We start from the raw sequence: 40,920 nt of genomic DNA, 5'->3' as shown, positions 1-40,920 counted from the left end.
GAGTTAAAGAAACTAAAAAAATGTTACAACCTGATGAAGAATAAATATCTTTAGCCAATCTCATCCGAGACACTTAGTGGTATACTTTTCAATTACTAAGTGGACTACTTTTCAATTATATTATACAATTTAAACTCCAATATCCACCTCATGCAAAATGATAAAAGAAAATTCCGCATAAAGTATCTTTTTTTAGGAGCTTTCCTTATCACCCTATTAGTTGCAGGCCTGCAGGTCTATTTTTTGATACAGCAATTCGATAAAACCAACAAATTGGTACATTCTATATTGGACGAATCGTTGTATCTCTCCATAAATAAGTATCAAATGAATGAATTATCTGAAGGTTCTGACATAAGTGAAAACTTTAAATTCTCGTTTACTTTTGGAAAAACAGGTAGTACACAAACTGTGTTGAAAGATACTTTAGAACAGAAAAGCAAAAAACAATTTGATTTCACATGGTCGGCAAATCAACATAATAATGTAACAGCTTTGCTTCAATCGTTTATGCTTTTAGTGACCAGAAACAATCGATTATCCACTGTCGATCTGATAAAACTGGACAGTATATATAAGCATAGCCTCTACGAAAAGGGGTTGACTATAAATCACACCATGCAATTGACAGATGTGGAAACAAAGCAGGTTATTACACAAACTGATTCGTCTTTGGTGCGAAATCATAAGTCATTAGAGGTTAGTTCGTCTTACCCTCTTACAGTAAACGAGAATATACGTATCTTATTCTTGAATACCGATTCACTGGTGTTGAAACAAATGGCAGGTACAATTCTGATTACCGCATTAATGCTTATTCTTACAGTTTGTTGTTTGCTTTATTATCTGCGTATTATTTCTAAACAAAAACGAATTGAATCGGTCAGGGAAGATTTTGTGCATAGCATGACACACGAATTGCGTAATCCGCTGCAAGGAGCTATGTCTTTGTTCGAAATGCTGAACGATAAATCAGTTCAAAGCAATGAAACAATGTATAACAATATAAGTGGACGTATACGTAAAAACCTAATCGATCTGAACACTCAGATAGATACACTTCTGATACTATCACTGAGTGAAAAGAAGCAGGAAAAGATGAACTTACAGGAAGGGAATCTGACCGAAATGCTACAAGACATCGCAAGCACTTACACGATAGCAGCAAATAAACCTGTACATTTTTCGTTAATAACAGAACCCGACCCTTGTATTTTTGATTATGATACTATTCACTTCTCCAATGCCATAAAGAACTTAATCGATAATGCTCTTAAATATTCGGGTAGTGAAGTAAATATAAACATAACTGTTTTAAAAACTAAAGACCAATTGCGGATAAGTATAAAAGACAATGGAATAGGAATTCTTGAAGAATACCTGCCATATATCTTTGATCAATATTACCGTGTATCTCCATTAAAACAAACAAATGGATTTGGTTTAGGATTAAGTTATGTAAAATGGGTCATAGAGGCTCATGGTGGTAGTATCCGTGTCGAAAGCAAAGAAGGTATAGGTTCTGACTTTATTATCGTAATTACTCTAAAATAATATACTATGAATACGATTCTTATAGCTGAAAACAATAAAGACTTTGTATATGTGATTCATTGGTTTTTCAAAAACAAAGGGTACACTGTTTTCTCGTCGGGCGACGGAGAAGAAATACTTAAGCTGTATAATGAAAATACACCTGATATTATTTTATTGGATATCGGTTTGGATGGAAATATCGATGGTAAAGAAGTTGCCCGCAGAATTCGTTTTAAAGACCGTAAAACTCCTATAATCTTTATGAGTGGCGAAAATAATTCTCCTCCTGATGTTGTTGAAACCTTTGGTATCGGTGGGAATTTCTTTCTTAAAAAGCCTGTTACACTGGAAGAGATAGAGGCTCATATTGATTCCGCTTTAAAGCAAAAACAAGTAAATAATCACTACAATCTGGGGAAAATAGTTTTTAATGTTAAAGAACGGCTTTTATCAGGAAATGGGATTAATGAAACGTTAACGGAAAAAGAAACACAGGTACTTCAATCACTGGCGGAAAATCTCAACATGATTATAGAAACCATAGATATATTACTTTCGGTATGGGGTACAGACGACAAAGAAGAATCGCTTCGTAACACTATCAGCTCGTTACGTAAAAAACTTGAGAGAACAGAAATTACTATCGAAACCATTAAAGGTAGGGGATACCGACTTGGTATTCAAACAGAAGGAAGCCCCTTCGCTAAATGACATATTTCCATAGCCCTAAAAGGAAAAAACATACCAATCTCAACATTATTAGGTTGGTGTAATTAAATTTCTATATATTACATAACTTTAATTTTATCAACAATACTCAATGAACAAGCTAGCTTATATAACCTACTCCCAAAAAGAAGCCAATCGTAAGATATGGAATTCTTTGATGAGTAAATATGAGCTATTGAAAAAGAAAAACTCTGCAATAGCATATGTATGGTTTCCTCTAACCTGTGTTCTCTTTGGCTTTATCGCTGTATTCAGTTGGCTTTCGTCTTTATCTCTTTTCTTTAAAGATATTCGATTCACTCCGCACTATATGCAGACCGTAATTGATTACAACAAAATGACAGATCAAGAAGCGAACGCATATCTTGATTCCCACCTCTTTGAATACAAAAAGCGATTATCCTATGGCAATATATCGGTAAAAGAAAAGAATAGTGTTGACGCAACATTTGAAACCCTATATAATAAATATAAATTGACGGAATCTAATATCCAAGATGTTATTTCAGGGATATCAAACATACAGGAATCTGTAGATAAAACCAATACACATATTAAAACCGTTTCTCTGAATATAGAGCCTATTTCCACTTATGCCGATAAGAAGCTGAAGGAAGAAGAGCAGAAGAAAATTATATTAGAGAATAAGCGACAGGAACAACAAAACAAAATAGTAGCAGACTATGATCGGGCAAGAGGACGTAATTTAGGGTCTTTTGTAAGTAAGTTGTCAGATAAGCAAATCGATACATTGATTGAATATTGCAATCAGATACCGATATTCGATATCGATGTTACCAAAGAAGATATAAAGAATCTATTGTCTTGCACGAATGAAAAACCTATACAAGTAAGGGTTAACAAGCATATTGCCCTTTTATTTTCCAAACTCGCAGGGAAAAAATTGATTTGCTCCACATGGATGGGTGTTGCCGAAAGATACGAATGCTTTGCTTCAAGAAATGGCAAACCTCTAAATTATAAAGATCTTTCAACTGCAAATGCTACATCATCTACTATTGAGCCTAAAGTTGAAGATTTAATAGAAGAATGTATTGAAGAGATTCTAAAAATAAAAGTTTAAAATTCTATATTCATACTATCCCAAAAAGCCTGAGATATCTCATCTTGGGCTTTTTTGCATCTATCAATATCCCACCATTGGTAGTTAATGCCAATACATTGATTGATAAGGTTGCCAATGTTTAGATGATATTATTTCGTGATCGAAAAGGTAGTCGCGACACCTGATGTATCACTATTTAAATATCGTTTATATGAGTAATGAAATTATTGAAAAACGTCTGGATAAGATAGAAAGTCTTCTTATCGGACAAAAAGATGTATTTACGTTTGACGAATGTTGTCAGTATACAGGTATCTCAAAGACTTATATGTATAAACTGACATGCTCAAACAGAGTTCCCCACTTTAAGCCTCATGGCAAGACCATTTATTTCAGTAAATCGGAAATAGACAATTGGTTATTGAAAAATCCAATTAAAACGACCGAACAACTGGAACAGGAGGCAGCAACCTATGTGACTTCTCCGAATAAAAAACGGAAGAAGTAATGTTTTTCCACTCGTCGGGAGGAGTGGTCTCCCCCCTAGCCGTTGGGCGCTCCCCGACCGATGAATTATTGTGGTGTCCCTTGAAAGGAAATACTCATTGCACCGACCTCAGTTAAAACATCCTGTTCAGTGTACCGGGTTTCCTGAATCCTGATCCTTTGCCTCTGTCCGAACAGCAGCTATAAGGCTGTATATTTATCCCCATCTGCTGATTCGGGCAGCAGCTATCCCCCTTAAAGACCACTCATGGCAAGGTTATGGAAATGTATACATTTCCCACCTTGCTTTGGCTATCGCCAAAGAGGAAAATTGCTCCCGCTGGTCGGCAATTTTATTCGGAGGGTCTATCTGGTAAGTATATTTTTTAATTTATTATTGAATCATTTATGAGTAAAAATATTATTGAATCTAATAAATCTCTGGTCGGAAAGAAGACCAAAAAGAAAGTGCTGAGTGCCCGCTTTCTTGAAATAGAATATCAGGCATTAAAGAAAAGAGCCAAAGACGCAGGAGTGACTTTAAGCAAGTTTACACGAGCCGTCTTGCTCTCGGGGAAGATTGTTCAGCGGATCAGTAAAAGCGATGCGGAAACCCTCCGCAAGCTCTCGGGAGAAGCCAATAACCTGAACCAGCTGGCACGTGCTGCCAACAAGGAGGGCTTTACCCATGTCGCTAAAGATCTGGTAAATCTTAAAGCAGTAATTGTAAATATCATTAACCAACTGTCACATGATTGGAAAAGTTATGAAAAGAGCAGCTTTTAACGGATGCGTCCGCTATGTAATGAATAAAGAAGAAGCCAAGCTTCTTTCTTTTGACGGTGTATTGCTCGGCAGTGTTGAAAGCATTGTACAAAGTTTCCATACCCAACGGTTAATGAAACCCAAGATAAAGCATCCTGTAGGACATATTTCTTTAAGCTATTCCATAGAGGATAAAGACCGCTTAAGTGATGGAGCTATGATAAAACTCGTTAAAGAGTATATGGAAGGTATGAATATAAAAGATACGCAGTATATACTAGTCCGTCATTTCGACAATGGGATTCCCCATGTTCATTTAGTCTATAACCGTATTGACAATAACGGTAAAGTGATAAGCGATAAGAATGACCGTTACCGAAATGAAGCCGTATGTAAAAAATTAAAGGATAAATACGGCTTAACCTACGGCAAAGGCAAAGAGAAAGTCAAACAGCATAAATTACGAGGGAAGGATAAAACCAAGTATCAGCTATATCATGCCGTTAAAGGAGCTTTGGACAAGTCAGCCAACTGGAATGACTTTAACAGGCTGTTGAAAGAAAAAGGAATCGAGATTGTCTTTAAATACAAGGGGCAGACGAGTGAGGTGCAGGGTATATCTTTTACGGCAGGCACTGTCAGTTTTAAAGGTTCTGATCTGGATCGTAGTTTCAGCTATTCCAAGATAGATAAACTCTTGCAGGAAAGACAACTGAAGCAGAAAGAACAGCAAAGACCAACAAACCAACCAAGTAGCAGACCGAGTAACCAGTCAGGTGATAAACCGAGTAACGAGCGATCCAATCAGATAAGTAACCAGTCCTCACAAGAAGCAGATAAAAACAACGCTGCTTTATTGTCTGAGTCTGATTCATGGGGAACCGGCTTTATAACACACAACTACGATCCTGAGGAAGATGAGTTCGCCAGACGGATGAGGTATGAGCAGGAGAAAATTAATAATAAGAATAAACGTAAAAGAGGAAGGAGCAGATAAGTATGAAAACAGAAAATCAGGATTTGGAAATTATGCTAGATAGCTTTTCTCAGACGCTATCCGAAATAAAAGAAGAGTGTGTAAAGTTCAACAAGAAAAATGAACAGGGTAATCAGAGTAATATCGAATCTGCTCTGAACATCGATCTGCTGAACAGGATATCCGATACGATTGGGCAGGCTAAGAAAGCAATAGATGAAGAAGACTTAAAAAAGTTTATTAATGTTGTAATTAGCGTTACAACCCAATTGCAGGAAGAAGCCAATAAAGCATCTGCCGAGTTTCTGAATCAGAAAATAGCGGAACTCAAAGAGCTTGCAAAACAACCGACTATCATTGAAAGAAGATATTCGATTGATTTTAAATCAAGCAGGACGTTTACTGCTATTGTTCTTATTTCACTCGGTTTATTGTGTTCTCTATTGGGTAATTATAATCAGTATAAAAGTAATAATGAGCTGACGGATGCCGACTGGAAATACCGTTTTGTTAGGATGAACGGTGGTATTTACAGGGATGATGTGTTTCTGCTGGAGCGTATGTTTGGTTCTCCCGACAGTGTAAAGAAGGTAAAGGGTTTGAAGGGTCAGATACTTGACCATGAAATGAAGCTGAGGGAGCGGATGGAGAAGCAGGTGCAGATGGAGAGGAATATGAAGGAGAATGAGAAACTGGATAGTGAGATTAAAATGCTTAAAGGGCAATGAGTAGGTAAGTAAGCCAAAGGCAGAAAACACTGCCTTTGGTTTAAGATTCTGTTCCAATTTTTATGGAGTCGGCATTTTATAAAAATAGAAGTGCGTGCCTTCATTCTCTTCTATTTTACAGTAAACAGCGTCTTTTAATATCCAGCACTTTTTTCTGTAACTGTAATATTTTGAGAACTGACGCAGAAAGATGATAAACAAGGTCTCATCTTTCGGGTCGTAAAAATGGATCGATGCTGAATAGCACTTATCTTCTTTGTCCATAATAAAGGTCAGGGAGGCGTTCTCTTTGTCAAAACTGACTTCCACATAATCCAATAGATTGCCTTTTTCCGTATATCTTATCAGACATACAGGGTAGTTGTTGTACTTCTCTTTTACTGCCAGGTGAGACAGGGGAAGGGCTGAACATGCGTGTCCGACCAGGTGCGTGAAATCGTTATTTTTCTGATTCATAAACATCCAATTTTAAGCCTGATTAGGTAATCAAGCCGATATAAATACTAAAATGAATAGTTTATATCACTGCGGTCTTTATTTGTCAGTTCGTATGGAGTGATAAACCAACAATGGCAGGATGTTATTACAAAGATATGATTTTACTTGAAAAGTTAATTTCTATTTCTCTTTTTTACATACCTTTATACTCCTAACTTTATAGTTAAGGTCTCAGACCTTTTTATTACTTTGGCAAGTAAAACAAGTATAGCTAGTTATAACTTTAAAGTATTGCATTAAATATTTTGTATTACTTATTAATAGGATTCCGATGAAAAAGTCTATATCACATTTACCGTCAACCAACCAAAGGGATTTACATTATCTTGTAGAATCTATTTTAAGTCGTGTTAAGCAAACCGAAATGATAATTCTATTTGGTAGCTATGCCCGTAACGATTTTGTAGTATATGATGAAAAATATGAATTCGGCAAGATTCAGTTTTATGTAAGTGATTACGATATATTGGTTGTTACAAGTGGTATATCAGATGGTATTGCAGGTAAAGCACTGGATAATATAGAAGTTCAGTACTACAATCGGGCAAAAGATCCTGACAGGCAGCCTCCTGTTCAATTTATCACTATCGATATGAAGAAATTGAACAAGGAACTGAAAGAGGGCAGGTATTTCTATACGCAGATAAAACAGGAAGGTGTAATTCTATATGATAGTGGAAACCATAAGTTAGCTCGCAGACGTAAGCTAAATTTTGAAGAAATAAAACTACAGGCACAGGAATACTATAAGGAGAAATTTCATAGAGCAAATGTATTTTTGAAAGATGCAAAAAACAATTTAACAGATGGTGAATATGCTCAATCTTCTTTTTATCTTCATCAAGCCTGTGAAAACTATTTTTATGCGATACGTTTGGTTTATACTCAGCAGAATAGTAAACAGCATAACTTAACAAAGTTACTAAACTCGGTAAAGAAATATTCTACTGATTTCGTAAAAGTCTTTCCACAGGATACCCCAGAGGAAAAACGTTTATTTGAACTTATCAAAGCTGCTTATGTAAATGGTCGCTACGATCCTGATTTTGTAGTTACTAAAGAGGATATTGATGCGCTTGTTCCAAAAGTGGAGCTATTGCGAGATATTACTAAACGGATTTGTGAGGAGAGGATTGGGGTGTATGGGGAGATAATATAAATTAAAGTCTAAAATTAAAATAAATATGATTAGAAAATACTATTTAACTCTATTCTGTGTTATATATGTTGTTCAATTACAAGGTCAAAATGACAATGAATATTTTAAGTTTATAACAGAGCAAAAGACGTCAGCCAAGGATTATATCATAGAACTTTTCAAAGAAAAAGATATTGTAGTATTCAGTGAAAGGAATCATGCGGAAGTTGAACAATACAACCTATTGTTAGATGTTATTAAAGATCCTTACTTTATCAAAAATGTAGGAGCAATTTACTTGGAAGTCTGCTGTGTGAATAATTCTTCCAAAATAAACGACTTCCTTGTCCACGAAGGATATGACACTATTCAAGCATATAAAGAAACCACTAAACTATATCAATTAGGAAATACCATGCACCTATGGAATTGCTACAGCTATCCTTGGCTGATATATAACCTGTATAATTTAAATCAAAATTTATCAAACGAAAATAAGATACACTTATATGGCTGTGAAATAGAATTTGATTGGGCTAATTATAAGACTCCGGAAGAATATGCCACTATCGATCCGATTTTAGCAGTAAGAGACTCGTTAATGGCACAAAACTTTATAGAACAATATACAAATATTCAGAAATACAGAAATGGAAAAAAGAAAGCACTTGTAATAATGAATTCCAGACATGGATATTTAAAAGACACACATCGTTCAGAAACAGAAATACGTAAAAATACTGGGCGCTACCTTTATGATAAATATAAAAACAGGATTGCATCTGTTTTCATAATGAGTCCGGGGCATCCAAACGGATGGGATAAATATGAGCTAATTAAAACCGGGAAGTGGGATGCTATTTTTGAGTTAACAGGCAAAACAGGCAAAACAAGTATGGGCTTTAATTTTAAAAATACACCTTTTGGGAAAGAGACATTCGACTGGACTCCCGAAGGATGGACACTAGATAAATATCGTTACGAAGATGTTTTTACCGGAATCGTCTATTATAAACCTATAGAAGAGCATATATTAAAAAGAGGTTGGGAAAATTCAATCACAGACGACTTTAAACCTGAATTCATAAGGCGTATGAAAATAATGGATTTTGATGATGAAGAGATTGAAAGTGAAGTAAAGATTGAAAAAACGGTAAGATCTCAACAATACTATAATATAGTAGAATTCAGAAATGAAATCGACTCATGGAAAGAAAAACTGAAATATATTTATTGAGTTTATTGAATTAAGTAAGTTTTTGAACCGATCAATACTTTTTACCCTTTTTTAAAGGGATCATTTTCTTTTGGAACTTTAGGCGAGAGTTTTAAATGGATTTTCCAATTCTACATAGTTATCTTTATTTAAACAAAATTGCAGGGAATAATTGGGGAACAAAAAAATTACTTGGGTGGAAATGTAGGAAAAGAATTACTCAGTCAGTTTTTACACCTTTTTTACACCCTATGAAAACATAAAAGCCTGATTTTCAATCGAAAATCAGGCTTTCTGAGTACCCAGAGCCGGGATCGAACCGGCATGGAAGTGAATCCACTGGTGTTTGAGACCAGCGCGTCTACCAATTCCGCCATCTGGGCGTAAGCAGATGCAAAAGTACATATATTTTTGACATATCAAGCATCTTGCCCAACTTTTTTTGAAAAAGAGTTATAGATTTTTTGCTATATATCACATGCTTTTACTTTGTTTGTAACCTTGTATAATTTACCTTTGTATAAACTCGGAAAACAATATGAATAAAAATAATTATTGCGTAATTATGAGCGGCGGAATCGGTAGCCGTTTTTGGCCATTCAGCCGCGAAGCTCGTCCTAAACAGTTTCTTGACTTTTTCGGAACAGGTCGCTCACTCTTACAAATGACTTTCGATAGATTTAAAAAAATTGTACCTATCGAAAATATATTCATTGTCACCAATGAAGGGTATCAACAAATGACGGCCGACGAATTGCCCGAATTGAATCCCGATCAGATACTACTAGAACCTATGCGCAGAAATACAGCTCCCTGTATCGCATTTGCCAGCTATCGTATCAATGCCATCAATCCGAATGCAAATATTGTAGTTGCACCTTCAGATCACCTGATCATGAAAGAAGACGAATTTCTTACTGTAGTAAATAAAGCGTACGAGTTCGTTGAAAAGAATGATACACTCCTTACCTTAGGGATTCGCCCTAGCCGTCCCGAGACAGGATATGGCTATATCCAGATGAGTGACGAACATGTAGATGGAGTGACTAAAGTAAAAGTATTTACTGAAAAACCGAATATTGACCTGGCTAAAGTATTTTACGAAAGTGGTGAGTTCCTTTGGAACTCGGGAATCTTTATTTGGAATTCGAGAACTATAACAGAATCTTTTCGCCAACATCTTCCGGAGATCAGCAACCGCTTCGATCAAGGTAAAGATCTCTTTGGAACCGATAAAGAAAAAGCTTTCATTGACGAAAATTTCCCTTTCTGTCCCAATATATCGATCGATTACGGTATAATGGAGAAGGCATCGAACGTATGCGTACAAGCTGCCGATTTCGGATGGTCTGACCTTGGTACATGGGGATCGCTTTATGACATTACTGAGAAGGACGAAAATGCTAATGCAGCGCTAGTTTCCGAAACACTATTTTACGATAGTGCGGAAAATATCGTTACACTTCCTGACGGGAAATTAGCTGTAATACAAGGACTCGAAGGTTACATAGTAGCAGAAGCGAATAATGTACTACTTATCTGCAAGAAAGATGACGAACAACGAATCAAACAGTTTGTAACTGATGTTAAGTTGAAATACGGAGAAGAATATATATAGAATTAATAAAACATAATATGTCAAAAGAACTTTTACCAAATTTGCCATACTTAGTCGCTGATATCAGCCTGGCTGACTTTGGTAGAAAAGAAATAGAGATTGCAGAGCATGAAATGCCCGGATTAATGGCACTTCGTAAAAAATACGGAGCCTCCAAACCACTAAAAGGAGCCCGCATAATGGGGTCGTTACATATGACTATCCAAACTGCAGTTTTAATAGAGACACTCAAAGAGCTGGGTGCTGATTTACGTTGGTGCAGTTGCAACATATTCTCTACGCAAGATCATGCAGCAGCAGCCATTGCCGAATCGGGAATTCCTGTATTCGCATGGAAAGGCGAAACCCTTGAAGAATATTGGTGGTGTACCGAACAGGCACTTCTCTTCCCCGGAGGAAAAGGACCTAACCTCATCGTCGATGACGGAGGAGATGCAACGCTTCTCATCCATTGGGGATACAAAGCCGAAAAAGATGCTAGCTTCATAGATAGAAAAGGAGCAAATCACGAAGAACAAGTAATACTCGATACACTTAATCGTATTCTAAAAGAAGACAATCAACGTTGGAATCGTGCAGTCGCCGACTGGAAAGGTGTATCGGAAGAAACTACAACAGGAGTTCATCGCTTATATCAAATGATGGAACGTGGTGAATTACTTATTCCGGCTATCAATGTAAATGATTCGGTTACTAAATCTAAATTTGACAACCTGTACGGATGCCGTGAATCCCTAGCCGATGGAATCAAACGTGCAACAGATGTTATGATTGCCGGCAAAGTTGCAGTTATAGCAGGTTATGGCGATGTAGGTAAAGGCTGTGCACACTCTATGCGTTCGTATGGAGCTCGTGTTATAGTTACCGAGATAGATCCTATCTGTGCATTACAAGCAGCGATGGAAGGCTTTGAAGTAACAACTATGGAAGAAGCCGTAAAAGAAGGAAATATCTATGTTACCACTACCGGAAACAAAGACATCATCACTATCGAGCATATGGCAGCGATGAAAGATCAGGCAATTGTTTGTAATATCGGTCACTTCGACAATGAGATACAAGTGGAAAAACTGGTAAGCTATTCAGGGATCAAACATACGAATATCAAACCGCAAGTAGATAAATATACCTTTGCAACAGGAAACTCTATATTCTTATTAGCGGAAGGACGTTTGGTTAATCTTGGCTGTGCCACAGGTCACCCATCATTTGTAATGAGTAATTCATTTACTAATCAAACACTGGCTCAGATAGAATTGTGGCAGAAAGATTACAAAGTGAATGTATATCGTTTGCCTAAAGAATTGGATGAAGAAGTTGCTCGTTTGCATCTCGAACAAATAGGTGTCAAACTAACGAAACTATCCAAGGAACAGGCCGATTATTTAGGTGTTCCGGTTGACGGACCATTTAAAGCCGATCATTATAGATACTAAAATATAATCCTCAAAAAATAGACGAATAAATATTCGTCTATTTTTTATAATACCAACAGAATGGAAGATAGAAAGTGGAAAGTATTGCATAGCGAATATTTAAGTCGCGAGCCATGGTTCACAGTAAGGAAAGAACGCGTAGAGTTACCTAACGGAAACGAGATACCCAATTATTATGTATTAGAATATCCGGATTGGGTAAATGTTATTGCAATAACAAAGGAAAAGAAATTCATTTTTGTACGTCAGTATCGCCATGGATTAGGAAAGACCTGCTTCGAATTATGCGCTGGAGTCTCAGAAAAAGAAGATCCATCTTATATGGTTTCTGCTCAACGCGAACTATTGGAAGAGACAGGCTACGGCAATGGCAATTGGGAAGAATATGCTGTAATATCGGCTAACCCGAGTACCCATACAAATTTAACACACTGCTTTCTTGCCACTGATGTTGAACCGGTCGCTAAACAAAATTTAGAATCGACCGAAGATCTGACTGTTCACCTACTATCTATAGATGAAGTAAAAGCATTACTACAAAACGACGAGATTAAACAAGCATTACATGCCGCCCCACTTTGGAAGTATGTGGCAGAAAATCATTTAATGTAAATACTTGCTGTGGATATCGTTACTTTCCAAAATTTAAAAGAAGTACAAGATACTATTAACAATTATAATCACTAAATTTGTGCGATACATTTTCAACTCATAACAATTTTAAACGTATGAAAAGAGATACTGCTATTTTTGACATTATTGAAAGAGAGCATCAACGCCAACTCAAAGGAATCGAACTTATTGCTTCCGAGAACTTTGTGAGCGGGCAAGTAATGGAAGCAATGGGCTCATGCCTTACTAACAAGTACGCTGAAGGTTATCCCGGTAAAAGATATTATGGCGGCTGCGAAATAGTAGATCTAAGCGAACAATTGGCAATAGACCGTTTGAAAGAAATCTTCGGTGCTGAATGGGCTAATGTACAACCGCATTCGGGAGCACAGGCTAATGCTGCTGTATTCCTTGCATGTATGCAAGCCGGAGATAAGTTTTTAGGACTGAATCTTTCGCATGGTGGTCACCTTTCACATGGTTCACCCGTTAATTTTTCGGGATTAATGTTCCACGCATTAGAATACAACGTAAAACAAGATACTGAGCAAGTAGATTACGAGCAAATGGAACAAGTTGCCCGTCAGGAAAAACCCAAAGTAATAATTGCCGGAGCATCGGCCTATTCTCGCGAATGGGATTATGCACGTATCCGTAAAATTGCGGATGAAGTAGGAGCAATCTTTATGGTAGATATGGCACATCCGGCAGGACTTATTGCAGCAGGATTGTTGGAAAACCCGCTTCCTCACGCACATATTGTTACTACAACAACTCACAAGACATTACGTGGTCCTCGTGGAGGAGCTATTTTGCTAGGCAAAGACTTCGAAAACCCTTGGAGTAAAAAAACACCTAAAGGTGAAACACGCATGATGTCTGCATTGCTCGACTCTGCTGTATTTCCGGGAATTCAAGGTGGTCCGCTAGAACATGTAATCGCAGCTAAAGCGGTTTCTTTCGCAGAGGTGCTCGATCCATCATATAAAGTATATCAAACTCAGGTGAAAGATAATGCACAAGCTATGGCTAAAGCATTTATGGACAAAGGTTATAAAGTTGTATCAGGCGGAACAGATAATCACTGTATTCTGGTTGATCTTCGCACCAAATTCCCTGAACTTACAGGTAAAGTGGCAGAAAAGATACTGGTAGAAGCCGATATTACAACAAATAAAAATATGGTTCCATTCGATAGCCGTAGTCCGTTCCAGACATCAGGGCTTCGTTTCGGAACACCTGCTATTACGACCCGCGGTGCTAAAGAACCACTTATGGGAGAGATTGTAGAGCTGATAGATACAGTACTTTCTAATCCTGAGAGTGAACAAATTATTAAAGCCGTTCGCGAAAAAGTAAATAGCACAATGAAAGATTATCCACTTTTTGCATGGTGAAAATAAGATAGTAAGATTAATAAAAAGGGTTGGTAATACAACCCTTTTTTATTTGTCCTCAATACTTTAGAAGCAAAAAAATCGTATCTTTGCAGCTTCGCAAATGAATGAAAATGAAGAAACCCTTACTGACACTACAATACCTACTATCTGTACATATTTCAGCCCTTATCATTTTAACGGTTTTCCGCTGTATTTTATATATAGCAAATATGCATTATGTAAATGATGTAGATGATAAATTATCACTCTTTGGGGGAGCTATACTAAAAGGAGTACAGTTCGACAATGTTATGGCATGCTATATAGTTGCGCTACCTCTGGCTGTGCTAACAATAATGTCCCTCTTTAATAAAGTACCCGCTACTGCTGTTAAAGGTTTCAATATTTATTTTATTATCCTCTATACTATTGTGTTTGCGTTCTCGGCTGCAGATATTCCCTACTTTAAATATTACTTCATGCACATGGGTGCATCCATCTTCAATTGGATAGGATTTGAAGGAACAGCAGGAATGATATTTCAGGAGTCATCTTACTATATTTATTTTGCAGTTTTTATTATTCTAACCTTTTTGTTCTCTGCTATGGTAATGTCCATAGGGAAAAGACTACTAAAAAAACAGGCAGCCAATCTGACTAAAAAAGACTACAAGTTTTATATTCCCGTAGTGATATTAGTCTGGGGACTCTGCTTTCTTGGTATACGAGGGACTTTCGAACGATACCCCCTCAGAGTAGGTGATGCATATTTTTGCAACAATTCATTTTTCAATCAACTGGGAGTAAATCCTGCATTTTATTTTGTGAAAAGCAGCAGTGCCTTTTTCAAAAAAAATAATAAATTGGCAGGAACAATAGACCAGAAAGATGCTATACTATTTGTACAAAAAGAGTTTAATATAGATACTAAAATAGATTCTAACCCCATTAGCCGATTAGTGAAGACTGAAGGGGCACCAAAAGATGCTAATATCATAATTATTTTAATGGAATCTATGTCTAGTGAAAATTTAGACACCGAATACCAAGGGAATAAACTCATGCCTTACCTCAACGACTTGATAGACAAATCATATTATTTCGAGAATTTCTATTCTTCGGGCATACATACAAACAATGGGATCGCATCCACCCTATACGGTTTTCCACCTATATTTGATCAAACAATGATGAGTGCCGATGTCGACTTTTATACAGGTTTGCCTATCAATCTCAAGGAGCAAGGCTATCAAACACTTTTCTTTCTGACAAGTAATCCTCAATACGATAATATGAATTCTTTTTTATTGGAAAATGGATTTGACCGGATTTTTTCTCAGTATGACTATCCTAAAGAAAAAGTAGTTAATAATTTTGGAGTGCAGGATGATTATTTGTTCGAATATGGATTGAATAAATTAAGCAATATAGCTGAACAGAAAAAACCTTTTTTGGCTACATTTATGACCGTAAGTAACCATCCTCCATACGTAATCCCCAAGCAGTTTGTGGATGCAGGAAAAAACGATGCTGAAAGTATTCTTAGATTTGCAGACCATAGTTTGCAGGATTTCATGAAAAATGCAGCAAAACAAGAGTGGTACGATAATACAATATTTGTAATATTAGGCGATCATGGTAAACCATCAGATAAGCAACCTTACGAAATGTGTATGGGATATAATCATGTGCCATTGATTATATATTCTCCTCTATTCGATGATATGCCGAAGCGATTCCAACAATTGGGAGGTCAGATAGATATTTTCCCAACAGTTATGGGCCTACTAAATCGCTCTTACATAAACAATTCCTTAGGGGTCGACTTATTTAAAACAGAACGCCCATATATGTATTTTGTATCTGACAGTCATCTAGGTTGCGTTGATAATAATTTTTTCTATATTTATAATCCTGCAAATAAAACAGATGCATTGCATAAATATAGAAATATAGAAGAAGAAAATCTCATTCAACAATATCCGAATGTGGCAAATAGCATGAAAAATTATTCTATATCGATGATACTAACCGCCGACTATCTGGTTAAAAACAAACTAACAGGTCCAAATTCCAAGCAATAAAATATCAGGATGAAAAAAATAAAAACTGCCTTATACTACATACTTTCTGTACATATTTTGGCTCTCAGCGTAATGACCCTGCAACGTATTGCCCTTCTACTTACCAATCTGCAAAATATAAGTGAAGTAGAAACGAAGCTAAGCTGGGTATCTTCAGCATTACTGCGTGGTATTTGGTTCGATAATGTTATCGCCTCTTACATCACCATCCTACCACTGGTTATTATATCGATTTTAGGATTATGTAATAAGATAAATAAAACGATTCTCAAAACGTTCAATATATTCTATATTGCTATCTACTCTATCGTTTTTGCCATTGGAATGGCAGACATACCGTACTTCAACTATTTTTTCAAACACCTCAATGCTTCTATTTTCAATTGGAATGAAGAAGGAGCAACCACAGCAGGAATGATATTACAAGAAACATCATATTATATTTATTTCCTGTTTTTTATAATTGTAATTATTCTATTCTCTTTCTCATTATCAAGATTAGTAAAGAAACTTTTATCCAAATACCAAGAAAATCTAGTTTCCAAAGAATACCTCATCTATATTCCCATCTGTATTTTATTAATAGGCCTTAGTTTACTGGGTATAAGAGGGCGATTAGGATATAATCCGATTAAAACTAGTCAAGCCTATTTCTGTGATAATTCGTTTTTAAATCAATTAGGAATAAACCCTTCGTTCTATTTCATGCGTGATGTCATTGAATCTTCTAAATCACATCACAATGTGGATAATATCATCTCAGAAGAAGAGGCTATTGTAGTTGTCCAAAAAGCATTGGGAATAGATAAAGATTCTATGGAACTCTCCTTATCCCCTATTGCACGTGAAGTTATAGCTGAAGGGGAAGCAAAAAATATGAATGTAATATTCATTCTCATGGAATCAATGTCAGCTGACTTACTGACAGTTAAAGAAAATGGAAAAGAGATTACTCCTTTCTTAAATGAGTTAATTAACAAGTCATATTATTTCGAGAATTTCTATTCGGCAGGTACACATACAAATCATGGCATACTTGCTAGTCTATATGGATTACCAGCCTTGTTCGATCGCAATATGATGAAAAACGTCGATATTCCTCTTTGTCAGGGAATTCCGTATATATTACATCAACAGGGATATAGAACAATGTTCTTTATGACCCACGAAGCGCAATATGATAATATGAATGCTTTCCTCTTAGAAAATGGCATTGAAGAAGTTTATTCAGAAGAAAATTATCCCAAAGCAAAGCGTGTAAATAGTTTTGGTGTGCAAGATGACTTTCTATTGGAATATGCTCTTGATAAATTCAATGAGGAGTCAAAGGATAACAGGCCATTCTTTGCAACTTTGCTTACTGTTAGTAATCATCCACCCTATGTTGTGCCCGATAGATTTAAATCGGTAAGCAATGACCCACAATATCAGATTGTAGCCTTTGCTGACGATGCTATACGCCAGTTTATGACAGAAGCCGAAAAGCAAGACTGGTACAAAAATACAATCTTTGTACTTTTAGGCGATCACGGTAAAATTGTAGGGTCTCCGACTTATGAGATGCCATTATCATACAATCATGTACCCTTTATAATGTATTCTCCGGCATTTAAAGACGCACCTCAGCGTTTTATGCAGCTGGGTGGACAAGTAGATGCTTTCCCTACCATAATGGGTCTCTTAAACCATTCTTACGAGAATAATACGTTCGGTGTAGACTTGTTTAAAACTACACGACCATATATGTTTTTCTCGTCCGATGATGCATTGGGATGTGTGAGTGATGAAAAGTTTTATACTTACAACTTCAAAGCCAAAATAGAAGGATTATATGACTATCGAACCAACAGCCCCGAAAATCTCATAGAACAGCATCGGGTAGAGGCTGATAATATGAAGATATACTCTGCCGCAATGTTCCAAACAGCCAGTTACATGTTTAAAAATAAACTGACAAGAACACATTCTGCATCTTCAAGCAGTATACATTTCTAATGTATAATTTATATATTAGGAACACACTTGGCTAAAACAATTATTTGATGGACTGCATATCTATCACGTACCTAAACTGTACCTTGCCGCCAAGTACGTTTTCGTATGCTTCATTTACCTGCTGCATAGGGATTATTTCTATTTGAGGATAAATATTATTTTTGATCGAGTAATCAAGCATTTCCTGTGTTTCGTTTATTCCTCCAATGAGCGAGTGGTATATTTTTCTCCTGCCCCACAACGCCATTGTATTCACCGATGGAATTTGATCCATTGGTTGCACACCGATCAGTACCATCGTGCCATCTACTTCGAGCATACTCAGATAAGATTCTACCTGAAAATTAAAAGGAATAGTGCTCAAAATCAAATTGAACGAACTGTTAAAACCTTCCATCTCTTTCGGGTTAGTAGTATTTACATACTTACGAGCTCCCATATCCAATGCGGCTTGGCGTTTGTCTTCGGTAATATCGAAAACGGTTACCTCAGCTCCCATCGCTAAGGCATATTTTAAAGCCATATGCCCCAAACCTCCAAAACCGGCAACAGCTACTTTATCTCCTTTCTTTACATGGTTGTAACGAAGAGGAGAGTAAGTAGTAATTCCCGCACAAAGAAGCGGTGCAACTTTTGCTAATGGCACATTTTGGGGAACCTTAAGAGCAAACGTTTCTTTAACAACAATATTTGTCGAATACCCACCTTGAGTATATCCGTCTCCCTCACGACTGTTGTAAGTATATGTAGCACCGCCGGTACAGTATTGCTCCTCTCCTGATTCACAATAATGGCATTTACCACATGAATTAACCATACATCCAACTCCTGCTATATCGCCAATTTTAAATTTACTTACATTTTTTCCTATTTTGCTCACCCGCCCTACAATTTCATGTCCCGGAACACATGGATATGATATAGATCCCCAATCACCCTTTACGGTGTGGATATCTGAATGACAAATACCCGAATATAAAATATCAATAAGAATATCATCATCACCGACTGCACGACGGTCGAAATTATAAGGTACAAGTTTTCCTTTTTCTTCTTTTACAGCATAAGCCTTAGTGTGAATATGACCTTCATGCGATAGCGTGGTTTGCCCTTGTGCATATACGGATGCAAGTACAAGCATCAGGAACATGAAAGAATTTAAAATTGTTTTTTTCATAAGATTAATAGTTTATCGTTAATAAGTATGATCATTTAAATAGTAAAAACCCTAAGAAAAGTGTACTCTTTTTTTCACTTCAATCATATTTTCTTTATCAACTAGCAATTTTTATTTTTACTTGCGTTACAAGTAAGGGTTAAACTATTGGATAAAATATAGTTAATGTAACTATTAAATACAACAAGGTATACTTTTTTATAATATATTTGTCGCTTGTTTTACAAAAAAAAACCTTTTTTATTAATCCTTATTTTTATACTAAAAAATACTTTATCGTTATTTTATAAACTACAACAATTCTAATATAAACACCTGAAAACAAATATTGAAAACTATGAGAAAATTAAGAAGTTTATTTTATACCCTTTTTGTGTGCTCACTATTCTTAGTATCCTGTTCGGATGACGACTCTGAGGATAAAGGAGGCAGCGAGCCGAAAAAAGAAGTTGAACAGATTGTATCTGCACTTGAATCCGATAAAAGCCTTAGCGACTTTACGACCGCATTAAAAACAATCGATAGTGATGCAATCGGTACAGATCAAGTTACAATTTTTGCATTCAAAAATGAAGCTCTGAAAAGTCAGCTAAAAGCTAGTTTAGACATTACACAAGAGGTTCTGAAAAGACATATAGTGAAAGGGATTTACACGCTGGATAAGCTAAAAGAGACCAAAACGCTGACAACATTAGGTGGCGAAACTTTAACCGTAATTGTCTATGAAGAAACAGTCTATATTAATGGGATTCCTCTTAAAGATTCAAAAAACGTGTCTAAAAGTATTCTATTTACCATTGATAAATTAATTCCTGCCGTAGCAATTGACCCGACAAAAGAGATTGTTACCTTTAGGGTATTCGAAACCAACAGAAAATGGTCTACGGAGAATTCTGCACAAGGAACTTTAATAAAAGGTGTATCTATCCGTATCTTTGACAACGGAACAGTAATTCAAACGTTGACTACCGATAAAGATGGTCTAGCTAGTTTTAGTTGGGAAAAAGGCAAACAATTATCTTTTAAAGCAAAAAATGACACACTGAATAATATATATAATGGCTTGCTTGTATTAGGTTTATTTACAACTCAGACCGAATTGGATAATGCGCCCGAATATAAATTATTCAAAGAAAAAAAGGCACTTGGCGGATGGAAATTTGCAGATATTAATGGTGATGGAATTATTAACAATGATGATGAAATAGACTATTGTCCACTATCAAGCGAAAGTAGTATAATAGACATATACTTAGTACCAGAAGAAGTGAGTATACTTAATCCGGAACCTAAACAAATCACAGATGAGGATATCAACGCCTCAGCGAAAAAATACGAAGAAGTATATAATGAATTTGTTTATATTGACACAAACTTGTCTGATCTTGATAAACGAAAAAATATTAATTCATCAGAACCTAGGATATTAAATCACTGGAATTTAGCCTATAAGTCTATGAGGGTGAACAATTATCTCATAAATACTGTTGATCAAACACCGTCTATATCGGGTGCGAGCAAAGTAAATCAAGTAAAAGGATATAGAGCATTAACTTATTTCCAATTAATAACTCTATTTGGTGATGTACCGTTAATGCTAGAATCCATAACAAGTATTTCAGATGATAATTTTTATCCATCGCGTACAAAGATATCTGATATAGACAAGGTCATAGAGTCTGATTTAATCGCTGCAATAGAGAATACTACGGCTGACAGAAAAATATATTTCCAAACGGGTCTAGCAAAATTCTATCTCCAAAAAGGGCAATATGCAAAAGCTTTAAGCATAATTGAGAAGGTTGTAAAGAGCCAAACTTATACGATTGAAAATCATTTGCTTTATGCTGAAGCCCTAGTAAATAATGGAAAAGTGTCAGAAGCTATTCAAGCCATAAATAAAATTTACGGTAAAAATGACCTTTCAGGACAAGCAACTAAATCACAAATTCTGGATCATATAAAAAGTCTTTATTCAAATAACAATAAAGGAATGAAGTTCTTGAATAAGGTACGCTGGGATGAAACATCATCTTGGTCTCATTATAAATTACTTCCGATTCCTAGTCAAGAAATAATGCTAAATTTTAACATGGTACAGAATCCAGGATGGTAAATTAATAGAAGATATACAAGTAAAAAGGAGCTGTCCAAACTTTTTGGGCAGCTCCTTTTTATTACTTTCCTTATATCTACATTTAAACACATCTTCAAATAATTTAATTATCATAGACTTAATTTTATTTTGTGGATAGCCATTTTTTTACTTATATATAGAATTTCGCACAATAAATAATTGTATGTTTTAAATGATTGTATTAGTTTAGGTGCAATAAATCAAAATCCTCAAAATTATGAAACAACAAAACAGACAGATTAAGGTGTCTTATAGTAATAAAATATCCTATTTCCTTCTAATCGGAATTTTCTTTTCTTTATTATTATTCTGATGGTCTTTTAAATTAGGTAGAGAATATGCTCGCTCATCAGCATCTATTGAGAATTTAATAAAATAGTAGTTGTAATCAGCAATTTCATAGATAGAGATGCCACAAAAACAGAAAAATAGTAGAAAATATTAAATAATTAAAACCTTATGAATTTATCATTTACAAAAAAAGATTACGCATTATTGAACGTTATATCATGGGCGTGCATTACGCTTATTTGCCTTAGCTATATTATGGGTAAATCCACATATTATCTGCTAAACTAAATAGAGTATAGAAAAACAAATCTCGCAACAAATAACCTTGTTACGAGATTTTATATTTTATCGGCGAATATTATATTCCTAACCCTTACTCCACATATAATACCAATCCTTTCAGATACTCTCCTTCGGGATGATATATATTAATAGGATGATCTGCCGGCTGAGTCAACTGGTGAAGAATACGTACACTCCTACCCGATTGCGCTGCTGCACTAAATACTGCTAAACGGAAAGCATCCTTGCTTATCACCTGCGAACAAGAGAAAGTAAATACGATTCCACCTTTTGCAACCTTATCAAAAGCCACGGCATTCAGTCGCTTATAACCTTGCAGTGCGTTTCTTATCGCTCCACGGTGTTTTGCAAAAGCAGGAGGATCAAGTATAATCAGATCATAATCGCCCTTATTTATATTTGCCAGATACTTGAATGCATCTTCAGCAAACGCCTCATGGCGTTTATCTCCGGGGAAATTAAGTTCTACATTTTTATCAGTCAGCATAATCGCTTTCGACGAACTATCCACTGAGTGTACAAGCTTTGCATCACCTCGCAAGGCATAGAATGAAAACCCACCGGTATAGCAAAACATATTGAGAACCGAACGACCAGTCGCATATTTCTCTAACAATGAACGATTGTCGCGTTGATCGACAAAAAATCCGGTCTTTTGCCCTTTCACCCAATCAGGATAGAATTTAAGACCATTTTCTTCTGCGACCTCCTCTACATTAGTTCCACCGAATAAATAGCCATTTTCGGCTCCTAAATCAGCTTTAAACGGCAATGTAGTTTCCGACTTATAATATATATTTTGCAGACTATCGCCCATCACCTCCCGCATAGCATCGCAAATAGCCATACGTGATTCGTGCATACCTACCGAATGTGACTGAATAACAGCCGTTCCGGCATATACATCGACAATTAATCCCGGAAGACTATCCCCTTCACCATGAATAAGACGATACGAGTTGTTTGTTGGTGAAATCAAACCGATAGATTTACGCAACTCAAGGGCAGCGGATAAACGTTTTTGCCAGAATCTGGAATCTATCTCCTCTTCTTCGAAAGACAGAATACGTACCTCGATACTTCCTATCTGATAATGACCTACTGCAATGAATTCATTGCTATTCGTATATACAGCGACAACCTCACCTTCGGTCAGATTATCGTCTTTTCGTTGTACCGCACCCGAGAAGATCCATGGATGAAAACGTAACAAGGATTCTTCTTTCTTCGGTTTAAGTATTATTTTCTTATAATTCATTTGCCTAAAAGGTATTGACTTTAAGCAACAAAATTACAACTTTATTTTCAAAGATGCTCCCCATCGCATCGGTTTACCTCTTTGTCCGAAAAAATTATTCATCGACTCAAACAAAAATGTGTGATAATCGCGATCCAAAAGGTTCTTTCCCCAGAATTCAAGAGTCAAGATATTTTTCTCAAAGGCAACACGTGCATCCAATGTTCCATAAAAACCTTGCGACATATCGTTCGCCTCATTCCAATAAATACGACCGATACCGGCGAAGTTAGAATCAAGCGTTACTCTGTCTAGCAATGAACTATTTTTTACATTTCGAGTAATAGTCCCTCCTACACTAAATGTAGAACGTGGGGCAAATGGAATATAATTATTAGAAAAGTCTTCCCCCGCTCCATTTTCATAATCTTTGAAACGAGCATCCGAGAAGCCATAATTAGCATATAAATAGAAACCATCGCAAGGGCGGGCCTTCAATCCCAACTCAAAACCTTTGCTTGTTGCCTCTCCTGCGTTGGCAACCATACGACCGCCACCACTTCTTATGAATTTGGTGATTTGCACATTCTGTACATCAATATAGTAAGCGGCAAAATTGGTAGAAAGGGTATTATCTATAATGTCTATTTGTCCGCCCAATTCATAATTCCAGCTATATTCGGGTTTAAAAGAAATACGATCTTCTAATGACGGTCCATCATTAGGTCTTCCACCCATACCGGGTATATAGCTCATCATTTTTGCCTCTAAAGCTTCTTGCAGCAAGTCTGCGAATATCTGGATATTATGTCCTCCTGTTTTGTAACCACGAGAAGCCGATGCATATATAAACGATTGCGGGTTAATCTGATATTTCAAGAGAGCTTTTGGTAATAATTCAAGAAAATCGTCGGATACATTACCAATAATCGCTGTATCCGCTAGAAATGAACCCGGATAGTTTCCTACAGTAAAATTAGCTTTAGTACTTGCATTGTAATCAAGTTTCGTTTTTTCATAATCGAGACGAAGCCCCAAAGTCATCGAAAGACCCTTCACACCTAAATCATTAAATGTAGATTGATGGAAAACGGCCGCACCATAGGTCGGACTCTTGTAAACACCCTTTAAATCAATTTGAGAGTCTGTAAATGTAATAGCCGGCATATTAGGAAATTGAATTTTCAAAGCATCCATTTGCGACTGCAATATCATTTGTATTCCGTCTTCCATCATATATACAGGTGGTGTCGTGCGCAGATTATCATGGAAACCGTAAACCCCATTCGACCACTGATATTTTGACTGATTATTCGATTTTATCGTTATTTCCTGACTCCATGAATTTTGATTCTGACGTTGATTGATCTGGAATATAGACAGAGGAGTATAATCCTGATCCATATTCATCTCATCTTTCAGAAATTGATAACCTGTTGTTGAGTTAACTTCATAGCCAATCCCTGAGTATTTTAGCGACAAACCATTGGTTATTAGATTTCTTTTATAATATCCTTCCGAATTATAATTTATTTCACGAGTGTCTACATCTTCATAAGGGAAAGCTCCTTGATCAACAAAGTCGAGGCTTAGTGAATAATTTGCTAATAATCTTGGGGTTATATTCCATACAAATTTGGCACGACCTCCGCCATTCTTTATATCATCTACTTTATTTCCGGTATAAAGATTCTTGAAGAAGCCGTTGTCTTGCTTATAGTAACCTGATACAGAAATACCCATATCATTATTCAAACGCTTGTAATTAGATACATGAGCAGATAGTTGTCCATAACTACCGCCACCTACTCTAAGCATTGTACCCTCATAACTAAGGGGAGATAGTGTATACACGTTTAGTATACCACCCATAGCATTACGCCCATAAAGTGTGCCTTGCGTACCCCTCAACACTTCGATACGTTGGATATCAAATAATTCAATATCGAAAGACGTAGTATTGAAATATGCAATATTATCGACATACATACTCACAGTCTGAGCACCCGAACGTGCGCCGATTCCTCTGATATAAACGGGGGCAGTCATCCGAGAACCATAATCGGCAACAAAATAGTTAGGAACAAATGAGCTTAAGTCTTTCAATGAATGAACTTGCAAAGCTTCCAGATTTTTCGGAGAAAAAACGGATACCGCTGCCGGTAATGATTTTAGACTATTAGTTTCTTTAGCTGATGACAGAATTACAATATCGTTTTTTAATTCTGTGTATAATGTATCTTTTCTCAAGTGGTCATTCGCATGAGCTACAGTAAAAGAGAAAAGAATTAATAAGGTAAGTATAGATTTCTTCATTTTTCAGAATAATAGGATTTATTGATGTTTTTTAATTACATCTGTAAAGGAACTCTTTTCTGAAAATCTGAACAATCACTATATGTAGTGATTTACTTAGCACAAACAAAAACAGCCACTGATTGTCTCAATGGCTGTTCTAAATTATAATTGTATAAGAATTTACATTCTATCCGGCACTTCTATGCCAAGTAGAGACATACCTTTTTTAATGATTCTCGATACATTATCAGAAAGTATCAATCTGAAAGCTTTTAAATCTGTATTCTCTTCTTTCAATATAGAGTAATCATGATAAAACTGGTTATATTCTTTTACCAGATCGTATATGTAATTAGCGATCAAAGCAGGATTATGCTCATCGCCTGCCTGTTTTACAACAACAGCAAAATCAGCAAGCAATTGAACTAAGCTTTCTTCTTTGGTTGTAAGTGCAATATCCATAGGCAGCGCTTGAGGAATAGTTATACCTTGCTCTTCCGCCTTACGTAATACTGATTTAATACGTGCATGTGTATATTGGATAAATGGCCCTGTATTTCCGTTGAAATCGATTGATTCTTTCGGATTGAACGTCATATTTTTCTTAGGATCAACTTTCAATATAAAATATTTCAAAGCTCCTAGACCCACTATACGAGATATATTGTCCGCTTCTTCTTCGGTACATCCGTCCAGTTTACCGAGTTCTTTTGAGGTTTCTTTAGCAGTACTAACCATTTCATCAACTAAATCGTCTGCATCAACAACCGTACCTTCACGCGATTTCATTTTACCTTCGGGTAATTCAACCATCCCATAAGAGAAATGAATAAGACCTTTTCCAAACTCAAATCCCAACTTATCAAGTAAAATAGATAGAACCTGGAAGTGATAATTCTGCTCATTTCCTACTACATATACCATCTTCTTGATAGGATAATCATCGAAACGCAGTTTAGCTGTCCCAATATCCTGAGTCATATAAACGGATGTCCCATCACCACGTAATAGCAGTTTTTGATCCAGTCCATCGGAAGTAAGATCAGCCCAAACCGATCCGTCTTCTTTTTGATAAAAGACACCTTTTTTCAAGCCATCCAATACAGTATCTTTACCTTCAAGATAGGTTTGTGATTCGTAATATATCTTATCAAAATCGACTCCTAGTTTTTTATATGTTTCGTCAAAACCTGCATATACCCACGAGTTCATCGTTTCCCATAAACCAACGGTATCAATATCTCCAGCCTCCCACGAGCGAAGCATTTCGCGAGCTTCTTCCATCAACGTAGATTTGGCTTCAGCTTCTTTTTCTGATAAGCCTTTAGCTTTCAGCTCTGCAAGTTCTGCCTTATAGTGTTTATCGAATAATACGTAATAATCGCCCACCAAATGATCGCCCTTTTTACCGGTAGATTCTGGAGTTTCCCCATTTCCCCACTTCTTCCAGGCAAGCATCGATTTACAGATATGAATACCCCTATCGTTCACAATATTAGTTTTCACTACATTGAAACCATTTGCAGTCAGAACCTCAGCTAATGAAAATCCTAAGAGGTTATTACGCACATGCCCCAAATGCAAAGGCTTATTCGTATTTGGTGAAGAATATTCTATCATTACCAACGGTGCATCGGCAGTAACAGCCTTAATACCATAATTAACAGTAGAATTTATATCATTAAGCAAGTCGATCCAACAAGCAGTTGTAACAGTCAGGTTAAGGAAACCTTTTATTACATTGAAAGATGCAATCTCGCTTGCATTGGCAACAAGCCACTCTCCTATTTCCTGTGCAGTTTGTTCAGGTCCTTTTTTTGACATTTTCAAAAAAGGAAAAACAACAAGAGTAAGATGCCCTTCAAATTCTTTCTTCGTTTTCTGTAATTGTACTTGGTCTGCCGAAACGGTTTGCCCATAAAGCGTGTCTATAGCCTTGATGACTACCGCCTGCAAATTGTTTTCAATCTTCATATCTCGTTAGTAGATTATTTGATAGTTATATTTTGAGTCCGCAAAATTATAAAAAAGAACCTATAAGTTCTTCATACTTAAAATAAAAATAGATCGGAATAAAAAAGAAAAGCAGAAAAGATAAAAATCTTTCCTGCCTCTTTTGAGTCTTATATGCTAAATTATAGCGCAGCCAAATCAGAGCCAGCTTTAAACTTAACTGTTTTCTTTGCAGGAATGTTAATAACTTCCTTAGTTCTTGGGTTGATACCTTTTCTTGCAGCTTTTTCTGTTACAGAGAATGTACCAAATCCAACTAGCGCGATTTTACCACCTTTTTTTACTTCTTCTGTTACTGATTCAATAAAAGCTTCTAGAGCTTTCTTAGAATCTACTTTGCTTAATCCTGATTTGTCAGCGATCGCATTTATAAGTTCTGTCTTGTTCATAATTAAACGGAATGAAATTAATTAAACATTATATATAACTAAATACTTTTTTGTTCTTATCTAAACTAGATCTAGTTCTAGGATTCAAATATAAGTGTTTTATTTAATAATCATAAAAAAAAAATAGAAAAACTAACTGAAAATCAGAAAATATGTAAAACAAACTCTTTATTGCGTAAGAAAACGAAAAATATACCTAATTTTGTAGCATTCAAAGCAATTCAAAGAAATATATGAATCAAAACAGCTCCGGATTCTTGAGTTCGATACCCGTTGTTACTCGAAATCTCATTATCATTAATGCACTTTTGTGGCTAGCACAATTCTTACTATTAAAGAATAGTATTGATATAACTGAATACCTCGGATTGCATTATGTCACATCCGACCATTTCATGCCCCACCAAATTATTACTTACATGTTCATGCACAGTCCTACAGACTTTTCGCATGTCCTGTTTAATATGTTTGCTGTCTTTATGTTCGGTCGTACATTAGAAACAGTTTGGGGGCCTAAAAAGTTTTTCACCTATTACATGCTGACAGGTATTTTTGCCGGACTTTCGCAATTATTTGTTATCTACCTGAGAGCTCATTTTATCGAATCGGGACTTTCGAGCGAAATGATTGCAGAAGTTTATGCTAATGGTGCAAGTGCTTTGGAAATAGGCAAAAACTATACAGATCCAGCAATGGCCAGTCTAAATAAGCTCATCAATACCTCGACAGTTGGTGCATCCGGTGCAGTATTTGGAATACTATTAGCCTTTGGAATGTTATTCCCCAATGCCGAATTATTTATTATCCCATTCCCTTTCCCTATCAAAGCAAAATATTTTGTAATAGGATACGGACTCATAGAACTGGGACTTGGTGTAGCGAACAGATCGGGAGATAATGTGGCACACTTTGCCCACTTAGGTGGGTTGATAGCGGGACTTCTTATATTATTGTATTGGAGAAAAAAAGCAAAAGTAGATGGGCGTTTTTATTGATAGCATAAAATTGAGATTCAAGCAAAAAGATATATTGATACAATTGATAGTTATCAATATATTCATATTCCTCGTGCTTACATGTGTTAATCTGATTACTAAACTATTTCAGATCGATAGTATCTCATTATTCGAATACATAGCAGTATCGTCTGATACTGGAATGCTTCTAAGTCATCCGTGGACTATATTGACCTATATGTTTGTACACGAAGGACTTTGGCATATTCTGTTTAATATGTTATTACTATTCTCTTTCGGACAGATATTTCTGACTTATTTCAATGCCAAGAACCTGGGAAGTCTTTACATACTAGGCGGATTAGCAGGAGCTGCACTTTATATGATAGCATTCAATACAATCCCTTATTATATAGGGATGAATCATCCATTTATGATAGGTGCATCGGCTTCGGTTACAGCCATTATATTCGCAGCAGCTTTCTATAAGCCAAACCTAGAAGTAGGCTTACTTCTGTTTGGGCGAATAAAAATAGTATATATCGCTATCTTTATATTGATTATAGATTTCGTATTGCTTGGCGACGAATCGAATCCGGGAGGGCACGTTGCGCATATCGGAGGAGCCATTTTAGGCTATATATTTGCTAAACAGTATCTGAAAGGAAAAGATATTACCCGTTGGATAAGCCGTATTATAGATTCGATTGCCAATCTATTCAAAAAACGCTCTCCTAAAAAAATGAAAGTAAAGTTCAAAGCTCGTGAAGAAGACTACAATTACAATCAACGCCGCAAGAGTCAATCGGAAGAAATAGATCATATTTTGGACAAAATAAAGTCGTCAGGATATAGCAGTTTAAATAAAGACGAGAAAAAACGATTATTCGATGCCAGCAAAAAATAAATTTAATAAAGAAGTAATAAGGAAGTATCTGAGATATATAATATTCACGACTAATATTTTAGCCATACTCTTATTAATTCTGTCCACTCTTGCTTGGACAGTGCTACCCTCTAAGGTTACCTTTATAGCATATCTCGGACTCGGATTTCCTTTTATTTTAGCACTCAATGTTTCTTACCTTATTTTATGGAGCGTGCTACTTCGTTGGAAGCTGGCATTGGTACAACTCATTGCTTTATTATTTTGCTGGGATTCCATATCAACCTACTTCCCTGTTAATTCTAAAACAAAAGAAATACCCGAAAGCAGTTTTAAAGTTCTTTCATACAATGTTCGAGGCTTCAATTGGATAACTGGCGACAGTGCACGAAATAACCCTATATTCGATTATATTACAAACAGTAATGCCGACATTATTTGTTTACAAGAATTTGTGGTAGCACAGAAGAAAACAAAAAATGGGATTATATCGGAGGCTGAATTCAACAAAATAATGAAAGACTATCCATATCATTCTATCATAAGACTCGGCAATGCACATAGTTCTTATAAATATGGAATTGCTTGCTATTCGAAATTCCCAATAGAAAAATCGGCACAACTTCCTATCGAAAGCACATATAACGGGTCGGCCATACACGAGATAAAGATAAAGGGAAGAATGGTTACCCTTGTCAATAATCATCTGGAATCTAATCGAATAACAGCCGAGGATAAGAAGCTATACAGTAAATTTTTCAGATCGAAAGATAAAGATATGCTTGACGAAATAACCCGAAATATTAAGAATAGACTAGGTGTAGCCTATCTTATCAGAGAAAAGCAGGCAAATATTATACGTACTTATATGGATAAGCAGGAAACCGACGCAACCATTGTTTGCGGAGACTTCAATGACACTCCTATATCTTATGCCTACCACACGATTAAAGGCGATTTAATCGACTCTTTTGCCCATACCGGATTAGGACAGGGGATAACCTACAATGAGAACAAGTTCTGGTTTAGAATAGACTATATAATGCATTCTATGGGTATAGAGTCATACAATTCTGCGGTAGGCAAAGTCGGATACTCCGACCACTACCCTATCTGGACATATTTGAAGTTTAAATAATAAAAAAGAGCAGGATTTTCACCCTGCTCTTTTTTATTATGCGTGTATTCTGTAACCTTACTTACTTCGTATTTACTGCATGCCTGTTTCCCGAATAGCTTTTTAATATTGCCCGGGTAGAACCGACTTTCAATTTCGAATCCAATCTTACAGGCATTCTGTTATTATCGTTCGTAATGTATACCCTCATTGCCTCTTCCTTATCCTCGAAAGCCAGCTTGTTACCATTACTCATGCTCAGCACCAACTTGATGCAATCATACTTCTTATCATCATTTCCCTTTATTATTTCTGTTCCCTGATGCTCAATAACCATATAAACCTTCTTTTTCCCTGCCATAAATTCAACAGCAGCCTCGTCCCCTTGTTTCATCTTCGAATAGTCAAGCGTACGTGCATAAAAGACTACACTAATCATATCGTACACACAGTTGGGACTAGATAGAGTTTCGTCAAAACGTGGCTCTCCATTTTTCACACGCTTGGTACGGATCGTTACATTACCTCCCTTGCCATACGTATAAGTAATGTTTTCTTTTGTGTATTCCTTACCTTCATGCGCATCTTTGGTGAAAGCCAGAGGAATCAGATCTTTCGTCATGTAGGATGATAACGTATCATTCAGAGTGAAAACAGATTTCGCTGCACCAGTAGATTCGGCCAATAAAGACATTTTATATGCATCCTTGCCATTATACTTTTCGGAGACAGTCCTCAAAGAAGATTTCCCTGCTTTCGTATAAATAATCCCATACTTGAAATAAAGATCATAATTCAGATCTTCCCCTGCCTGGAAGTATTTATTTTCGATCTTACATTGTCCATTTGCTTGTATACTACTAAAGAGTATAAATAGCGTAAATATTACTTTTATCGTTTTTTTTATCATAATTAGTCAACATTTATAGTAAATAAAATCTACCTGTTCCTATTCACTCCCGTTTGCGTATTCTGTGTATTATTCGTGCTATTCACCCTTTGACGCTGCTGCTGAGCTTTTTGATCTTTTTGCTCCATTTCTTTTTGTTTCGAAGCTTTCTCCTGAGGCTTATTCTTCGTTATTTCTAACGGTTTTTGTTTATCCAACGGAAGATCATTTATCGTCCAGTCTTCTTCTACTTCCCAGTTAGCCTTCACATCCCAATATTTATCAAAATAATAAACCATCTCAGGCTGTAAGTTTTTGAAATAATCACCTGTATCCCATTTACCGTTACCATTTGTATCAACCACGACACGCGCATAATACTTATCCGGATTGAGATTCTTAAACACAGCTATATTGTCTATAACACGAGCCTGACGTAAAGGTTTATCCGATTTGTCGAGGAGTTGAACAAAAGCTGGTACACTATCCTGTAATCCATGAAGAGTTACGGCTAGACTGCCATATTGGTCGGCGTCTTTTATTTTAAGTTTCTGCTCATACTTATTGTTCCATATTCCGTATATACTGTAAATAGAGGCTGAATCGATCGAAATCCGATACTCGTGGCCATATTCCCATTTGCGTTTTAATGTGAATTTCCGCGGATTGAGGGAATCTTCCAATATTTGGAAATCCGAAACAACGAATGTAGTATCTATAAGATGCTCAAATTTTATTTTATCTTCCAATTTACCAATAATCGGTTCGTTAAATTCGAATGTTATATTCTTATAAACATCCCACGAAGATGCAGCATCACTCTTCAAATCGATAAATGTGATAGGAATTTCTTCCTCCTCTTCTTTTTTCTTATTATCTTTTTTCTTCTCCTTAGGACGAGTTCTATCTATAAGTTTCAACGTATCGGTTGTCGGAACAGACTGATTTAATGAATCGGTCTTCATATAGGAAATTTTAGCCGAAAGTGTATCAATAACCGTCATTTTAGGATCTTTCAGCCAATAAATCAGTGTATCGTTAGCTGCCGTTTTTTCAAGGATTGCCCAATCGTTATCCGCATCAAAATTCAAGAATTCTATCTTCGGCATAGGAGTCGGGGCACCAAAATAAAGAGCTATGTGCTTTGCTGTGCGCTCATATTTTTGCAAATACTGACGTTTAAAACCCGAATTAAATGATCTTAAAACAATATCATCCGGTAAAAAACGCGTGTATTCTATTGTTTTTATGGAATCGATCTCATGATCTCCGATTACAAACGAAGTCGTATCTGTACGGGTAGCACGAGTGACAGAAGGCTCTAAAGTAGCATCCATAAATGCAATAGCTTCGCCCGGATTATCATACATATAATCTCTATTGGCATCATCTAAAGCATATATATTATAAGTACCGGGAGCAACACCCCGTATAGTGAATAATCCAAAATCATTGGTACGCGATATACGTAAAAACTTTGTATGAGTAAATGCTGTATCTGACAAATTAGAGTGCAGACCTACATACATACCTTTCACCGGTTCTAGATTATCAGCGGTAAGTACCTTACCCGAAACAGCCAGTGTATCTACATAATCGCCCGTCGAGAATGAAAATGAAAAATTCTCGAATGCATTGCCTTCATTATTATCCGTGATGGCATCTGTAAAATCAATTGTATAAGTTGTATTCTCCGTCAATGTATCCTTCAGGGTTACACTGACTCTCCTGTTCACTGCCTGAATAATAGGAAATGCTTTTTGCGGAGGAGTTATAATAATTTTCTCTGATGGTTTTACTAAAACGACATTCTCGTCAAACTCAATAACAACTTTCCCATCTTTTACATTAATAGCATTGATAGCCGGTGATGTTCTTACCACTTTGGGTGGATCGAAATCGTATGCACCACCTGATGGTGAAGCCATATTGGCACATGCAGTTACTAATCCGGCTAATAGGCCCGACACGATCAATAAACTTGCATATTTTTTCACAGAATGTTTCATTCGCTGATTTTAATTTACGCAAAAATACAATGTTTTATATACAAATAAACTGTATAGCCTATAAAATAGGTTAACTCTCTGTACATCTGCCTGATTTATTCAATACAATTAAACTATCATTGCCCATATTAAACAACAAGTCAATAATACTCATATTGTCCTTAAAGCCAAACTTCTGATCAAATACCTGATAATAAGGCTCTGGCTTGAAAGCCGAATCTACAATCTTCCAATCTTTCTTAGGGTGAATTACTTCACGCAAGTCTATCTCACTTGCAGCAAAATCCATTTTATACTCACTTGTATAAGCTACTATAGGAGAATCTATATTCAGTAATTTAAGAATCATTATTCGCAATTCTTCGTTAAAATCGAATAGAAATGAATATTTTTTATGATAAAACGGATAGAAATCATCCTGATAATATTCGAAGAATGGAGTCGAATTATATGCCGAGATTATTGCATTCCAATGTATATGCTGCCAATTCCCATGCTCGGCGATTCGAATATCTTTCATTGCTATCTTATCGAGAGAGGAATGTACCACAGGTACAGACAATGGCATAGGTCCGTTTGCTGCCATAATGATGCAGCGATTACGATAAGTTTGTTTTACATAATTATCGTTTTGCTCGATAAAAATGCGGTTGCTATTTACAAACTTAGCATAATATTGCACCGGAGCCAGATAGGCTGATGATAAGTAAATGTCCATTATCGATTCATTATTTAACTGCCGAAAAACGGCGGTCTTCCGATATATTCGCATTATCGGAATGATACCATACATAAGTTACTTCGCCTATTACATGACTAAAAGGAATAAACCCGAGTGAACGGGAATCTATTGAATGTGAGCTATTGTCAGATAACATCCAATAATAATCATCCTCGAATATGTAGCGCGCCTGTTCTTTACCATCAATAATCAGTTTATCATTGTTGAAACGGGCCTTGCTACCCTGCTCCTGCAATATAGTTTGTTTATATGCGGACAGATTGAATGCTGTTAAATCTATTTCCATGCCCTTAGCCGGAACAGCCATTTTATAGCTCTCGTTGTAATGAACACCCGAAACAGCTATATTGAGAGAGTCACGTAAATTCTGATTGACAATGAATGCTTCGTACTTATTTAATTCAATCGAGGCAGTATCACCCGACAATTTATAATTACGGATAGAAATATTCTGCTCTTGTAAGACCTCTTCTATATCTTTCTGAATCGAAATATTGAATATATACTCATTCACGACATCGGGCGAAAGAATATAGCTCATGTTATTAATAAACAATACTCCATTTTTCATTTCCAACGTATCGCCCGGCAGAGCCACACAACGACTAACTAATAATGCTCGCTTATCGATCGGTTTATCCGATTCCAACGGATTATTAAATAGAATGATATCATTGGGCTTAAGATAAGCATCGAAAATTCGGTAGTACGGAGCCTCTAGCGCCGTTGAATAAGATTTTAGACCAAACAGGCTGTCGAACGTAAAAGGAACGCTAAAAATGGTCATGGGAAGGCGTATGCCATAAGCAGTTTTATTGACCAGAACTTCGTCTCCTTTCAATAGGGCAGTCTCCATTTGAGTCGATGAGATAGTGTATGACTCAACAAAAAAAGAACGTACCACAAAAACAATGAGCAAAGCAATCAATATTGCTTTGCTCAAATAGATGAGTATGTTCTTTTTCTTATTAGAAGACATTATTTCTTATTTCCCGATGTGAATAGCCTGCTCCAACGTATCTTACCACTAAACCAACCTTTATCTTTATCTAATGAAAGCCATATAAACAAAGGTTTACCCACAATATGATCTTCAGGAACAAATCCCCACATACGTGAATCTGCCGATTTATCACGATTATCGCCCATCATGAAATAATAATCGAACTTGAAAGTATAAGAATCGGCTTGCTTGCCATTGATATATACTTTTCCATCGCGATAGTCAAAATCATTAAGCTCGTAATTTTTGATACAACGCTCATAAAGCGCAACTTTGTAATCTACATCTTTGTCGAACTTGATAGTTTCGCCGCGTTTAGGAATCCATGTCGAAGGGTAGTCTCCATATTCGATATCCCGATCGTACGATACAGGATATAATGGCGGCTGAGTATATATATGTCCTTCGATAGCACCTCTACGCTTAAGATATTCGTTACGTTTAACTACAGACCAGATAAAAGAACGAGTTTTCAGTTTATCAATCATTTCTTTAGTCAAAGGTACATTCGGATAAAGAAGCCCTGAATTACCGTTCTCTCTTTTCAATCCTAATTTAACAGCATATGTACTATCAAGCGTAGCTATATTTTCGGGAATTATCATTGCCCGATCTTCATTGCTAATACCTAATTCGTCAAAAATAGCAGGTGCAATCATTGTCCCATCAGTTTGCACACAATACAATAACTGCATATTTTCAGGCTCTTTTTGTACTTTGCCATCAATAAATACTGTATCATTACGCAATTCGAATGTTTCTCCCGGTAGACCAATAGCGCGTTTCACATAGTTTTCGCGTCTGTCTATAGGACGATAAACAATATTTCCATTCTTTGCTTTATTAGCCCAAATATTAGCACGTCCTTCTTCCTTACAGATCGTATAATAATCTTCGTTCTGCCTGTTCAAAGCAACAGTATCACCCGACGGGTAGTTGAATACTACAATATCGTCATGCTCTATAGCCCTACCTCCCGAAAAACGTTGATAATCGACCTGAGGTTTTTCCAAGTAAGATTTAACATCGAAGAAAGGGATTGTATGCTGCATCAAAGGTAAAGAGAACGGAGTCATCGGAGAACGCGATCCGTAGCTAAGTTTACTTACACAAAGAAAATCTCCAACTAACAACGATTTCTCCAGTGATGAAGAGGGAATCTGATAGTTTTGAAAAAAGAACGTATTGATAAAATAAACACCTACCAAAGCGAACACAATAGCATCTACCCACTCAAGTATGCTTCGTAACCTCGGATTCTTCACATTCTTCCAACTAGCCCAAGGGATAAATTTAGTAATGTAAATATCGATAAAAACCGGTATCAGAAGTAGTACAATATAATAGCCCGTCCAGATAACAAATAGTATACAAAGTACACTTGCCAGAATACCATATACCCATTGTCGCATACCCGGTTTCTGTTTATCTCTTTTTTCGTCTTTATTAGGCAGTTTATTTTCCATATTTTATATTAAGTAAAGAATATATTAACACTATACATCTGATTAACAATATAATATTAAGATATCTAATATTTTAGAAATTAAACATATCTTTCATACCAAGAAATCCTTTCTTACCATTTGTAAATTCGGCTGCTAAAACTGCTCCCAAAGCAAGCCCCTTACGGTTTTTAGAATCGTGCTCAATAGTTATTACATCAGCCTCCGATTCATATATAACGGTATGTATACCAGGAACTTCACCCTCTCTCATACAATGAATAGATATATCCGTTGGTTTTTCTTCCACCTCAAGATTCCATCTGTCTTTTCTATCGAAGTTTTCGATTATTCCTTCAGCCAAAGTAATAGCAGTACCACTAGGTGCATCCAGTTTATGAATGTGATGCGTTTCCTCCATTCTAACATCATAATCAGGATATCGGTTCATTATTTTAGCCAGATATTTATTCACAGCAAAAAATATATTTACACCCAAACTATAATTCGATGCGTAGAAAAATGTTTTACCATCTTCTGCACAAGCTTTTTTCATTTCCTCAAGATGCTCGAGCCAGCCGGTCGTACCTGCTACTACAGGAACATTAGCCGCAAAACATTTTCTATAATTATCTACAGCTGTATCAGGCGTAGAAAATTCGATCGCTACATCCGCACTTTTGAAAGCAGGAGAATCGAAGTCCGCTACATTACCCATATCTATTATCGAAACAATTGTATGACCTCTTTCGATTGCAATTTTTTCAATCTCGTGACCCATCTTTCCGTACCCAATAAGTGCTATTTTCATCTTGACATAAAATTTATATTTCTAAACAGTGCAAATATACATAAAAACTTATCTTTTTTAGAATAGATAGTACCTCTCTACGCATAAAAATAATTAATGTAATGAGAGCAGTACTATCCGATTAGATAAAGTAATAACTTTGTATTCACTATATTTGTCGTCCACTTATAAAATAAAATCACATGGTAACATTAGAAATTTGTTCAAATTCGGTGCAGTCATCGATAGAAGCCCAACGAGGAGGAGCCGTAAGAGTCGAATTATGCGATAATTTGGCTGAAGGAGGTACAACACCTGCCCTATCTCAAATAGAATTATCAAGACAATACATTGATATACAGTTAAATGTGATAATAAGACCACGTGGTGGAGACTTTCTGTACAATGATCTTGAGTTCGAAATAATGAAAAGAGATGTACATCATTGTGGTTTATCAAAATGTGACGGAGTAGTTATCGGTATGTTAAATGCTGACGGTTCCATCGACAAAAACAGAAATGCGGAATTAATACAAATCGCAAGAAAGTACAGGATGAGTGTTACCTTTCATCGGGCATTCGACCGATGTGCCGATTTATTCCAATCGCTCGAAGATATCATCGATTTAGGCTGCGACAGAATCCTCACTTCCGGCGGTAAAAAGACGGCTTTAGAAGGGAAAGAAATAATTAAGCAACTCATAGAAAAAGCCGGTGATCGCATTATAATTATGCCGGGTTCAGGTATTACAGAAAATAATATTTCAGAATTGGTAGAGGCCACAGGCTTAACCGAATTTCATGGCTCGTTCAGAAGCAAGTATAAAGGAGGAATGGAATTCGTAACTGAAGGTTTAGGGACACCAGATGAAGAGTATTCTATCTTACTTACTGATTACAAAAAAGTAGAACAAGCTATTGAAAATGCAAATAGAGATATTTGAAAAATAAATAAATTAACTTAAAGCCTCTCGGTCAACATATTTATTAATTAAAATACTACAAGTAAAAATATATAAAATAGTAACTTTGCACCTCCAATAAACCAAAGATATAGAATAAAAAGATGAACTTTAAATACGATGTTATTGTAGTTGGAGCAGGTCATGCCGGATGTGAGGCAGCAACAGCCGCCGCCAACATGGGATCAAGAACTCTCCTTATAACTATGGATATGAATAAGATTGCACAAATGAGTTGCAATCCGGCAGTCGGTGGAATTGCCAAAGGACAAATAGTAAGAGAAATAGATGCTATTGGAGGTCAAATGGGGATAGTTACCGATAAGACAGCTATCCAATTCAGAATGCTTAACCGATCGAAAGGACCAGCCATGTGGAGTCCACGAGCACAAAGCGACCGTGCACAATTCATACTGAAATGGAGGGAAATAGTTGAAAATACGGATAACCTATTTATCTGGCAAGACACGGTGAATTCGTTAGTCATAGAAGACAATGAAGTAAAAGGAGTAAAGACTGCAATGGGAGTTACTTTCACGGCCAAATCGGTCGTTCTCACGAATGGGACATTCCTGAATGGATTGATACATATAGGTAGTGTACAACTTGGAGGCGGTCGGGTTTCCGAACCAGCATCATTCGGTATCACAGAACAACTGAAAGAATTAGGCTTTACCACCGACAGAATGAAAACCGGAACACCTGCCAGAATAGACGGTAGAAGCGTCGATTTTAGTTTAATGGAAGAACAAAAAGGAGAAGAAGATTTTCATAAGTTCTCTTATCTTGATTTTGCTCCCCGCACATTAAAACAATTAAGTTGCTGGATTACCTACACTAATGAAGAAACGCATGCAGAATTACGCAATGGTTTAGATGAGTCTCCTTTATATAACGGACAGATAAAAAGTATCGGACCAAGATACTGCCCTAGTATAGAAACTAAGATTGTAACTTTTGCCGAAAAAACAGCACACCAATTGTTTCTGGAACCAGAAGGTGAAAACACTCAAGAATATTATTTAAATGGGTTTTCATCCTCTCTCCCACTCCACATACAAATCGAAGCTCTGCAAAAAGTACCTGCATTTAGAAACATACACATATATAGACCAGGGTATGCAATCGAATATGATTTCTTCGATCCAAGACAATTGAAACATACATTGGAAACTAAGCTTGTAAAAAATCTATTTTTCGCAGGACAAATAAATGGAACTACAGGATATGAGGAAGCCGGAGGGCAAGGACTAATCGCAGGTATAAATGCACACATCAACACACACGGTGGAAACGAGTATACATTACAAAGAGACGAAGCTTATATAGGTGTATTAATTGACGATCTTGTTACAAAAGGAGTTGATGAACCATATCGTATGTTTACCTCTAGGGCTGAATATAGAATACTACTTAGGCAAGATGATGCAGATGCACGCCTAACTGAGAAAGCCTACAATATAGGTCTGGCAAAAAGAGAACGTATGGATCTGCTCAAAGAGAAAAAAGGAGAGATAAACAGACTTGTAGAATTTGCTACTAACTATTCTTTGAAACCCGGATATATAAATGAAGGCTTAATTGCATTAGGAACCTCCCCTCTCAAACATGGGCTTAAACTAAAAGATGTAATAACAAGACCACAAATATCCATTAACAATATAGCAGAATATGTGCCGGCTTTCAAAGAAGAGCTTGATAAAATTCCGAATAGAAAAGAAGAGATAATAGAAGCTACGGAGATTATTATAAAGTATGACGGTTATATAAAGAGAGAGCAAATAATAGCAGATAAGATAAGCCGCCTTGAAAACATAAAAATAAAAGGCAAATTAAATTACGAAAACATATTATCTTTATCTACGGAGGCTAGACAAAAGCTCAAAAATATAGATCCGGAAACTATTGCACAAGCAAGCAGAATACCCGGAGTTTCGCCAAATGATATCTCTATTTTACTTATTCTTTTAGGGCGATAAAATAAATGTTCCACGTGAAACAGCGTGAAACAAAG

33 protein-coding genes and 1 tRNA gene are annotated in these 40,920 nt (G+C 36.3%); 21 read left to right on the top strand and 13 right to left on the bottom strand.

Features of this window, described 5'->3' with window-relative positions:
• The first annotated feature begins 327 nt into the window (after window positions 1–327).
• From G7Y57_RS05490 to G7Y57_RS05460, 7 genes are all read left to right on the top strand, one after another.
• Window positions 328–1,554, top strand: coding sequence for a sensor histidine kinase (locus tag G7Y57_RS05490; RefSeq protein ID WP_165021189.1), 1,227 nt, complete (start codon window positions 328–330; stop codon window positions 1,552–1,554).
• A gap of 6 nt (window positions 1,555–1,560) precedes the next feature.
• Window positions 1,561–2,247 (top strand): response regulator transcription factor, encoded by a 687-nt coding sequence (locus G7Y57_RS05485; RefSeq protein WP_165021188.1) that lies wholly within the window; start codon window positions 1,561–1,563, stop codon window positions 2,245–2,247.
• 109 nt (window positions 2,248–2,356) lie between these two features.
• The gene (locus G7Y57_RS05480) at window positions 2,357–3,349 is read left to right on the top strand and encodes a hypothetical protein (protein ID WP_165021187.1); all 993 of its coding nucleotides are present in this window, start codon (window positions 2,357–2,359) and stop codon (window positions 3,347–3,349) included.
• A 193-nt stretch (window positions 3,350–3,542) separates the two neighbouring features.
• A complete protein-coding gene (locus G7Y57_RS05475; RefSeq protein ID WP_165021186.1) occupies window positions 3,543–3,839 on the top strand; it encodes a helix-turn-helix domain-containing protein in 297 nt (98 codons plus the stop codon).
• A gap of 386 nt (window positions 3,840–4,225) precedes the next feature.
• Complete coding sequence (locus tag G7Y57_RS05470; protein WP_165021185.1) at window positions 4,226–4,603, top strand: MobC family plasmid mobilization relaxosome protein; 378 nt, start codon at window positions 4,226–4,228, stop codon at window positions 4,601–4,603.
• A complete protein-coding gene (locus G7Y57_RS05465) occupies window positions 4,569–5,579 on the top strand; it encodes a relaxase/mobilization nuclease domain-containing protein (protein WP_165021184.1) in 1,011 nt (336 codons plus the stop codon). Before G7Y57_RS05470 ends, G7Y57_RS05465 begins: the two co-directional genes overlap by 35 nt.
• A 2-nt stretch (window positions 5,580–5,581) precedes the next feature.
• Window positions 5,582–6,286: a hypothetical protein gene (locus G7Y57_RS05460; RefSeq protein ID WP_165021183.1), complete on the top strand. Its 705-nt coding sequence runs from the start codon at window positions 5,582–5,584 to the stop codon at window positions 6,284–6,286.
• A 60-nt stretch (window positions 6,287–6,346) separates the two neighbouring features.
• Here G7Y57_RS05460 and G7Y57_RS05455 read toward each other — a convergent pair whose 3' ends face one another.
• The gene (locus tag G7Y57_RS05455) at window positions 6,347–6,742 is read right to left on the bottom strand and encodes a hypothetical protein (protein ID WP_165021182.1); all 396 of its coding nucleotides are present in this window, start codon (window positions 6,740–6,742) and stop codon (window positions 6,347–6,349) included.
• A gap of 313 nt (window positions 6,743–7,055) precedes the next feature.
• Here G7Y57_RS05455 and G7Y57_RS05450 point away from each other — a divergent pair, with 313 nt between their 5' ends.
• A complete protein-coding gene (locus G7Y57_RS05450) occupies window positions 7,056–7,943 on the top strand; it encodes a HEPN domain-containing protein (RefSeq protein WP_165021181.1) in 888 nt (295 codons plus the stop codon).
• A 25-nt stretch (window positions 7,944–7,968) separates the two neighbouring features.
• Window positions 7,969–9,159 carry a hypothetical protein gene (locus G7Y57_RS05445; protein WP_165021180.1) on the top strand — a complete coding sequence of 397 codons (1,191 nt, stop codon included), beginning with the start codon at window positions 7,969–7,971 and terminating at the stop codon, window positions 9,157–9,159.
• 278 nt (window positions 9,160–9,437) lie between these two features.
• Here the strand turns inward: G7Y57_RS05445 and G7Y57_RS05440 are convergent.
• Window positions 9,438–9,521: transfer RNA gene (locus G7Y57_RS05440), tRNA-Leu, on the bottom strand.
• A gap of 155 nt (window positions 9,522–9,676) precedes the next feature.
• On the opposite strand from G7Y57_RS05440, the gene G7Y57_RS05435 reads away from it, so the two are divergent.
• The 6 genes from G7Y57_RS05435 to G7Y57_RS05410 all read left to right on the top strand — a co-directional run bounded on the left by G7Y57_RS05435 (window position 9,677) and on the right by G7Y57_RS05410 (window position 18,262).
• Window positions 9,677–10,756, top strand: coding sequence for a mannose-1-phosphate guanylyltransferase (locus G7Y57_RS05435; RefSeq protein WP_165021179.1), 1,080 nt, complete (start codon window positions 9,677–9,679; stop codon window positions 10,754–10,756).
• A gap of 17 nt (window positions 10,757–10,773) precedes the next feature.
• Window positions 10,774–12,192 carry an adenosylhomocysteinase gene (gene ahcY, locus G7Y57_RS05430; protein WP_165021178.1) on the top strand — a complete coding sequence of 473 codons (1,419 nt, stop codon included), beginning with the start codon at window positions 10,774–10,776 and terminating at the stop codon, window positions 12,190–12,192.
• Window positions 12,193–12,252: 60 nt separating this feature from the next.
• Window positions 12,253–12,804: an NUDIX hydrolase gene (locus tag G7Y57_RS05425; RefSeq protein ID WP_165021177.1), complete on the top strand. Its 552-nt coding sequence runs from the start codon at window positions 12,253–12,255 to the stop codon at window positions 12,802–12,804.
• A gap of 116 nt (window positions 12,805–12,920) precedes the next feature.
• Window positions 12,921–14,201, top strand: a complete 1,281-nt coding sequence (gene glyA, locus G7Y57_RS05420; RefSeq protein ID WP_165021176.1) for a serine hydroxymethyltransferase — start codon at window positions 12,921–12,923, stop codon at window positions 14,199–14,201.
• Window positions 14,202–14,314: 113 nt separating this feature from the next.
• Window positions 14,315–16,267 carry an LTA synthase family protein gene (locus tag G7Y57_RS05415; protein ID WP_165021175.1) on the top strand — a complete coding sequence of 651 codons (1,953 nt, stop codon included), beginning with the start codon at window positions 14,315–14,317 and terminating at the stop codon, window positions 16,265–16,267.
• 9 nt (window positions 16,268–16,276) lie between these two features.
• On the top strand, window positions 16,277–18,262 hold the full coding sequence (locus tag G7Y57_RS05410; protein WP_255491346.1) for an LTA synthase family protein: 1,986 nt from the start codon (window positions 16,277–16,279) through the stop codon (window positions 18,260–18,262).
• A gap of 40 nt (window positions 18,263–18,302) precedes the next feature.
• Here the strand turns inward: G7Y57_RS05410 and G7Y57_RS05405 are convergent, their stop codons facing one another.
• Entirely contained in the window at window positions 18,303–19,439 is a 1,137-nt protein-coding gene (locus G7Y57_RS05405) for an NAD(P)-dependent alcohol dehydrogenase (RefSeq protein WP_165021174.1), read from the bottom strand.
• Between the two features lie 337 nt (window positions 19,440–19,776).
• Between G7Y57_RS05405 and G7Y57_RS05400 the strand changes: the two genes are divergently transcribed.
• Window positions 19,777–21,555: a fasciclin domain-containing protein gene (locus tag G7Y57_RS05400; RefSeq protein WP_165021173.1), complete on the top strand. Its 1,779-nt coding sequence runs from the start codon at window positions 19,777–19,779 to the stop codon at window positions 21,553–21,555.
• A gap of 685 nt (window positions 21,556–22,240) precedes the next feature.
• Here G7Y57_RS05400 and G7Y57_RS05395 read toward each other — a convergent pair.
• The 4 genes from G7Y57_RS05395 to G7Y57_RS05380 all read right to left on the bottom strand — a co-directional run bounded on the left by G7Y57_RS05395 (window position 22,241) and on the right by G7Y57_RS05380 (window position 28,107).
• Complete coding sequence (locus tag G7Y57_RS05395) at window positions 22,241–23,428, bottom strand: class I SAM-dependent rRNA methyltransferase (protein WP_165021172.1); 1,188 nt, start codon at window positions 23,426–23,428, stop codon at window positions 22,241–22,243.
• 33 nt (window positions 23,429–23,461) lie between these two features.
• Window positions 23,462–25,723 carry a TonB-dependent receptor gene (locus G7Y57_RS05390; RefSeq protein ID WP_165021171.1) on the bottom strand — a complete coding sequence of 754 codons (2,262 nt, stop codon included), beginning with the start codon at window positions 25,721–25,723 and terminating at the stop codon, window positions 23,462–23,464.
• Between the two features lie 162 nt (window positions 25,724–25,885).
• Window positions 25,886–27,679: an arginine--tRNA ligase gene (gene argS / locus G7Y57_RS05385; protein WP_165021170.1), complete on the bottom strand. Its 1,794-nt coding sequence runs from the start codon at window positions 27,677–27,679 to the stop codon at window positions 25,886–25,888.
• Window positions 27,680–27,840: 161 nt separating this feature from the next.
• Window positions 27,841–28,107, bottom strand: coding sequence for an HU family DNA-binding protein (locus G7Y57_RS05380; protein ID WP_165021169.1), 267 nt, complete (start codon window positions 28,105–28,107; stop codon window positions 27,841–27,843).
• Window positions 28,108–28,340: 233 nt separating this feature from the next.
• Between G7Y57_RS05380 and G7Y57_RS05375 the strand changes: the two genes are divergently transcribed.
• Genes G7Y57_RS05375 through G7Y57_RS05365 form a run of 3 tightly spaced genes read left to right on the top strand, consistent with a single transcriptional unit; the run spans window position 28,341 to window position 31,087 of the window.
• A complete protein-coding gene (locus G7Y57_RS05375; RefSeq protein WP_165021168.1) occupies window positions 28,341–29,102 on the top strand; it encodes a rhomboid family intramembrane serine protease in 762 nt (253 codons plus the stop codon).
• Window positions 29,086–29,970 carry a rhomboid family intramembrane serine protease gene (locus G7Y57_RS05370; RefSeq protein WP_165021167.1) on the top strand — a complete coding sequence of 295 codons (885 nt, stop codon included), beginning with the start codon at window positions 29,086–29,088 and terminating at the stop codon, window positions 29,968–29,970. The genes G7Y57_RS05375 and G7Y57_RS05370 overlap by 17 nt, the downstream gene beginning before the upstream one ends.
• Window positions 29,954–31,087 carry an endonuclease/exonuclease/phosphatase family protein gene (locus G7Y57_RS05365; RefSeq protein WP_165021166.1) on the top strand — a complete coding sequence of 378 codons (1,134 nt, stop codon included), beginning with the start codon at window positions 29,954–29,956 and terminating at the stop codon, window positions 31,085–31,087. Before G7Y57_RS05370 ends, G7Y57_RS05365 begins: the two co-directional genes overlap by 17 nt.
• Before the next feature lie 61 nt (window positions 31,088–31,148).
• Here the strand turns inward: G7Y57_RS05365 and G7Y57_RS05360 are convergent, their stop codons facing one another.
• From G7Y57_RS05360 to dapB, 6 genes are all read right to left on the bottom strand, one after another.
• Window positions 31,149–31,976 (bottom strand): DUF3108 domain-containing protein, encoded by an 828-nt coding sequence (locus G7Y57_RS05360; RefSeq protein WP_165021165.1) that lies wholly within the window; start codon window positions 31,974–31,976, stop codon window positions 31,149–31,151.
• 29 nt (window positions 31,977–32,005) lie between these two features.
• Window positions 32,006–33,964 (bottom strand): Ig-like domain-containing domain, encoded by a 1,959-nt coding sequence (locus tag G7Y57_RS05355; protein WP_165021164.1) that lies wholly within the window; start codon window positions 33,962–33,964, stop codon window positions 32,006–32,008.
• Window positions 33,965–34,034: 70 nt separating this feature from the next.
• On the bottom strand, window positions 34,035–34,682 hold the full coding sequence (locus tag G7Y57_RS05350; RefSeq protein WP_165021163.1) for a WbqC family protein: 648 nt from the start codon (window positions 34,680–34,682) through the stop codon (window positions 34,035–34,037).
• A gap of 10 nt (window positions 34,683–34,692) precedes the next feature.
• Window positions 34,693–35,649: a signal peptidase I gene (gene lepB / locus G7Y57_RS05345; protein WP_255491345.1), complete on the bottom strand. Its 957-nt coding sequence runs from the start codon at window positions 35,647–35,649 to the stop codon at window positions 34,693–34,695.
• Window positions 35,650–35,684: 35 nt separating this feature from the next.
• A complete protein-coding gene (gene lepB / locus G7Y57_RS05340) occupies window positions 35,685–37,175 on the bottom strand; it encodes a signal peptidase I (RefSeq protein ID WP_165021161.1) in 1,491 nt (496 codons plus the stop codon).
• Between the two features lie 73 nt (window positions 37,176–37,248).
• The gene (gene dapB, locus G7Y57_RS05335; RefSeq protein ID WP_165021160.1) at window positions 37,249–37,965 is read right to left on the bottom strand and encodes a 4-hydroxy-tetrahydrodipicolinate reductase; all 717 of its coding nucleotides are present in this window, start codon (window positions 37,963–37,965) and stop codon (window positions 37,249–37,251) included.
• A gap of 182 nt (window positions 37,966–38,147) precedes the next feature.
• Here dapB and G7Y57_RS05330 point away from each other — a divergent pair, with 182 nt between their 5' ends.
• Window positions 38,148–38,888: a copper homeostasis protein CutC gene (locus G7Y57_RS05330; protein ID WP_165021159.1), complete on the top strand. Its 741-nt coding sequence runs from the start codon at window positions 38,148–38,150 to the stop codon at window positions 38,886–38,888.
• Window positions 38,889–39,010: 122 nt separating this feature from the next.
• On the top strand, window positions 39,011–40,885 hold the full coding sequence (gene mnmG / locus G7Y57_RS05325) for a tRNA uridine-5-carboxymethylaminomethyl(34) synthesis enzyme MnmG (protein WP_165021158.1): 1,875 nt from the start codon (window positions 39,011–39,013) through the stop codon (window positions 40,883–40,885).
• Window positions 40,886–40,920: the final 35 nt, after the last annotated feature.

Source organism: Dysgonomonas sp. ZJ279, assembly GCF_011039205.1.
Lineage (GTDB): Bacteria > Bacteroidota > Bacteroidia > Bacteroidales > Dysgonomonadaceae > Dysgonomonas.
This window is presented reverse-complemented; position numbering and strand designations above follow the sequence as displayed.

Coding starts and splice junctions, on each gene's coding strand:
- G7Y57_RS05380 (WP_165021169.1), bottom strand. CDS start 28,107: ATGAACAAGACAGAACTTATAAATGCGATCGCTGACAAATCAGGATTA.
- G7Y57_RS05365 (WP_165021166.1), top strand. CDS start 29,954: ATGCCAGCAAAAAATAAATTTAATAAAGAAGTAATAAGGAAGTATCTG.
- G7Y57_RS05375 (WP_165021168.1), top strand. CDS start 28,341: ATGAATCAAAACAGCTCCGGATTCTTGAGTTCGATACCCGTTGTTACT.
- G7Y57_RS05370 (WP_165021167.1), top strand. CDS start 29,086: ATGGGCGTTTTTATTGATAGCATAAAATTGAGATTCAAGCAAAAAGAT.
- G7Y57_RS05425 (WP_165021177.1), top strand. CDS start 12,253: ATGGAAGATAGAAAGTGGAAAGTATTGCATAGCGAATATTTAAGTCGC.
- G7Y57_RS05450 (WP_165021181.1), top strand. CDS start 7,056: ATGAAAAAGTCTATATCACATTTACCGTCAACCAACCAAAGGGATTTA.
- mnmG (WP_165021158.1), top strand. CDS start 39,011: ATGAACTTTAAATACGATGTTATTGTAGTTGGAGCAGGTCATGCCGGA.
- G7Y57_RS05360 (WP_165021165.1), bottom strand. CDS start 31,976: ATGATAAAAAAAACGATAAAAGTAATATTTACGCTATTTATACTCTTT.
- G7Y57_RS05350 (WP_165021163.1), bottom strand. CDS start 34,682: ATGGACATTTACTTATCATCAGCCTATCTGGCTCCGGTGCAATATTAT.
- G7Y57_RS05435 (WP_165021179.1), top strand. CDS start 9,677: ATGAATAAAAATAATTATTGCGTAATTATGAGCGGCGGAATCGGTAGC.
- G7Y57_RS05475 (WP_165021186.1), top strand. CDS start 3,543: ATGAGTAATGAAATTATTGAAAAACGTCTGGATAAGATAGAAAGTCTT.
- G7Y57_RS05470 (WP_165021185.1), top strand. CDS start 4,226: ATGAGTAAAAATATTATTGAATCTAATAAATCTCTGGTCGGAAAGAAG.
- G7Y57_RS05465 (WP_165021184.1), top strand. CDS start 4,569: ATGATTGGAAAAGTTATGAAAAGAGCAGCTTTTAACGGATGCGTCCGC.
- dapB (WP_165021160.1), bottom strand. CDS start 37,965: ATGAAAATAGCACTTATTGGGTACGGAAAGATGGGTCACGAGATTGAA.
- argS (WP_165021170.1), bottom strand. CDS start 27,679: ATGAAGATTGAAAACAATTTGCAGGCGGTAGTCATCAAGGCTATAGAC.
- G7Y57_RS05485 (WP_165021188.1), top strand. CDS start 1,561: ATGAATACGATTCTTATAGCTGAAAACAATAAAGACTTTGTATATGTG.
- G7Y57_RS05405 (WP_165021174.1), bottom strand. CDS start 19,439: ATGAAAAAAACAATTTTAAATTCTTTCATGTTCCTGATGCTTGTACTT.
- G7Y57_RS05400 (WP_165021173.1), top strand. CDS start 19,777: ATGAGAAAATTAAGAAGTTTATTTTATACCCTTTTTGTGTGCTCACTA.
- glyA (WP_165021176.1), top strand. CDS start 12,921: ATGAAAAGAGATACTGCTATTTTTGACATTATTGAAAGAGAGCATCAA.
- G7Y57_RS05445 (WP_165021180.1), top strand. CDS start 7,969: ATGATTAGAAAATACTATTTAACTCTATTCTGTGTTATATATGTTGTT.
- G7Y57_RS05355 (WP_165021164.1), bottom strand. CDS start 33,964: ATGAAACATTCTGTGAAAAAATATGCAAGTTTATTGATCGTGTCGGGC.
- ahcY (WP_165021178.1), top strand. CDS start 10,774: ATGTCAAAAGAACTTTTACCAAATTTGCCATACTTAGTCGCTGATATC.
- G7Y57_RS05455 (WP_165021182.1), bottom strand. CDS start 6,742: ATGAATCAGAAAAATAACGATTTCACGCACCTGGTCGGACACGCATGT.
- G7Y57_RS05390 (WP_165021171.1), bottom strand. CDS start 25,723: ATGAAGAAATCTATACTTACCTTATTAATTCTTTTCTCTTTTACTGTA.
- G7Y57_RS05415 (WP_165021175.1), top strand. CDS start 14,315: ATGAAGAAACCCTTACTGACACTACAATACCTACTATCTGTACATATT.
- G7Y57_RS05410 (WP_255491346.1), top strand. CDS start 16,277: ATGAAAAAAATAAAAACTGCCTTATACTACATACTTTCTGTACATATT.
- G7Y57_RS05480 (WP_165021187.1), top strand. CDS start 2,357: ATGAACAAGCTAGCTTATATAACCTACTCCCAAAAAGAAGCCAATCGT.
- G7Y57_RS05490 (WP_165021189.1), top strand. CDS start 328: ATGAATGAATTATCTGAAGGTTCTGACATAAGTGAAAACTTTAAATTC.
- G7Y57_RS05460 (WP_165021183.1), top strand. CDS start 5,582: ATGAAAACAGAAAATCAGGATTTGGAAATTATGCTAGATAGCTTTTCT.
- G7Y57_RS05330 (WP_165021159.1), top strand. CDS start 38,148: ATGGTAACATTAGAAATTTGTTCAAATTCGGTGCAGTCATCGATAGAA.
- G7Y57_RS05395 (WP_165021172.1), bottom strand. CDS start 23,428: ATGAATTATAAGAAAATAATACTTAAACCGAAGAAAGAAGAATCCTTG.
- lepB (WP_165021161.1), bottom strand. CDS start 37,175: ATGGAAAATAAACTGCCTAATAAAGACGAAAAAAGAGATAAACAGAAA.